The organism is Rhizobium sp. 05N430 (genome assembly GCF_056396985.1).
In genome coordinates this window covers 57672-115131 of sequence record NZ_JBFTMO010000016.1, presented here as the reverse complement: position 1 = coordinate 115131, position 57460 = coordinate 57672, and the positions used below count along the sequence as shown (strand labels likewise).

At 54.9% G+C, this 57460-nt stretch carries 53 protein-coding genes (2 of these 53 only partly in view); 27 read left to right on the top strand and 26 right to left on the bottom strand.

The window, feature by feature from the left end; all coding sequences use genetic code 11:
• Positions 1-875, top strand: the 3' portion of a protein-coding gene (locus AC1DJO_RS25000) for a M15 family metallopeptidase (RefSeq protein WP_477973443.1). Its footprint begins 859 nt before the window's first position; 875 of the gene's 1734 nt are visible here — the last part of the coding sequence; its start codon lies off the left edge, out of view; it ends in the stop codon at positions 873-875.
• A 129-nt stretch (positions 876-1004) separates the two neighbouring features.
• On the opposite strand, the gene AC1DJO_RS24995 is transcribed toward AC1DJO_RS25000, so the two are convergent.
• Together AC1DJO_RS24995 and AC1DJO_RS24990 are read right to left on the bottom strand one after the other, a co-directional pair.
• Entirely contained in the window at positions 1005-1988 is a 984-nt protein-coding gene (locus AC1DJO_RS24995) for a nitrilase-related carbon-nitrogen hydrolase (RefSeq protein ID WP_477973441.1), read from the bottom strand.
• A gap of 146 nt (positions 1989-2134) precedes the next feature.
• Positions 2135-2572 (bottom strand): MarR family winged helix-turn-helix transcriptional regulator, encoded by a 438-nt coding sequence (locus AC1DJO_RS24990; protein WP_477973439.1) that lies wholly within the window; start codon positions 2570-2572, stop codon positions 2135-2137.
• Positions 2573-3098: 526 nt separating this feature from the next.
• Between AC1DJO_RS24990 and AC1DJO_RS24985 the strand changes: the two genes are divergently transcribed.
• Together AC1DJO_RS24985 and AC1DJO_RS24980 are read left to right on the top strand one after the other, a co-directional pair.
• Entirely contained in the window at positions 3099-4847 is a 1749-nt protein-coding gene (locus AC1DJO_RS24985) for a RyR domain-containing protein (protein ID WP_477973482.1), read from the top strand.
• A 20-nt stretch (positions 4848-4867) separates the two neighbouring features.
• The gene (locus tag AC1DJO_RS24980) at positions 4868-6712 is read left to right on the top strand and encodes a hypothetical protein (RefSeq protein WP_477973437.1); all 1845 of its coding nucleotides are present in this window, start codon (positions 4868-4870) and stop codon (positions 6710-6712) included.
• Positions 6713-6749: 37 nt separating this feature from the next.
• On the opposite strand, the gene AC1DJO_RS24975 is transcribed toward AC1DJO_RS24980, so the two are convergent.
• On the bottom strand, positions 6750-7856 hold the full coding sequence (locus AC1DJO_RS24975) for a WG repeat-containing protein (RefSeq protein WP_477973435.1): 1107 nt from the start codon (positions 7854-7856) through the stop codon (positions 6750-6752).
• 73 nt (positions 7857-7929) lie between these two features.
• On the opposite strand from AC1DJO_RS24975, the gene amrB reads away from it, so the two are divergent.
• Positions 7930-9693 (top strand): AmmeMemoRadiSam system protein B, encoded by a 1764-nt coding sequence (gene amrB, locus AC1DJO_RS24970; RefSeq protein ID WP_477973433.1) that lies wholly within the window; start codon positions 7930-7932, stop codon positions 9691-9693.
• Here amrB and AC1DJO_RS24965 read toward each other — a convergent pair.
• The 7 genes from AC1DJO_RS24965 to AC1DJO_RS24935 form a co-directional block, all read right to left on the bottom strand.
• Positions 9642-11498, bottom strand: coding sequence for an MORN repeat-containing protein (locus AC1DJO_RS24965; RefSeq protein ID WP_477973431.1), 1857 nt, complete (start codon positions 11496-11498; stop codon positions 9642-9644). The two genes, amrB and AC1DJO_RS24965, sit on opposite strands and share 52 nt — an antisense overlap.
• 1 nt (position 11499) lies before the next feature.
• Positions 11500-15603, bottom strand: coding sequence for an nSTAND1 domain-containing NTPase (locus AC1DJO_RS24960; RefSeq protein WP_477973429.1), 4104 nt, complete (start codon positions 15601-15603; stop codon positions 11500-11502).
• 434 nt (positions 15604-16037) lie between these two features.
• On the bottom strand, positions 16038-16415 hold the full coding sequence (locus AC1DJO_RS24955; RefSeq protein WP_477973427.1) for a hypothetical protein: 378 nt from the start codon (positions 16413-16415) through the stop codon (positions 16038-16040).
• A 1026-nt stretch (positions 16416-17441) separates the two neighbouring features.
• Positions 17442-18629: a thiolase family protein gene (locus AC1DJO_RS24950; RefSeq protein ID WP_477973425.1), complete on the bottom strand. Its 1188-nt coding sequence runs from the start codon at positions 18627-18629 to the stop codon at positions 17442-17444.
• Positions 18626-19648: a GlxA family transcriptional regulator gene (locus AC1DJO_RS24945; RefSeq protein ID WP_477973423.1), complete on the bottom strand. Its 1023-nt coding sequence runs from the start codon at positions 19646-19648 to the stop codon at positions 18626-18628. Before AC1DJO_RS24945 ends, AC1DJO_RS24950 begins: the two co-directional genes overlap by 4 nt.
• A gap of 84 nt (positions 19649-19732) precedes the next feature.
• Entirely contained in the window at positions 19733-20095 is a 363-nt protein-coding gene (locus tag AC1DJO_RS24940) for a hypothetical protein (protein ID WP_477973421.1), read from the bottom strand.
• A 2-nt stretch (positions 20096-20097) separates the two neighbouring features.
• Positions 20098-20484: a hypothetical protein gene (locus AC1DJO_RS24935; RefSeq protein ID WP_477973419.1), complete on the bottom strand. Its 387-nt coding sequence runs from the start codon at positions 20482-20484 to the stop codon at positions 20098-20100.
• Positions 20485-20668: 184 nt separating this feature from the next.
• Between AC1DJO_RS24935 and AC1DJO_RS24930 the strand changes: the two genes are divergently transcribed.
• On the top strand, positions 20669-21370 hold the full coding sequence (locus AC1DJO_RS24930) for an SDR family NAD(P)-dependent oxidoreductase (protein ID WP_477973416.1): 702 nt from the start codon (positions 20669-20671) through the stop codon (positions 21368-21370).
• 7 nt (positions 21371-21377) lie between these two features.
• Here AC1DJO_RS24930 and AC1DJO_RS24925 read toward each other — a convergent pair whose 3' ends face one another.
• The 5 genes from AC1DJO_RS24925 to AC1DJO_RS24905 form a co-directional block, all read right to left on the bottom strand.
• Entirely contained in the window at positions 21378-21929 is a 552-nt protein-coding gene (locus AC1DJO_RS24925) for an acyloxyacyl hydrolase (RefSeq protein WP_477973414.1), read from the bottom strand.
• 85 nt (positions 21930-22014) lie between these two features.
• Positions 22015-22629 carry a glutathione S-transferase family protein gene (locus tag AC1DJO_RS24920; protein ID WP_477973412.1) on the bottom strand — a complete coding sequence of 205 codons (615 nt, stop codon included), beginning with the start codon at positions 22627-22629 and terminating at the stop codon, positions 22015-22017.
• A 777-nt stretch (positions 22630-23406) separates the two neighbouring features.
• Complete coding sequence (locus AC1DJO_RS24915) at positions 23407-24705, bottom strand: flagellar hook protein FlgE (protein ID WP_477973410.1); 1299 nt, start codon at positions 24703-24705, stop codon at positions 23407-23409.
• Positions 24706-25244: 539 nt separating this feature from the next.
• Complete coding sequence (locus AC1DJO_RS24910) at positions 25245-25925, bottom strand: winged helix-turn-helix domain-containing protein (protein ID WP_477973408.1); 681 nt, start codon at positions 25923-25925, stop codon at positions 25245-25247.
• A gap of 449 nt (positions 25926-26374) precedes the next feature.
• Positions 26375-27025 carry a TetR/AcrR family transcriptional regulator gene (locus tag AC1DJO_RS24905; protein WP_477973480.1) on the bottom strand — a complete coding sequence of 217 codons (651 nt, stop codon included), beginning with the start codon at positions 27023-27025 and terminating at the stop codon, positions 26375-26377.
• 354 nt (positions 27026-27379) lie between these two features.
• Between AC1DJO_RS24905 and AC1DJO_RS24900 the strand changes: the two genes are divergently transcribed.
• Positions 27380-28201 (top strand): alpha/beta fold hydrolase, encoded by an 822-nt coding sequence (locus AC1DJO_RS24900; RefSeq protein ID WP_477973478.1) that lies wholly within the window; start codon positions 27380-27382, stop codon positions 28199-28201.
• 57 nt (positions 28202-28258) lie between these two features.
• Here AC1DJO_RS24900 and AC1DJO_RS24895 read toward each other — a convergent pair whose 3' ends face one another.
• Complete coding sequence (locus AC1DJO_RS24895; RefSeq protein WP_477973407.1) at positions 28259-29371, bottom strand: alkene reductase; 1113 nt, start codon at positions 29369-29371, stop codon at positions 28259-28261.
• 13 nt (positions 29372-29384) lie between these two features.
• On the bottom strand, positions 29385-30098 hold the full coding sequence (locus AC1DJO_RS24890) for a hypothetical protein (RefSeq protein ID WP_477973406.1): 714 nt from the start codon (positions 30096-30098) through the stop codon (positions 29385-29387).
• Between the two features lie 262 nt (positions 30099-30360).
• Here AC1DJO_RS24890 and AC1DJO_RS24885 point away from each other — a divergent pair, with 262 nt between their 5' ends.
• Both AC1DJO_RS24885 and AC1DJO_RS24880 read left to right on the top strand, forming a co-directional pair.
• On the top strand, positions 30361-31272 hold the full coding sequence (locus AC1DJO_RS24885; RefSeq protein WP_477973404.1) for a LysR family transcriptional regulator: 912 nt from the start codon (positions 30361-30363) through the stop codon (positions 31270-31272).
• Between the two features lie 164 nt (positions 31273-31436).
• Positions 31437-32174: a helix-turn-helix transcriptional regulator gene (locus AC1DJO_RS24880; RefSeq protein ID WP_477973402.1), complete on the top strand. Its 738-nt coding sequence runs from the start codon at positions 31437-31439 to the stop codon at positions 32172-32174.
• A 9-nt stretch (positions 32175-32183) separates the two neighbouring features.
• On the opposite strand, the gene AC1DJO_RS24875 is transcribed toward AC1DJO_RS24880, so the two are convergent.
• Positions 32184-32408 carry a hypothetical protein gene (locus tag AC1DJO_RS24875; RefSeq protein WP_477973400.1) on the bottom strand — a complete coding sequence of 75 codons (225 nt, stop codon included), beginning with the start codon at positions 32406-32408 and terminating at the stop codon, positions 32184-32186.
• 394 nt (positions 32409-32802) lie between these two features.
• Positions 32803-33462, bottom strand: coding sequence for a TetR/AcrR family transcriptional regulator (locus AC1DJO_RS24870; protein WP_477973399.1), 660 nt, complete (start codon positions 33460-33462; stop codon positions 32803-32805).
• A gap of 125 nt (positions 33463-33587) precedes the next feature.
• On the opposite strand from AC1DJO_RS24870, the gene AC1DJO_RS24865 reads away from it, so the two are divergent.
• The 5 genes from AC1DJO_RS24865 (at position 33588) to AC1DJO_RS24845 (ending at position 39028) form a co-directional block, all read left to right on the top strand.
• A complete protein-coding gene (locus AC1DJO_RS24865) occupies positions 33588-34772 on the top strand; it encodes an HlyD family secretion protein (RefSeq protein ID WP_477973397.1) in 1185 nt (394 codons plus the stop codon).
• A gap of 74 nt (positions 34773-34846) precedes the next feature.
• Positions 34847-36409: a DHA2 family efflux MFS transporter permease subunit gene (locus AC1DJO_RS24860; RefSeq protein WP_477973476.1), complete on the top strand. Its 1563-nt coding sequence runs from the start codon at positions 34847-34849 to the stop codon at positions 36407-36409.
• A gap of 178 nt (positions 36410-36587) precedes the next feature.
• Positions 36588-37481, top strand: a complete 894-nt coding sequence (locus AC1DJO_RS24855; protein ID WP_477973395.1) for an alpha/beta fold hydrolase — start codon at positions 36588-36590, stop codon at positions 37479-37481.
• Positions 37482-37583: 102 nt separating this feature from the next.
• Positions 37584-38516, top strand: a complete 933-nt coding sequence (locus AC1DJO_RS24850; RefSeq protein WP_477973393.1) for an alpha/beta fold hydrolase — start codon at positions 37584-37586, stop codon at positions 38514-38516.
• A 125-nt stretch (positions 38517-38641) separates the two neighbouring features.
• Positions 38642-39028: a DUF983 domain-containing protein gene (locus tag AC1DJO_RS24845; RefSeq protein ID WP_477973391.1), complete on the top strand. Its 387-nt coding sequence runs from the start codon at positions 38642-38644 to the stop codon at positions 39026-39028.
• Positions 39029-39087: 59 nt separating this feature from the next.
• Here the strand turns inward: AC1DJO_RS24845 and AC1DJO_RS24840 are convergent, their stop codons facing one another.
• Positions 39088-40629: an MFS transporter gene (locus AC1DJO_RS24840; protein ID WP_477973389.1), complete on the bottom strand. Its 1542-nt coding sequence runs from the start codon at positions 40627-40629 to the stop codon at positions 39088-39090.
• A gap of 110 nt (positions 40630-40739) precedes the next feature.
• On the opposite strand from AC1DJO_RS24840, the gene AC1DJO_RS24835 reads away from it, so the two are divergent.
• The 8 genes from AC1DJO_RS24835 to AC1DJO_RS24800 all read left to right on the top strand — a co-directional run bounded on the left by AC1DJO_RS24835 (position 40740) and on the right by AC1DJO_RS24800 (position 46885).
• Positions 40740-41183 carry a MarR family winged helix-turn-helix transcriptional regulator gene (locus AC1DJO_RS24835; protein ID WP_477973387.1) on the top strand — a complete coding sequence of 148 codons (444 nt, stop codon included), beginning with the start codon at positions 40740-40742 and terminating at the stop codon, positions 41181-41183.
• Positions 41183-41731, top strand: coding sequence for a TetR/AcrR family transcriptional regulator (locus tag AC1DJO_RS24830; protein WP_477973385.1), 549 nt, complete (start codon positions 41183-41185; stop codon positions 41729-41731). Before AC1DJO_RS24835 ends, AC1DJO_RS24830 begins: the two co-directional genes overlap by 1 nt.
• A 127-nt stretch (positions 41732-41858) precedes the next feature.
• The gene (locus AC1DJO_RS24825) at positions 41859-42215 is read left to right on the top strand and encodes a YybH family protein (RefSeq protein ID WP_477973383.1); all 357 of its coding nucleotides are present in this window, start codon (positions 41859-41861) and stop codon (positions 42213-42215) included.
• Positions 42216-42231: 16 nt separating this feature from the next.
• On the top strand, positions 42232-43200 hold the full coding sequence (locus AC1DJO_RS24820) for a quinone oxidoreductase family protein (protein WP_477973381.1): 969 nt from the start codon (positions 42232-42234) through the stop codon (positions 43198-43200).
• Positions 43201-43307: 107 nt separating this feature from the next.
• Positions 43308-44891, top strand: a complete 1584-nt coding sequence (locus AC1DJO_RS24815; RefSeq protein WP_477973379.1) for a PAS domain-containing sensor histidine kinase — start codon at positions 43308-43310, stop codon at positions 44889-44891.
• Positions 44884-45549: a response regulator transcription factor gene (locus AC1DJO_RS24810; protein ID WP_477973377.1), complete on the top strand. Its 666-nt coding sequence runs from the start codon at positions 44884-44886 to the stop codon at positions 45547-45549. The genes AC1DJO_RS24815 and AC1DJO_RS24810 overlap by 8 nt, the downstream gene beginning before the upstream one ends.
• Before the next feature lie 7 nt (positions 45550-45556).
• On the top strand, positions 45557-45934 hold the full coding sequence (locus AC1DJO_RS24805) for a response regulator transcription factor (protein WP_477973375.1): 378 nt from the start codon (positions 45557-45559) through the stop codon (positions 45932-45934).
• Positions 45935-46093: 159 nt separating this feature from the next.
• Positions 46094-46885 carry a hypothetical protein gene (locus AC1DJO_RS24800; protein ID WP_477973373.1) on the top strand — a complete coding sequence of 264 codons (792 nt, stop codon included), beginning with the start codon at positions 46094-46096 and terminating at the stop codon, positions 46883-46885.
• Positions 46886-47165: 280 nt separating this feature from the next.
• Here the strand turns inward: AC1DJO_RS24800 and AC1DJO_RS24795 are convergent, their stop codons facing one another.
• The gene (locus tag AC1DJO_RS24795; protein WP_477973474.1) at positions 47166-48110 is read right to left on the bottom strand and encodes a GlxA family transcriptional regulator; all 945 of its coding nucleotides are present in this window, start codon (positions 48108-48110) and stop codon (positions 47166-47168) included.
• Between the two features lie 221 nt (positions 48111-48331).
• On the opposite strand from AC1DJO_RS24795, the gene AC1DJO_RS24790 reads away from it, so the two are divergent.
• Positions 48332-49951, top strand: a complete 1620-nt coding sequence (locus AC1DJO_RS24790; RefSeq protein WP_477973371.1) for an aldehyde dehydrogenase (NADP(+)) — start codon at positions 48332-48334, stop codon at positions 49949-49951.
• An 8-nt stretch (positions 49952-49959) separates the two neighbouring features.
• Positions 49960-50382 (top strand): MarR family winged helix-turn-helix transcriptional regulator, encoded by a 423-nt coding sequence (locus tag AC1DJO_RS24785; RefSeq protein ID WP_477973369.1) that lies wholly within the window; start codon positions 49960-49962, stop codon positions 50380-50382.
• Here the strand turns inward: AC1DJO_RS24785 and AC1DJO_RS24780 are convergent.
• The 3 genes from AC1DJO_RS24780 to AC1DJO_RS24770 form a co-directional block, all read right to left on the bottom strand.
• Positions 50344-50649 (bottom strand): hypothetical protein, encoded by a 306-nt coding sequence (locus tag AC1DJO_RS24780; RefSeq protein WP_477973367.1) that lies wholly within the window; start codon positions 50647-50649, stop codon positions 50344-50346. The two genes, AC1DJO_RS24785 and AC1DJO_RS24780, sit on opposite strands and share 39 nt — an antisense overlap.
• An 81-nt stretch (positions 50650-50730) precedes the next feature.
• Positions 50731-51120, bottom strand: a complete 390-nt coding sequence (locus AC1DJO_RS24775; protein ID WP_477973365.1) for a hypothetical protein — start codon at positions 51118-51120, stop codon at positions 50731-50733.
• A gap of 142 nt (positions 51121-51262) precedes the next feature.
• Positions 51263-52180 (bottom strand): NAD(P)H-binding protein, encoded by a 918-nt coding sequence (locus AC1DJO_RS24770; RefSeq protein WP_477973363.1) that lies wholly within the window; start codon positions 52178-52180, stop codon positions 51263-51265.
• A gap of 443 nt (positions 52181-52623) precedes the next feature.
• On the opposite strand from AC1DJO_RS24770, the gene arr reads away from it, so the two are divergent.
• Positions 52624-53043, top strand: a complete 420-nt coding sequence (arr, locus tag AC1DJO_RS24765) for an NAD(+)--rifampin ADP-ribosyltransferase (RefSeq protein ID WP_477973361.1) — start codon at positions 52624-52626, stop codon at positions 53041-53043.
• A gap of 963 nt (positions 53044-54006) precedes the next feature.
• Here the strand turns inward: arr and AC1DJO_RS24760 are convergent.
• Entirely contained in the window at positions 54007-54435 is a 429-nt protein-coding gene (locus tag AC1DJO_RS24760; protein ID WP_477973359.1) for a hypothetical protein, read from the bottom strand.
• 184 nt (positions 54436-54619) lie between these two features.
• Between AC1DJO_RS24760 and AC1DJO_RS24755 the strand changes: the two genes are divergently transcribed.
• Positions 54620-55768, top strand: a complete 1149-nt coding sequence (locus tag AC1DJO_RS24755) for an adenylate/guanylate cyclase domain-containing protein (protein WP_477973472.1) — start codon at positions 54620-54622, stop codon at positions 55766-55768.
• A 50-nt stretch (positions 55769-55818) separates the two neighbouring features.
• Positions 55819-56319, top strand: a complete 501-nt coding sequence (locus AC1DJO_RS24750) for a winged helix-turn-helix transcriptional regulator (RefSeq protein WP_477973357.1) — start codon at positions 55819-55821, stop codon at positions 56317-56319.
• A gap of 17 nt (positions 56320-56336) precedes the next feature.
• Here the strand turns inward: AC1DJO_RS24750 and AC1DJO_RS24745 are convergent, their stop codons facing one another.
• On the bottom strand, positions 56337-56873 hold the full coding sequence (locus AC1DJO_RS24745) for a hypothetical protein (RefSeq protein WP_477973355.1): 537 nt from the start codon (positions 56871-56873) through the stop codon (positions 56337-56339).
• A 438-nt stretch (positions 56874-57311) separates the two neighbouring features.
• On the opposite strand from AC1DJO_RS24745, the gene AC1DJO_RS24740 reads away from it, so the two are divergent.
• A protein-coding gene (locus AC1DJO_RS24740; RefSeq protein ID WP_477973353.1) for an SDR family NAD(P)-dependent oxidoreductase crosses the window boundary here: on the top strand, positions 57312-57460 show its 5' end (the start). It continues 601 nt past the right edge of the window; only the first 149 of its 750 coding nucleotides appear in the window; it begins with the start codon at positions 57312-57314; the stop codon falls past the right edge of the window.

The window sequence follows — 57460 nt, the reverse complement described above, 5'->3', positions numbered from 1 at the left end:
CGGGCATCTATGACGATGCCTTCCAAGACAGCCTTTTGAGCGCTGCAGAAAGGGCCGGCGCGAGCTCCGAAGAGGCCAAGCAAACGTCGGATCGGATCATTGCTGACCTCCAAAACCTAAAGATCGGAGAAGAACCGTTCGCGGAGTTCGTGCGGAAACATGGCCTGCCACTCTCCACTTCGCCCAACCAGCTCTACGACAATGTCATCAAACTCGCGAAAGACTTTAACGACGTCCAAAAGCAACTGGACATGGCCAGGAAGCAGGACACACCGGATACACAGGAGGTACTAAAGCCAGCCGAGAAGGCGTTCGATGCAGGAGAACTAGCGGAAGCACAACGGCTTCTGAAATCTTCGGCGCTCAAACAAGGCGTAGCGGCGAATGTGGAATTTACGACGAATGCCGAGAGACAGGTTGTCTACGCCGGCGATTGGGACAAGGAAAACATTGTCCCCGTAGAAATCCCTCAGCTTGCGGAGCTAGCTAAGCCAGCGGGAGTTACAGTTTTGTTCCATCGAAAGGGAACAGCGCAACTCCGGAAGGCATTTGACGAGGTCGAAGCAGCGGGCCTACTTCCCACGATCGAGCAATGGTGTGGAAGTTTCGTGCCACGCACATTGATGACGACTAAAATATTGTCTGCACATGCTCTCGGGTTGGCATTTGATATAAACTGTGACCGTGCCTCATTAGCCAAGGGAAAGATATTCTCCCCGCAGTTCATGCAGATGGTGAAGATCTTCGAGGATAACGGATTTGTCTGGGGAGGCCGCTACTCTCGTCCCGATAACGGACACTTTCAGCTATACGAGTTTCGGTCGCCTCTATCGGGGAGCCAAACCTCATTCCTGAAGTCGCCGAGCCCGACCTAATTTTATCTTTCGTCGCGAGCGACTGGTCCCGCCGAGCTAGCGGAGCACGTAGGTATGCTACCTAGACCAATGCAACGCTCCCCGCCAAGAGCAGCGGGGAGACATAATCGGTGTCGGAGCGGAGGTGATCTAGAGCTGCTCTGTTGTTGCCTTCTGGTACTCGGCAATGGCCGGGTTCGCGACGCGCTCATGGACGTGAGAATGCGGGGTCCGATCAATCATCAGGCTCAGCACGTCCGGACGGCTGTAGTGGCCTCTAGAATCCATCTGTCGCTTGCGCTTGGAGATCTGCCAGAAATCAAGATCTGCGATGACCTCTCCCTCACCAGAAAGAAGGGGCTCTCCGCCCATGTATTCTCCTTCGGGGGAGACAATCGCCGTCAGGCATCCGCTGGAAATCGGACCGAGATCTGTGGTCTTGGTATCAGCCAGGATTTGCTGCTGCTGCTCAGGGTAGAGCCACGCGGTCGCGTTTACCACGAAGCAACCTGCCTCGAGCGCGTGTTGCCGGATACTGACCGACATCTGCTCGGCGAAAAGAGGGCCTGCGAAGGAACCCGGGTACATCGCCGCATGGATTTGCTCGCCGTCTGCCATCAGCGCGTAGCGAGCAAGCGGATTATAGTGCTCCCAGCACGCGAGCTGCCCTACGCGACCAACCGCGGTGTCGACAGCACGCAAGCCGGACGCATCACCGACACCCCAGATCATTTTTTCATGGTAAGTCGGTGTAAGCTTGCGGCGGCGCTGTACCAGTGTACCGTCTGCGTCGAAGAGAAGCTGCGTGTTGTAAATCGTCTCTCCGTCACGCTCATTCACGCCGATCGAAACCACGAGCTTAGCTTTGCGTGCTGCCTCGCCGATTGCCGCCGTCGTTTCCGAGGGCACCGTCACCGCTTGGTCCAGCAGCTTGTAATGTTCCGCGCCCATCTCGAACGGAGATTGAAGGAACGAGAAGTAGGGGTAGTAAGGGATCACGGTCTCGGGAAAGACAGCGAACTGCACTCCTTTTTCGCCTAGTTCGGCGATTTTCTTCACGACCTTCTCGACGGTCGCTTCTCGGCTGTAAAGTACCGGGGCGATCTGCACGGCGGCGGCCCTAACAATTGTCATCTGATATCGTCCTTGTTTTTCGACCCAGCGGTCATTCTCGTTAAGCCCAGAAGGGGGCGGTGTTCGCAGCGGCGACCGCTGCTGCTCTCCTGCGCGGAGGAACGCGCTGGAATTCGATGTTGTAGATACAACATACAGGATAAAAATTATGCCTTGTCCATCAGGCTCGTGGAAATGTCCATGGAGACTTTGACGCCCTCATCTCCCAGAAGCTTACGAGCGCGAGCTTGCGCTCTTTTGAATGCCGCTCCTGCACTTCTCGCCAACGTTTCCCCTGCTGGTGTCAAAGTAAGAGGGCGGGCGCGGCCGCCTGCCGGGTTTTCGACTTCCGCGATCCATCCCTTGTCGATCAGCAGAGCGAGATTTCTAGTGAGCGTAGAGCGATCTTGATTATTGTAGCGGCCAATTTCCGCCCGGCTCGGGCGGTCCAGTCGATGAACCAACAGCAGCAGTGTCAGCTGCCAGGAAGTCATCCCCAGCGCACGGTACTCTTCATCGTAGATGCTCGACAACGCACGGGATATGACGCGCGTACGAGTGAGGACGCAGTCCTCCGCCATCTCGATAAGCAAATCTTTGGCCATATCAAATCTCCAGTCTCCGCTCATATGTTGTACATGCAATATGATGTCAATCCCGTTGGTGGTGTGGGTGGATTTTTGGTACCGGGTCGATCTTTTGCTAGCGATACATCCCGATCAGATAGCGGAATCTGGAGGACCGCAGCAAGACCAAACGATCGCGCCCAAGTTCGTGCTCAAAAATTAGGCATCAGACAGGAATCGACGCGACCAAAACACTATAGTTGCAGCGAGGTTGCAGACCCTGGCGGCGGCCGAAATATTTTTGCAACAACGAGGCGACAGCGCTGCGGCCGCTATTCGCGGACCTACCGCGGGATACTTCGAAACGACATGGCGTTTAGCCTATCAGCGACTTGTAAAGATCCCCAGTCGTGCCCTAGAACAGAGAAAATTTCTGCCAGCGAGTAACCGATGAGAAATGTCGCCAGTGAAGACCCCATTTAGGAACTTTGCATCGGTTGCTTCTGGTAAGGGCCTCGGGATCGCCGCAGCGTTCGTGCTGCTAGCGGGAGTGTGTGGGAACTTGGTGACAGATGCTAAGCTGCTGCCGTCGCCCCATGATTTCGGCGACTATGTCCGGCTGGTAGTTTACGCGTTCATCAAAACGCTCAAGCTGTTCTCCCTTGGGCTCCCGGAGAGCGGCCTTCGAGAAAACTGGCTCCTCCTATCGGCTCGCCTCATTGGATCGCTGCTCGCTATGACAGCAGTATTCAAACTGATCGCAACAGTGTTCAGACAGGATGTCACCGCTTTCTTAGCTTCGTTCTATCGTGGCCACGTTGTCGTGCTTGGTTTTGGTACACGTAACGCTAAGTTCTTGATGGGTTCCCAGACAAATCCAAATCAAAGGCCGATCATTGTCGTTGACAGCGACCCCGACAAGGCAAGGCTGGCAAGTAATCTTCGGCGCACTTTTTTCTTTCAGTCGGATCTCGGAATAGACGGGAGCATCAAACCCGCAAACGTTGCGAACGCCGAGCTCATCTTAATCGGTGCCGGTTCCGACGAGCGCAATCTCGCGCTGGTCCGTTCGGTCGGGCTATCACGCTCAAGCGCCAAAAAGGCCGGCAAAGTCGTTGTAACCATTGACGATCCCACGCTTGCTGAACGGTGCGCACGTGATCCGGATATCGCTCGTCCCCAAAACGGCGACGAACTTTTGGTCTTCAACGTAGCAATTCTCACAGCGCGTAGTCTCCTGGAGAGAACGCCATTCTCGGATCTTGCCCTGTCTGCTGGGCAGGAACGTGTTCACCTAATTATGGTGGGGTTGTCAGATGCATCGCGGGAGGTAGTGATGCAATTTCTAAGGATCTCACCATGCACCGGTCTCGGTCGTCCGCAGATTGATATCATTGTTTCCGATCGCGAGATGGCTATCAGTCGGATGCTTGAGAGATGCCCTAACCTAAAATTCGCGTTGGACCCTCGAACTTCAATCACAGATGACAAGGCGCCGCTTGCATGGGCCGCGGACATACGCATTCACGAAGGCGACGCCGCTTCGGTATGTTACGATGAGGTTCTGGTCGCGGGAATCGGTCGGGACAGTCTGCCAACCGCTTTTATTGTTGCTGCAACAGATACAGTCGAGAACGTGAAAATCGGACTGGCGTTGAAATCCGCTATGCGGGCAACCGGGCGATACACTGCTCCCGTGTATGTGAGGATGACGTCACGAAGTAGCCTCGAAGCGCTGCTCACACGCTCCAAAACGGAAGGTCTCCTATCCACGCCGGGCTCACAGTACGGGCTTCGAGACACGTCGATTGCAGCGGAGGTAATTGAACCGTTCGGGTGCTTCGAAGATATCTGTAATCTAGACTCGCTTGATGGACGACGCGAGCGGGTCGCGAAGGCGTTGCATCAGGCTTATCTTACGAGGCGCAAAACCGAGCCGTTGTTGAATATAGACGGCTCATTAGAGCCTTGGCAGAATCTTCAGGAAACGTTTCGACAAGCAAATCGGCGAGGCGCTGACCATTTGCCCGTAAAGCTTCTTTCAATTGGCTTTGAGGGATGGCGAACGGCGCAAGACTCGGCAGCATTAAGCGCAGCTATCACAAACTCTGAGCGTCTTGAGGAATTGGCGCGTCTGGAACACATGTCATGGCGCATTGACCGGGAGTTGGACGGCTGGAGGTATTCGGATCAACGGGACGACTGGCGGATGACTCACCCAGACCTCGTGGATTATGCAATGCTTACTGCGACAAGTAAGGACCTTGACCGCGAGATGATAAGGGTCGCAGCAGGCGTCGAAGCGACGACATAGTTCGAGGGAAGGCAGCGGCGATGAGGGAATGCGCTAGGATCGGAATTGTCGGTCACAGAACCAACCACACACTGCGCTCAGAGGTGCGGGGTGATATTGAGAGTGCATTCTCACTTATCGAAAATGCATTACCATCAGGCACGGATTTCACACTAATCTCGGGCCTAGCCGAAGGCGCCGATCAATTCGCGGTTGCCGTGAAACCTCTTGGGTGGAGTCTTGAAGCCATCCTTCCATTCAGTCGCGAAAACTACGAAGGCGACTTCGCAGCAGCGGCTGACGGAAGTAACCGCGATATGCGGCCAGCTCTCAGAGAGATACTGCAGCTAAGCGACCGCGTCACATCAATCGATTCAGGACGGGACGATAAACTCGCTTATTATCGCTCAGGACTTTTCATGACGAGGACGATCGACGTCCTCGTTGCAGTTTGGGACGGGAAGGCTCCAAATGGCCCAGGCGGTACCGGCGATATCGTTAGAGCGGCGGTTGAAGCGAAAATCCCTGTTATTTGGGTTACAAGCAATGGAGACTTTCCCTTGCGCTTGCCTGTCCAGAGGGTCGAGGCGTGGATCTATCAGACGACAGATAATATTGACGTCATGCGCGACCGTATCAAAGAGGCCTTTGAGACGAAGCAGGATCTTGGAAGACACCTTGGAACCGGTCACGGAAAGCCAGACCTGTCAGAAAGCGCCAAGGCGGAGGTGTTTCACAACGAAGATTGGCCGGTTACCAAAGGAATACAGGTATACTCGGCGTTAGCGCGACTTCTGACCCCGCCGCACCGCAGGTATGATAGATCTCAAGCTGTGACCTTGTCGTGGAAGAGGCTTCTTGACGAGATGCCTCGCGCTGCAAAGCTCCACGATGATATCGAGAAGGAAGTTGGTCCTCTTTATGAGAGAGCCGACGGGCTTGCTATGTACTATGCGAACACGTACCGCAGCGCCTACGTCATTGCTTATTTATCCGCGTTTCTCGCTGTTGTTCTGGCGCTTATGGGGCTTGTGATCCCGCATACCTACGCGATTACTACGCAGGTTCACCTCAAAGCGCTTTTGGTCGGCCTGGAGCTCCTCACAATTTTAGTCATCCTTGGACTTGTAACAATAGGAACGCGAAATCGCTGGCACCAAAAATGGATGGAATATAGAGCGGCTGCCGAGATGCTAAGGCACTTATGTTTCCTCGCGTTCTTGGGTGCTCATCGCCGTCCCGATGGTGACCTGCGCCATGGTAGGAACCGGCCGTGGACAAGTATCCTAGTCGATCGTGTGGCCAAGCGGATCGGACTTCCAGATGCTGTAATTGATAATGAATATCTGGGAAAACTTATATCGGCGGTACGGGACTTCGAAATCGAGCCTCAACTCGACTATCATACAACGAATGCCCGCAGACTTTACACAATAAATCACGTTTTGCATGGCGCTGGAGATTGGTGCTTCTACGTCACTGCAGCGTTGCTGGGATGCTTTCTTACTGTATATGGGCTTGATCAAGCCCTTCAACTCGCGGGTCACGACACAGTAATTCACAGCGACCATGATGCTCCCGCGGGCTTGGTCGGGGTACTTTATGGCAGCAAAGTCGCCGTAGGCTTTCTGGCTGCACTCCTGCCGGCATTAGGTGCCGCTCTTTCCGGCATCCGGTTCACGGGAGAATTCGAAACATTGGCCGGTCGGTCGGAGATCATGACGCTTGCTCTCCTTGACTTGCGGAAGGGCTACACCGATCTACTTAAAGCCCCTGATTTTGACCGCACAGCATCCATTGTCATGGAGACTGCGGCAACCTTGTCAGCCGATATTGACGACTGGAAAGTTCTTTACACCAATAAGCGCCTCAGCCTTCCCGCTTAAATATTGGTCCGTCCCGGCGACGCGCGAACATGTCCTTTTATTCAGAGGGCCCCGATATGTCCACGACGTCTCGAACTGTGGATTCCGCTTCCTGACCCTTTGCCAAGAATCCCCACTTCCCGTTAACTTTTACCGGAGCAAAGCCTTCCTTGAACGCGTACGCATCTTCGAACTGAGGGTTGACAGCTTCCGTGACCAGAGAGCCGACATGGCTTACGAACCCGCGCTTCTTCTCAATGCGGATGAGTGCCATGCCGTCTTGAAAAGGATATGCAGCATCATATTTGGGCTGAGCTATCAGCTTTCCCTTTTGGTCAATGTAGCCCCACTTTCCGCCGACTTGAACGGGCGCAAGGCCTTCCGAAAAGCTACGCGCCTTCTCAAATGCAGGCTTAACGATCCACTCCCCAGATTTGTTGATGTATCCCCATCGCTTTCCGTCAGAGGTCGCAGGCGCACACCCTTCGGAGTAGGTCCCGATCGCAGCAAAATCTTTGTCAGGCGAGGAGCCGTCAAGGTCGATGAGTCTAAAACGGCCGTCCTCAAAGCTTATCACCGCAATGCCTTCGGAGAAATCCGATGGCTTTCTGTTCGATAAAGCTGCCCCAAAGTAATTATCGAGCGCCTGTCCTAAACTCGTTCCAAGTACAAAGCCTTCATCGGGGATGGTGATAAATTGCCTGCCTTCATAGCGACGGCCTGCGTAGTCATATCTTTGGGTCGTTTCCGTGGAGCCTGTCGCGTCCACGTAACCGCATTTGTCTCCGATGCGAAATGCGGCCACTCCGTCGCTGAAAGGTTTTACATCATCGAAACGAGGGCTAATGAGCATTTCCGCATTCGACTTCATAAAGCCCCAAACGCCTCCTTTCTCTACGCCAAACCTCCCGTCTGTCCCTGCCATTACTGCTTGGAACTGTGGTGGGACGACCTGAACACCCGATGTATCAATAAATCCCCATTGGCCTTTGACAAGGACAGGCGCGATACCCTCATGGAAATGGCCAGCGTCGTCATATTGTGGATGAATGATCATTTCTTGCGCTCGGAGAAGTCCTGGCGCAAAACAGAAGTAGATCGCTTGCATCGTGACGGAAAAAGCGCCAAAAAAACCGACCGAGAATAGGTGCCTCTGTTGTCTCATTGCAACCCCCACCGCTTTCAGGCGCACCAATCGTAGTTCTAATTAAGCAACTTTCAAGCCCCTGGTGCTCCGTATGAAGTTCAAAACCGGTTTTTGCTCGCGTTCCACTGTGAGAAAGGCAACTCTGCTTCTCATGTGCGCAACCTTTGAAATGGTCTTTTTAGTTGCAGTTGGGCGGGCAGGGGAGAGTCGCTTTCTATTGCCAAGCAAAGATGCTTCGGTCGTCAATGGCTGGATCGAGAAAGAACGCCCAAATTTCCTGCCTCCAGTTAGTGTGACAGGCATCTCGGTCCCGCACCACATGCTTGCTGGCGATTTGATAGCGCGGGGGTTCTGGGCCGCCTCTAGAGGAAACTATAAACGCATTATATTGATTTCGCCGGATCACTTCCACCGCGTGGAGCGAGAGTTTGCTGTAGACCCTCAAAATATCTCGACGGTATTCGGTGAACTCAAAACAGACACCACGGAAATAAAGAAGCTTAGCGCCAATTCGAAATTATTCGAGCAACTTGATCTAAGCCAAGAACACGGTTTGCATGCGCTAGCACCCTTTATTAAGCGGTTCTTTCCCGATGCGGCGGTTATACCGATCGCAGCGTCGAACAAAACAAAGAAGGCGGATTGGGATAAAGCGGTCGCCATGCTATCGTCGATGGTTGATAACGACACCTTGATTATTCAATCGACAGATTACTCGCACTTTCGTTCAGTTGCCGATGCGGCAGCCCGCGACCAAGAAGCTCTCTCGGTTATCGCGCACGGAGATCCCAATGCGGTAGTGGGCCTTTTGCAGCCTGATCATTTAGACTCGAAGGCCGCGCAATACATCCAAATGCGCCTTCAGCACGAGATTGGGGCAAGCTCGGTCGTCATCGGCAACCGGAACTCTTCGGAGTATAGTTCCATTGACGATGTAACAACCAGCTACATCGTCACAGTGTATCACCGTGACGCTGCTGCACTGTCTCTACTGAGGTATGCGGACCAGAGAACCGCCTTCTTCGGCGGCGATTTTTTGGCCGGTCGCTATTTCTTGCCGATCCTTCTGAACAAAAACTCGAGGAGGGCGGTCCTCGACGCGGTGACCAAGATCACACTCGGCGCTCCGATGATCATAAACTTAGAAGGCGTTCTAACGAATGAGAACATTTTGAAGACGCCAGTGGGCTCCCACTTAATGAACTTGGCCATCGCAGGTCCCGTGTTGAAGGAGCTGAATGTCGTAGCGGCTGGCATTGCCAACAATCACAGCTACGATTTTGGATTGGAGGGGGTAAAACTTACCACGGCGTCTCTTCGCGAGCTCGGTATAGCGGTGCTCAGACATGGCGAGCTTTCGGACGTCGCGGGATTAAGGGTGCTTCCTATTTCATTGGTGCCATCGACTAAACACCCCACCCAACCTCTTACGACTCTTGATCGCGTTGGTGATCTTTGCAAGCTACCCGCTCAACCTCCATTCGCTCTTTTCGTTCACTGGGGTGCCGAGTACACAAATGCCTTCGGAGACGAAGAGTTGGCCATGCTCCAAAATATGGCTCCGTGTGGAGCAACTTTCATAGTAGGTGCGCACAGTCACCGAGCGGCCACCGAAATCATGAACCAAGGAGGACAGACCCAAGCAGTTTTCTCCTTAGGAAATTTCCTTTTCGATCAGAATTCAACCCGTGGAAATGGTAGTTTGCTGGAAGTGCGGTCGTTCTCGCAGGGAACTGCCATCGCTCGGCTAGTACCGATACCAAACCTTTTCGACCTTGGTAGAGCGGCATTGGAGAATGCCGCTCAATCAGGCACTTCAGAATACAAGTCGGGGAAAGGCTTAGGTTTAAAATAAAGCACCTCAAGAGGTCTGGACGCTACGTCACGCCCGTCGGCGAGTTGCGCCACTATGCGCAGTTTGTGCGTCGACGACATTTCTGCATCTAACTGGATGCGCCACCGCGCCGTTACACCTGCCGGTACATCATCTGACAATGGCACGGCGATCTTGTAATTTTCGGCATCCGTCCGCAGCATAAATGGCTTCTTGAAACGCGCCTCAGCGGTTCCGCCTTCGCCGCATTCAGCCTCTGTGTCGCGGCTGCCAAAGCCCAGAGCCAAATTGAACAGGGACTTTTTAGAATGACTCTGCCCGTTTGTATCTTCCCAATCGTACGATATCTCTGCATGATACGGCAGAACGAAGTTTGCGCCTCTTATGCCAACTGCTTCGTTAAGCTTTCCGAAGATGCCCGCTCTCTTCGCTTCATCGAGGCATTTGTCATCAGACACGCCTTTGCCGCAATAAAACTGCGTTTCGCGCAGCCGAGTTACGTCCGCACCAGAAGACCGCACGTCAGCTTCGTTATCAAGATCTAGTGAAGTCTCAAAAGCCCCAGGACTCTTATCGAACGATCCGTTGACCGGGCTTCCATCTGCCTTAACAAATGAACCCTTTAGTTTGATGTTCTTGACTTTGGCCCATCCGTAGTTCTCAAGTTTTACCTTGGTGTCAAACCCTGGCCCCCCGCAGCCGCCCCAGTTTGGGCCGACTGCCTGAAGGGCAGGTTCGCGGTCTGATTTACTCTTTTCTACGTTCAGAAACACGCCTGTCACCCGCAGTGGACGAGGAGATTTGTTTCGAATGTCGAACACAAGTGGCACTGGCTTGTACTTGTCCGGCGGCCCCAGAAAACTGCGATTGCCTTGAACCGAGTCTTGTTCGTCGTCCGTCAGTCCAATGTCACCATGCCCACGCCAAGCTTCGAGGAGCCGTTCGTCATCAGGAAAAACCTTGAGGCCTGCCTCGCTGCTCTCGGACGTGTAACTCATAACACTCGCCCACGCGTTCTGATCCTTCACGGGACGGCGATCAACGGACACGCCAAGTTGGACGTCAGGATAGTCAGAAAAGGATGCGAGTTCCGCCCTCTGCCAATGTTTGGTCGGCAACGTTTTGCGGGATCCGTTGATCTCGGTACCGTTTTTCCAAATTGCTGTATACGTGACTCCCTCTGGGAGCCGCATCACGCCGCTCCCCTCGCGACTTCCAAGAGTGAAGCCTCCTTCGTAGATTTGGCCGGCGCTGTCGATGTATTTGCCAATACCGTCCCTGCGACCTTTCTTGAAGGTGCCGACATATTCATCGCCATTTGCGAGGTGGAGTCGCCCCCGGCCATGCATCACGCCGCCTTGCCATTCGCCCCTATAGAATGCTCCTGACGCCTCGATGAATTCACCAATGCCGTTCGCCATGCCATTGCGCATCTGTCCTCGATATTCAGCGACAATCGCATCCGTTTCGTAGGAGATCGATCCTTGCGTTCGCCATACAATTTGCCCTTCGCCTGAAACTGCGCCATCTTGGTCACTGATACCGTCCTTGGAAACCCAGCTTATGTCCAAGGACCGTTGTGCCAGTGGGTCCCAGATGCGGATCAGCCTTCGGTTCAGCTTCTGAAGGCGCGAGTCCCAGACAAGCTGTGATTTGGTTCGCCATGCGCCGTCTTGCGGCTGCTCGAATACCATCTCTCCGATGTTCAGACTTCCGACTGGAACCCTCTCGATATCTGACGCTAAACAAATTGTCGGCAAAATCCCGCCTATTGACGTCGACACCGCCAATAGCCAGCACGATGCTTTCCCCCGATGAACCTTCATATCAGTCCCCTAAAGTTGGATCCGTTTCCGCATAGCGCCAGATACTTCGGATCCGCGCAGCCCAATGGTTTAAATCGGTTGACTGGAGTCGGAACTCGCCAATCGTGCTGCCGATCGCTAGCGTTTCATCATCTCTCCAGTCCATTGCACTCGCTGTGCCAGATCCTCTGAAAATAGGGCGAATCTGGAAGTCGGTGCGAAATTGGTCATCTTTGTTCCAAACTGTAATTCGTCCGTCGGACGACAACGCAGCGAGACGCTTCCCGTTAGGAGAGAAGCGTACAGTCTTAGGGGTCGGGCTCCCCGTTGCCAGCCGCTCGGCTGATTTGTCGTCGCTCGTGTTCTTTATCAGGACATCACCTGAAGAGTCGCTGTAGGCCAGAAGTCTGCTGTCAGGGGATATCGCTAAACTCGATACACCGAGAGAAGTGACGTTGCTATCGGGAGTTTTTACGGCCATTACCGCAAGTCCCGATTCCGGATCGATGCGTCGAAGCGAGCCATCTGTGTAGCTAGCCAAAAGAGTGCGGGACTTAGGGTCCCAAGCAGAGCCCCAAGGTGTGCTGTCGAGGGCACCATCATTAATGAGCTGTAGCTGTCCGCCACCAGCCGGTAGCAGGCCAACCCTTCCCCCGATGGCCATTAGAGCGATGGAGTGTTCATCAATCCACGTCGCTTCATGCATCTCACCAGCGTTATCAATGGCAGTGTATATGACTTGTTCTCCGGGTCGGTGCAGTAGAACGAGCCCACATCCGTCAACAACCGCCGCCATCTGACCGGCGCGGCTGAACGCTATCCGGGACACTCTCGATGCCGGCCATTTTACTGGCAGAGCGCTTAGCGATCCATCATTGCCGAAGTAGATCTGCCCATCGGAACTCCCGATTGCTATTGATCTTGCCCCTGTGCTTATCTCCAGGCTGGTCAACGAGGAACTTCCCAACTCCAGGAATTGCTGGACGCTTTTATCTTGTCTGCTAAACCAGCCTCTCAACTCACCATCAACCGATGCCGAGGCAAGCCTCAATCCTTCAGAATCCCAGGCAACCGCTACAATTGTTGACGTATGGCCTATCAGTCGAAGTGCTGCTGTACGATCTTCGGTGGTCGCCGCGGACCTTACGCAAATGGTTACAGCATCACAAATATAAGCCAACTGCGCCGATGTGGGTGACCATGCGACGAGCGGAGTTCCCACACCGGATCCTTTCTCATCCAACAGCGTCTTGCCTGCCTGCAGACCTGAGACACCTATAACGCGGATTGAGTTGGAGTTCGATGCGGTGGCGAGTAAGCTCTCATCGTGCGACCAGTCGAGAGCGACGAGCGGCTCGGGTATTCTGTAGGAAAAGATTGTCTTAAGGTCGGCGGTTGAGATAACGGAAATGACTCCGTTTTCATGTCCTACCGCAAGTTTGGTGCCAGAAGCACTTAGCGCGACCGCAGTGCTGTTGTCATCGTCGATCGTTTTTGTAACACAGTTCAGTCTCGGTTCAGGAGTGTGGGTGCATTGCCAGATGGTCACCCCATCGGAGTGTACGGCTGCGAGCACGTTGCCCTCGCGACTTGCCGATACAATCGAACCTCGCCCCTGTAAGGTTACTCCCGTTGGCCCACCTTCTGCATAGGCGGTCAGGTCTCCATCTAGGGCAGTGACCTGCCCGTCACGGAAGATCGTCAGCAAGCCTTGGCTCGTAGAAAACGCCGCTATCGACGACCTATCGGTGCCGTCAGACGGCGGCTTCGCACTATCAACGCTGACGACAGTTGGCCGGCCGACCTTGACGAACCGTTGAACGGTGCCTTCCCTTGAAAGGCTGATCAGTTCTCCGCCATCCCAGACCAAGCTCACGGGGGCTTCACCTGCAAAGTGATAAATGAAATCCAGATTTGGCGAAATGGCTGATCCCGAAGTGAACAGTTGCGAGCGACCGATAGCATCGTTTTTGCTCCCGACCGCGTTTAGCGCTAATAGCGCGGCAGCTTCGGAATGTGCTTCGCGCTGGGCGTCAGCTGACTTGGCAAGAGATAGTGAAGCCGACGCAGCCAATCGCGCCTCATTAGCTTTGCTGTACTGGACCCACGAGAACGCAGCAAAAATTGCTACCACGACCAAGCAGCAAATAGCCGCCGCCAGAAATTGTTTGAGCGTCCGAAACTTCCGCTGTTCGCGGGCGGTCTCGGCTTCTTGACAGCGATTGAGGTACTCAACGTCCGTAGGTTCAAGAAGACGCGCAAAATCCTCGTTATTGCGCGAGCGCTGAGCCTCAAGGAGGCGTAAGCCTGTATGGGACAGCCATTCCTTGTTCTTACCGCTAGACGCCCAATCGCGTGCCTGTCGTTTAACGCCGTAGATCGCGCTGTAATCGCCAAGGTTTTCTTGCAGCCACTTGTCCAGATCACCCCATTGTCTTAGCAGCGCCTCATGGGCAGGCTCAATGGTCTCTTCCCGGGTGACAGGGTCGCGATCCACGGCAAGAAGGCGCTCCTCGACCATGATTTTCATTAGAGGCTGTGCCTCGGTCGGAATCTCCGATAGACGTGCTACACGTCGCCGCGGTGAGTTCGTTTCAGGATCTATCGAGGCCAACCAAGGAATCAACCCGCGACGAAGCAACACGAACTGTGCAGCTCGATCGCTCGGAAGGCGAGGATCATCTGTTGCCTTAACTAAGACCCTTTCAATAGCAGCTTCGATCGAGCCTCGTATACGTCCGAGCTTTATATAGTGTGGCAGGGTGATCTCACCGCTGTCGCCAAACTCTCTGTAAAGCCGTTGGAGAGTGAACGAAAGAAGCGGAAGCGAGTCCTTAGCGCCGCCGGCTTGGATATCCTCCAGGAGCGCATGGACGAGCTGCTCGTCTACTTGCAGCTTGCGTCCGCTTTCTGTCTGCCTACGAGCGGGCCCGCGAATGATATTGCCATACTCGCCTATTGGCATCGCAGACAGGCTGAAGAGTTCCTGCGGTAAGTCTTTCAACTGCGGCGTGAGCTGCAGGTGTTCGTAGCTATCAGTTCGAATGGTAACAACAACAATTAGGCACGGCCTGCCTTCCTCCGCGGGCGCGGTGACGAGTTCACCTATAATTTTCAAGAACTCTGAGGCTTCGCTGTTAGCTGTCAGCGAGACCAACTCCTCAGCTTGATCTACCGTTACGACTAAAGATCGAGGAGTATCGCTGTCCCTACTCAGCGCTTCATCATCGGTAGCTATCGCGGCCAACATTTGCCAGATGCCGCTCGGTCCGTCATCAATGGCTTTACGTACGTCGTGCCTGCTTACGGCTTTACCTTCGCTTCGGAGGGCATGGAGCAATGTATCCACAAGCCCTGTGTCTCCCGTGATTGGAAAGTTGCCCGGTCGAATAGTTGGCAGTACCGCAAAGTGCCGCCTGTCACGTTTGACCCTTGGGACAATCCCCGCACGTAGGAAGGATGATTTGCCGGCCCCGGAAGCGCCCAAAATGGCGACGATTTTGGAAGTCCCACGGCCATTAATCTCTCGCAGTAGGCTTAGCGCGGATGCTATTGATCCGTCTCGTCCAAAATAGACACCGGCTTCGTCCTCCTGTACCGGAGCAAGGCCCGGATAGGGGGAACGGTGAGGCGACCCCTGTGGTGGCCAACCGAAATAGTTTGCTTTTATGCCGATCTCTTCGAGGCCGTGCCGCAGTTTCTCAGTAGCATGGCGGGAAAAATCTCGCGTCTCCATCCTGCCATCGAGGTCCGCTGACAATCGCAGATCGTGAGGCTCCTTGGTAAGGTCGACAATCTGCCACTCCGGCATCAAAGCGAGTGCGTCGCTTATTGGAATGGCTTTAATTATACAGGCGAGAATTGGCTTGTGCTGTGTGTTGGCGAGATAGAATTCCGTTCGGCACCAGTCCGATGCTAACCACTCTGGTGACAGGAGTACGAGGACCGCCTCCGCCGCCTTTATACCGTTCGCGATTTCATTGCGCCATTGGGTTCCAGCTTTGATGCCTTGCGTCTTGTCGAAATCGATAAAGAAATCGTTCCAGCCCTGTGACTCGAGCCAAACGTGTAGTAGTTTTGTCTCCACGTTATTGTGGCTTGAGTGACTGACAAATATTTTCGACATCTAGAAGAGTCCAAAATCGGCGAGATGCTGGTTTGAACAGTGAAGTCTGGCTATAGGCTTATAGCTAACCCCCACGACAGATTTCACCATGTAAAGAGGTAATGCAACCAAAAATCTATTTCATGGGATCAGATATCCTTTCGGACGTTTCTATAAGTGGCAATCCCGATATTAGGGTGCGCTTTTGTGAAGCTCGGACGTCCGGGCAGGGCAGTTCGCACCGCGCGACGTCGAATTAGATGACCCACGCGCGTGGCCAAAGATAAGTTGGCTGGCCGCACCGTCATCTCCGCTAAGCTAAAAACGCGTCTCCGACGCGAGCTTTCTGGCGACCCCAGTTCTTCCGTAAGTGTCGCCCTATCTTTCCTCCGCTTCAATCAAGTGCTGACACTTTGCAGGCCAGTGAGGGAGGAGAACCTTCCTCTCTCCGCAGTCTACTTTTTCGGTTTTGGCTTGGCCGCAATTGCCGGAGCACTCGTGCCTGCCCAGGCGAGATTGTTGACGAAACTGCTACAGGCGTCTGGTACGCCCACGAGGAAGATCGCCGACATCAATCGACCATTAATGTGCTCACGCGCCGTTTTTACATCGGCATCGGTAGCACCAAGGGCACGCGCCTTAGCCAGGTTCTGTTCCGCATCAGCTCTCATGGTTGCCACAGAGCCGTATCCACCATAAGCAGGGCAGTTCATCGCCGCGGCCTCAGCGCCAGCGTAGCGGTTTAGGTAAGCTTCCATTGGTGACGACGGTGCAGCAGTCGCGCAGGCCGTCAGAGATGCTGCCAGTAAGAAGGCAGCAAACGACTTGATCATTTCGGAAATCCCCAGTCCAATATACACTATGGAAAATACATTCGGGTCTGGGTTTTCACAAGCAGTGATTGAGTTTTTGGTTAAGCGTCAAACAGGTTCATCTACGGACAACGGCTCGCAACTTGGCGCTCGTTGCGACTAAAATCGCCTGTGGCTAAGAGCAATCTGCGGTCCACGTCTCGCTAGGGAACTACTCGGCAAGAGGACCGGCGAATATCGCGTCGCTTTCATCTTTGTTGGCACGCACCGGGCAGGTATACGTCATCCAACTAGGCACTGAGCAAACTCAGCTGGCAGCTGAGCCCTCGTTGGCGTTTCCAAAGCGCAAAGGGCCACCGAGCCTGACGCGGCGTCCTTATTCGAGACCATACCCAGGTATAGTGGCGGGATAAGTTCACAAATGGCAACTTCCTCTGTGAACGATTATCGATCAAACGGAGCTTATGAAATGAAAGCTATGACGATTGTTTTGGCAAGCGCTTTAGCGCTGCTCTTAGCAGGATGCGCAAGCACTGTGCCTCATTATGGCCCGTCGTATGGAAGTGCGGGAGCTGCCGCCATGAACGCTTCTACGGCCCACTGATGGTTGATGCGCCGATGGCTAAGAGCTTAGTTAGCACAGTTTGACAGGGCGTATGAACCAGCGACTGAAATCGAGGTGCTTGCTTGCTGCAGAAAACCTGATCTGTTCGATTCGATGAGCGATCGCGTTTTAATTGTCATAGAGATTGCTCGCGGCCTCGCACACGGAAATTATCAATCACATTAAGATAATCCTTGCGAAATTCACGAGGGCGCCCCAGCATTTCGCTATCGTTGATCCAAATCAAGGACACGAAGCAAGGAGAAGAAGGTGTTAGTTGTCATTCCGTTTCCAGGCGCCGCTTGTATCGGGGGCGTCAATCCACAAAATTGCCAATCGGCGCGACGCCAGCATTTAGAAGAACGACGCTAGAGAGTAACGATCGAGTTAGTCTCTAGCGTGCGACGTTATTTTTCGTCTTCCTGGTTGCTTAACTCTGCGAATTAAATCACCTCTAAGGCCACAGCTATGCCCTGGCCGCCGCCAATGCAGAGGCTGACGAGTCCGCGTTTCAGTCCGTCACGCTTCATCGAATGAGCCAATCTCGTTATCAAGACCGCGCCGGTTGCGCCAATCGGGTGACCATGTGCAACAGCCCCGCCTTCGACGTTTACGATATCCTGGGAAAGCCCGAGTTCACGAAGGACGACGATCGGTATGGCAGCGTAGGCCTCATTGATCTCGACACGATCCAAGTCGCCGATCGACCAGCGGGCACGGCCCAATGCTTGCAGGGTCGCGGGAACCGGTCCAAGACCGAACTTACCTGGCTCAACGGCGGCAATCCCGTAGGAAACAATGCGAGCAATAGGCGTTAAGTCGGCCTTGTCCGCTGCTTGACGGCTCGCGACGATCATTGCGGACGCGCCACTGTTCAGCCCGGGCGCGTTGCCCGCAGTAATAGAGCCCTCGGGGCGAAACGCGGGTCGCAGTCGCGACAATCCTTCCATGCTGGTATCAGGCCGCGGAGGTTCGTCGACAGCGAATTCTGTTTCTCCTCCTTTCTTGTTCTTGATCCTGACCGAGACGATTTCGTCCTTAAACAGACCAATCGCATTCGCCTGTGAAAAACGCTGCTGCGAGCGATACGCCCAAGCATCCTGCGCTTCACGGGAGACATCCTTTTCGGCGACCAAATCCTCTGTATGCCATCCGGAGTGCTGTCCGGAAAATGCGTCATCAAGACCGTCTCGCAGCATGCTATCGTAGATCTCTGCAGGCCCCATTCTATAGCCCCACCGGCCTCCTTCCATGAGATAGGGGGCGCGGTCCATATTCTCCATGCCGCCGGCGACCACAAAGTCACTCTCTCCCAGCATGACCTCGCGTGCGGCGCTGACGACGGCTTGGGCGCCGGACCCACAAACGCGGTTGACAGTGAGGGCGGGAACACTCACTGCCAGTCCGCCACCAATCGCTGCTTGCCGCGCAGGGTTCATTTTGTTGCCCGCTTGGACAACGTTGCCCATGACGACGCTACCGATGCGTGATTTGTCCAGACCGGAGCGAGTAACTGTTTCCTCAATCACTCTTGCACCAAGCTCGGTGGCAGGTACCGTCTTCAGCGAGCCGTTGTAGGATCCAATAGGGGTTCTGACCGGGTTGCAAATTACGATATCGATTGTGCTCACGCTACAAACTCCGTGCTTGCTGAGACCTCATGAGCGGACGCGCGTGGTTCCGGCGCGTCCAGCCTGGGAAGTGTGTGGGATGTGCCGCCACGTGCGTTGCGACGTATCGACTGCGGTGGCTGACGGAAAACCCGCAGAAATGCTTGACGCATCCGCTCTCGATCGACGAACCCGCATTCTCGGGCGACGAAATCGACGGGGTGACGGCCATCTTCCAGCATCAGTCGCGCAGCTTCCGCACGCAGTGTTTCGATAGCTTTGGCAGGAGTCTGGCCCGTTTCCGACCTGAAAATGCGACTGAATTGCCGGGGGCTGATATTAACCGCAGCGGCCAGGTCCTCGACGGAAAGCGGCGCCTTGAGATTTTCTTTGGCGTAGGCGAGGGCGGTCTGCACGCGATCAGACTTGGGATCCATTTCGAGTAGTGCCGAAAACTGCAGCTGCCCGCCGGACCTGTAGTTGTACATTACCAGCCGCTTTGCCACGTTCCTTGCCATCTCATGTCCCAAGTCTGCTTCGACCATGGCCAACAGCATGTCGAAACCAGCAGTCATGCCGGCGGATGTCCACGTTTTGCCGTCGACGACATAAATGCAGTCAGCATTCACGTTAACGTCAGGAAACTTCGCCTGCATGCGCGGCGCGGCCGCCCAGTGCGTGGTCGCCCGCTTGCCGTCCAGTAGTCCGGCTTCCGCGAGATGCAGGGCGCCAGTGCATATCGCTCCGACGCGCCGCACATTCGGAACGGCCTTCCTGAGGTAGGAGACGATTGCGGAATCCTGTTGGGCGCCCGCACTCAGTGTTCCGGCGACGATTAGGGTATCGAAGTCCTGGTCGCCAAACTTCTCGGTCGCGACAGTGATCCCGAGCCTTGCAGATATCGGTCCGCCCTTCGCAGACAACAGGCGGACCTTGTAGAATTCGGACCCATAGCAAGCGTTGGCGGTATCGAAAACAGCGAGACAACCCACCCCAATAACTGTGAAGTCGGGATATACAACAAATCCAATCGACGGCATGGCGGATGTCCTTTAATCCTATTATGCCATGAATTTATGCCATATTCGAACGTGCGTAAACGGCCATATTCGGCGGGTTGAAACCTAAAGCAGCAGGCCGAGCGGCTTTAGTGGTCCGAGAGGCGTCAGCTCGAATTCCATGAAGCCTGCTACGCCAAGCGGAAGCGCCTCAAGCAGTTCCTTTGCCTCTTGGCGATCTGCGACGTTCAGGATGAATACGACGCCCTTTGGACCTTCTGTTTTGTAGAACCAATGCTCGATCTTGCCTGCAAGATAGAGACGAAGAGTTTCTCTGACTTCGAAGGGGCGGACGGCGTCGCGTTCGGCCGCGGTGCCTTTTGCCGTGATCGATCCCACGGCGAGCATCTTCGTCGTCGGAATACTTACCTCTTCAAGGTTTTTGAACTCACCGACCGGGGGTGGGTTGTCTTTGCTGTAGAACGACATCGTCACTTCTCCGGGTTCGTCATGATCATGCGGATGGGGCTGATTGGTCCGAGCGGGATCATGTCGAACTTCATAACGCCGGCGACACCCATCGGAAGCTTATCCAAAAGGGCGTGGGCTTCGTCAGCCGTTTGCACGTTCATCAGAAATACAACGCCGCTTTTGTCTTGCTTGACGTACCACTGATCGATTTTGCCCTCGAAATAGAGGTCGGCCGTCTCCTTTGCCTCGCGGGGCACCATCGGCAGCCACACCTTCGGAGATGTGCTCGGTGTAAAGGAGCCGATCGCCAGAACCTTGGTTGTCGGGACTTCGAGCAGTTTCGGGTCCGGAGAGGCGGTCTGGGCCTGCGAGGATGCTGCAAGCAGAACACTGGCGGTGAATGCCAAAAGCGGCCACGGGCGTTGATTTATAGACATCGTAAATTCCTTTTCAGTGCCGGTCGCACAAAAGGGAATTTCTTCCTCCTGATCCTTGGTGAGTACCTATACGAATGTATGGCCGACGGCGCTGTTGAAAGCCTGGTCCAGAACCTTAAGCTGTGCTGTCGTTGAGAATTCGGAGGATATGCTGATGGCGGAAATTCCCTATCGTAGTGCGTTGATTGTTGGAACAGGGCCTGGCATTAGCTCCTCGGTTACCAGGCAACTGAGGTCGGCAGGGATTCCAGTCGTCATTGCATCGCGAAACGTCGAGAAACTTGCCGGGTTGGTCGAGGAAACAGGCGCCAGGCCGCTTCAGGTTGATGCCACTAGCGCGACAGACGTAGCGCGGCTCTTCAGGGAAACGGAAGAGCTGGTGGGCGCTCCGGAGATTGTAATCTACAATCCGAGCGGCCGCGTCAGAGGGCGGATAGTCGATTTGGATCCTGCGGACGTTGAGAAGACCGTTGCTGTTTCTGCGCTCGGGGCCTTCTACACTGTTCAAGAAGCTGCAAAACGGATGCTCCCTGTTAGGCACGGTGCCATCATCCTCACTGGCGCGACAGCCGGGATCAAAGGATTTGCACTCTCCAGTCCGTTTGCGATGGGGAAGTTTGCTCTGCGTGGTCTTGCACAGAGCGCAGCAAGAGAGCTGACGCCGCAGGGCATCCACGTGGCCCATGTTGTTGTCGATGGAAAGGTGCGATCAAAAGTTCGACCAGATCCAGCTGACGCGCCAGACAGCACGCTTGATCCCGAGGCTGTCGCCCAATCCTATCTCGATCTCCTTAGGCAGCATCGAAGCGCCTGGTCTTGGGAGATTGAGATTAGGCCGTGGGTCGAAAATTACTGACGCAATCTCAGAACTTGTAGCCGACCTGGATGCCAGCGCGGGTCATGCCGTCGTTCGGCCCATCGCAAAGGTTGGCATGCGAAGAATGAGCCAGTTGCGCCACCGCGTTCCAGTGTTTGTCAAACCGGTATCCAACGCCAACATATTCGTGGAATAGCAGGTGGCAACCGAGCTCTGGCCCGTCATCGTTCGCACGAAGCTGGCCGTCGTGCCAAACACCTCCAAAACCGGCCTCAGCGAACATCCTGTCACTGAAGTCGACGGTCCAGGCGAGGCCTGCGAATATTTGGGTCGCGGCTCCCGAGGTTCCAATCGATGTCCCGACGTTAACACGCGGCCGCGCGAGCTGCGCCTTCCAGTCGACTGCGGCGTCATGTCCGAACGGGTCAAAAAATAGCGTTACCTCTGGGAAAACGCCATCCTCGCGGGAGTCTCCGCCCTGAACCGAAGCTGAGGCGCCGAAACGCAGTTCGTCGAAGATCGTGTCGCCGGCGAATGCTGGTGTCGATGTCGTAAGTGTAAAGAAAGCAATCGCCGCGAGCGCTGTATTGAATCGCATTCTTGACGTTCCCTTGGCGTGCAACGCTCGTTGGATGGCGTACCGACTCTGCCGTGATTATGGTTAACGAAAACTTAATTTGCGATCAATGGCGGTCGAATGCAGCAAGCCCCCGCTGGAAGCCTGGCCGTGACATCACATTGTCAAACCACTGCCTCAGGTCAGGCAACGTGTCCCATTCAACGTGCCTCTTGTAGGCAAGGATGAAAACCGCAGCGGCGATATCCGCCAGCGAGATTGTGTCGCCTCCCATGAAAGGACCGTCTTTCAGGAAACGCCCCGCATCCACCCAAGCGCCTAGAGCGCTCTCGAGTAGCGACATACGAGCGTCGTCGTCTCCCCGCGTCCGAAATGCAGCCATACCTGGCCCGATGACGTCGGTTACAAAGTAGAAAAAGCGCTCCAGTACGATCGCACGTTTTCTATCCTCCTTCGGCAGCAGCACGCCGGGAGCTCTTTGATCAATATAGAGGAGGATTGCATTCGACTGCGAGAGGACGAACGGTTCGGTTCCTGACCTGTCCACGATAACCGGAACCTTTCCAGCTGGGTTCAGCGCAAGATGCTCGGGCATATAGTGCTCTCCCATCGAAAGGTTCACGTGATGAATCACGTAGGGCAAACCTGCCTCCTCCAGCGCTACCGCCACCCGTAGGCAGTTACCGGTATTGTAGCCGTGTAGTTCAATTGCCTTAGTCATCGTATCTCCCATGCGCCACGTGGCAACACATGGCACGGCCTCGTGGGCTCTCACGCACGGGTAGGCTGATGAAGGTCTCTCTGGGAACCTATACGAATGTATGGTCCTGTCCGCTGCTTCGACTATCGCCGTCGAATCCGACGCGCTGAACTGACTGGAGCGTCAGGTCCGAAAGTGAACAGCCACGTCGATGGAGCGAACGTAAGGCGGGCTGAATGCCCGTCCGGTTCGTTCGCCTGCTTTCAATTGAAGGGTGGTCACACAGTTCGCAGATATCTGAATATCGCTGGGGATGATCATGGCGGATTGCGGCCGGTCAGTAACATCGAGGGTCCAGCACGACCTTGATTCAACATCCAAGATCATCAGCCGGAGATGTGCCTGATCCCGCCATTCTCCAAGCTTATCGTGCGACCAATCCCAGCTGAGCGACACGACCTGACTGGGTGACCGGATCTCAAAGTGCGGGCCGAGTACGACGCCGCTCATCCAGTCCCCGCAGGTCATCGCAACTGGGCCAGGACCATTGGCCGACCATCGTTGCCGTTGGTTTCCCTGTGGGCGTCTGCTCTCCGGGGCCGCGGCGCTTGCCCTTTGCAGAACCTGCTGCGCGTCCATTGGAAGCGAATGCTTGATCAACATAATCGAACTCGAAATTGGCCAATATCCGACGGTAACGAGAGACGCTTAATTTCACGTTTTCTCGTGGTTAGGCCGGACGGTGCAGAATATGGCAGCGTGCCGAGCCGGGGCAGAATTGCCCGGCACGCTAAGCCTTTAGCGCTTGAGATTCACAAGGACGTCAAGAATGTCCGACCCCGTCTGAAAGACCTTGGAGTTCGCGGTGTAGCTACGCTGAGCTTCAACCATTGTCGTCAATTGGTCTGCCAGATCCACGTTCGAGGTTTCTAGCGATCCCGAGTTGATGCTCCCGAGCCCGTTCGTCTGGGGGAAGCCGGTAACAGTCACGCCGGAATCACCGTTTGCTGCGAAGACGTTGCCGTTGAGCGGCGTTAGCATGTCCGGGCTTGCAACTGTTGCCAAGGGAATGCGGTAGATTGGCTTCGGGTCGCCGCTCTTGTAGATGGCGTATACCGTTCCGTCCTTGTCGATCTTAACGTCGGTCACCGCACTTGGAGCCTGGCCGTTCAGTTGGCCGGTTCCGGAAAAGTCGGACGCAACCTGGCCCATCTTGCTGAAGTCCATATCGATCTGATTGCCGGTTTTCGGATCGTTGATCGTGACTTCACCGGTGCTCGTTTGCTTGCCGTTCTTGTCGAAGGTGAGCGTCTGAACGGCAACTGGGCCCGAAGAGTAAGGGAACGGGCTGTTGCCGGAAGCCGCGTCATCGTTACGATACACTGCAACTTCCCAGCTGGAGTCTACTGGTGGGGAGGCATTCGGGTCACCGTCCGATGTCTTGGTGAAATACAGGTCATACATCACCGTGTTACCGAGATTGTCGTAGCCGACCACTGACATCTTCTTCATGTCGGCAGTAGTTTTGGTAGGGTCATTGGCGCTTGGCAGGGTGTCGGTCCCGGTTGGCGCGACCTTCGACTTGGAGCTTAGGTTTCCTTCGAAGGTGCCGGAATCCGAGGGCCGTGCAACCATGCCACCTAGATTTTTGACGTTGATCGGGACGAGACCATCGAAGCCGTTCACAACAACAGCGGGAGAGCCCGATGTGTACGGGTAACCCATGAGCGTAAATCCGGCAGAGTTCTTCAGATTGCCTTCTTCATCCGGAAGGAAATCCCCTGCTCGGGTGAGGACTGTCGTTCCGTCGCCGCCTTGCACGATGAAGAAGCCATCGCCTTTGATGGACAAATCGCTTCCCGAAGTCGTCGATGTGTAGTTACCCTCTTGTGTGATCGAGTACCGCGTTGTGCTCTGTACGCCGCCGGAGTTGTAGTTGCCGGATGAACCTGGAACGACCAGGGTTGAAAACGAGATTGACGCGCTCTTGTAGCCGACAGTGTTCACGTTAGCTATATTGTCGGCAACAGTGCTCAGACGGTTAGCCTGAGCGTTCATCCCCGAGATCGCGGTTTTCATGCTTCCAAAAATACTCATGTCGAATTCTCCATTTCGTATTGGATAAGGTGGGCGACGGGCCCGTTTAAGCGTGCGAAGGGGCTCTCAGCGTTGACGCCAACGCTGACTAAAACCCCGTTATGGCGACCCGATTGGATCTGTTTATATTGATGAGTGGGGCGAGACCCGCTCTCTAGAGATCGGCAATCAAAGAGGTTTGCTTATTCCTCTCCTCATCGGCGATCGCAAATTTTTGGCCTCTGCTCATGCATTCCGGAAGTGCTCAATGAAGGGCAGTTTAATCGCCTTCCAACGCGTTTGCTTGATACGTGCGATCATGGTTGAGGCGCCGGGCTTGCTTCAAACTTGCGAAAATTGAGTATGGCGCCCGAGTGTTTCAACTCACACCATATACCACTTAAAGGTTGAGATTTACGTTTAGGAAAATCTCGTTAAGGTAGATATAATGCAATTGGTTGGACGCATTGACAGACAGGCTTTATCGAGATTCCCGTGTCCATTGGTTCGCCACCGGGACACTGGGTGCTTTGGTGGGCGAGGTAAAAAGCTCGAAGATGCTATTCGGCCTGAACTTCGCCATCAAACAGGTAACCGTACCCACGCACTGTTTTGATGAATCGAACGCCGGCCGCATCAAACTCAATCTTTCGTCGAAGTCGCAATATGATGCCGTCCAGGCTTCTGTCGGTAATTTCGCCCTCATGTAACCGGCTCGCCGACAGAAGCCGCTCGCGGGTCAAGATGACTTGTGGGTTCGCCAGAAGCACCGTGAGAAGATTGAATTCCACCGTCGTAAGCCTGATTTCTCTCTGCGCGAGGTGCGTAAGTACGCGCAAGCGGACGTCCAGCCGGTAGGGGCCGAAAACATAATATCGTCGGTCGCGATTAAGAGCAGAAGTAGCCCTGTTCCGAACAGCGGCTCTCAGTCGTGCCACCAACTCGCGGTGGCTCACAGGTCGGCAAATATAGTCGGTCGCGCCAGCATCCAGGCCACCAATCCTGTCGTCCTCATGCGTCTTTGCTGAGCTGACCACCAAAATGGGGGCATGGGTTGCCATCGCAAGTTTGCGAACGTTTTCGACGACCTCATCATCAAGTTCGACGAGCACGGCGTCTATAACTTCCTTTGATAGCGCACCGAGCAGGGCCCTATGTTCCGAAACCAGCGTGGCTCGGATGTCGTGCTGGCTTAGAAGCCTTTTGAGCTCAACTTGGCCCGCCCGATCACGCTCGAGCACGAGAACATGCCTCATGACGCGCTACGGCTTCGCCGTTTTCTCATAGACGTTTCTTGCGCCGCTGGAGTCAGCGAACGGCTAGCAGAGGCTTTCATTGGCGCGATGATGTGCAGGCAGGCTAGCTGCCTTCAGAATATGAGATTGAAGGAAATGTTATAGCTTAGGAAGGTGTTGTGTTTCAGCGAAATCCGCCGACGCGCTACCGGTATGGGAACGCCGGCTCGCGAGATACCTATACGAAAGTATGGAGATTTTTGTTGTTGATACGATGGAGCATGCAGGCAAACGCAACGGCTATATCGCTAGCCCACCAGCCGGAGCCGGTGGGTTGAGAAATGGCGGGCTCAGAGCCTTGTTGGGACCAAAAACATGATTTTCTGAACTAGTATTTTCACCGGCTTTTCGCCAACAAAGCGCTGGGCACCTTGGCTTAACCAGCCTCGCGACCCTTAGCGCGTAGCGCAGCCATCGACGAAAATGTGGGCGCAGAGACGAGCCCTTACGAGAATCTCTTCGTCACTGATTTCCGATATCTGGCCGAGCATAACCGCGCGTTGCGGCTCCATCGCCATCATGCCGCGAAGCATACCTGTCGCCGCGGCAACGTTACTCAGGGCGAGCTTTTTCGATGAAACCTGCTTCGCAAGCCAGTCTTCCATTGCCTTGCTGGTTCGCTTTATCGCCTGCTCGTAAAATACTGAAGCAATTTCCGGGAATCGATCTGACTCACTGAGGACAAGCCTGGTGATAATGATGGTCTCCGACGATAGGGTTAGCCTCCCATAGGCGACCAGCAGTCGCTCGATGCCTTCGTGCAAAGGCAAATCAGCAAGGCTGTCGGAATCGAGGCCAAGGAAGAAGCGCCCAATCTTTGCGGAGATCACATCGGAGAAAAGGTCAGCTTTCGCCGGAAACAGACGATAGAGCGTCTTTGTCGACACACCGGCAGTTTGCGCAATCGTACTGATGCTGGCCGAGGCATAACCAGCTTTTTTGAACTGATCGTTTGCCGCATCGATAATGACCGTGCGCGTTTCCTCGTCGGACCGTACCTGAGGTCGGCCGCGCGAGCGCTTTTCGACCGGGGCTTCTTGCTGAATGTCGGTATCCAAATTTTCCATAGGATCTCGATACAACAGTTTATGGAAAACATCAAGTTTCCAAATAACTGGTGTTTGGGCTCGACTCAAACTCGGCCCGCTTAGGCTTAGCCAGGCTCCTCGCCATACATTCGTATAATTTCGGTCGGGCCTGAAAATGGGCAGTCATGGTGCGTGACTTCGTGACCCATGGAGACCGACATGGACGAGAATGACATTCCAAGCTGTCCCCAACCCTTAAGCGCCTCACGCCGCGACCTCCTAATTGGAGCCGGCGTCTCGGCCTTGGCACTAGGGCTGCCTGTAGAAACCTTTGCAGCATCCAAGAAAACCTCACACCAAGGAACGCATATCATGTCGACAGTGACGACCAAGGACGGGACCAGGATCTTTTACAAAGACTGGGGCAAGGGGCAGCCGGTAGTTTTCTCTCACGGATGGCCGCTCACTGCGGACGCCTGGGATAGTCAGATGCTGTTCCTTGGCCAAAACGGCTTTCGCGTCATCGCCCACGACCGCCGCGGACATGGGCGCTCCGATCAGACCTGGAGCGGCAATGACATGAACACCTACGCTGACGACCTCGCCCAGCTGCTTGAGAAGCTCGATGTCAAGGACGCTATCCTAGTAGGGCATTCGACAGGCGGCGGTGAGGTGGCCCGGTATATCGGCCGCCACGGCACATCGCGTGTCGCAAAGGCAGTTCTCATCTCTTCGGTGCCGCCGCATATGCTGAAGACGGAGACGAACCCCCAAGCCGCGCCGAAGGAGATATTTGACCAGATCCGCGCAGGTTATTCGGCCAACCGTGCCGAGTTTCTGGAAGGGTTCGCGATCCCGTTCTTCGGGTTCAATCGTGACGGCGCAAAGAAGTCGCAGGGAACGATAGACTCGTTTTGGATGCAGTCGATGCTTGGCRGGGTAAAACCCCACTACGACTGCATTGCGGCCTTCTCCGAAACTGACTTCACCGAAGATCTCAAGAAAATGACCGTGCCTACGCTGCTCTTGCATGGCGACGACGATCAGATCGTGCCCCTGCAAATCTCGTCGGCAAAATCGGAGAAGCTCATTCCCAAGGCGACTCTGAAGGTATTTCCGGGCGCTCCACACGGAATGTGCGTCACCCATGCCGACAAGGTAAATGCCGAGCTCCTCGAGTTTGCGAAGGCTTAACGCTAAGTTTCGACCAGGCCGACACCGAAGCCGGCCTGGTCACCATCAGAGATGTATTCACGTTTCTGCATTTTCGAGATAATCGTAGTCAGTGTACCCATGGCTTCCGCCACCATAGGCAGTTGACCGGTCAAATTTATTCAGCGGTGCGCCCACACGGATCCGCTCAGGTAAATCTGGATTGGCGATAAACATTCTGCCGAATGCGACCGCGTCGGCAAGGTTGGCAGCCAAAGTCGACGAAGCACTTTCAGCATTATAGCCACCCGCAGTAATAATCGGACCGCTGAACGTCGACCGAAACAACCGGACATTATTAGCACTGTCGATGCTCGCGTCATCACCAAGACCGATAGAGGATGCACGAGGTTCAATCAAATGAAGGTAGGCGAGACGACGGGTCGAAAGCCACGCTATTGCTTGCTTGAAATGGCCAACTGGATCGCTATCGCTAATACCGCCCAGGTTTCCGTGTGGTGACAGCCGGACACCGGTCCGTTCAGAGCCTACAACATCAGATACTGCATCGACGACACTAAGCAAAAGCTTTGCCCGGTTTTCGATAGACCCTCCGAACTCGTCGTGTCTATTGTTGGATCCGTCCTGTAGGAACTGGTCGATCAGGAAGCCATTTGCGCCATGGATCTCGATTGCATCAAACCCGGCAGTCAAGCCATTGCGTGCAGCCTGCCAGAAAAGATCAACGATCTGCGGTATCTCATTAGCCTCCAGTGCCCTTGGGACTTCGAAAGGTACTTGCTGAAACTCCGGATTGAACGCGTTGCCGCTCGGTGCGATAGCAGAGGGTGCCACCGGGAGGCTTCCATCGGCATTGTAGCTCGAGTGCGACCATCGCCCGTGGTGAACAATCTGCAGTGAGATTCGCCCACCCTTGCGGTGAACTTCATCCGTGACCCTCCTCCAGCCTTCAAGCTGGTCTTTTGAATAGATCCCCGGCATCTGCGGATAGCCGTGAGCGTTTGCGCCGATAGCAGTAGCCTCAGTAATGATCAGTCCGGCGCTTGAACGCTGGGCGTAGTATTCTGCCATCAGCGTCGTCGGAACGCCGTCCGCTATGGCCCTCATGCGGGTCAGAGGTGCCATTATAATGCGATTGGGCAGCGAGAGAGCGCCGAGAGCCAATGGGGTGAAGAGGTTCATCTTGTTCATAGCCGTCGACCTTTTATAGAAACGAGATGTTGCTGAAGTCGAGTGAGACAAGAAGGGGGTCGGATACCTTCTGCATTTGATCGTCATAGGCGAATATGCGGCGCTTAGTCGGCATTTTAATGCCTTGGAACTCCTGGTAGTCGCTGCTGTAATTCGCACCGGTCGCCCCACCAAGAATGTCGACCGTGTAGTCGTGACGGCGCATCAAACCGTCAGGCCCGAAACGCGTAATCTGATACTCCGTGTGGCTTGTAATACGCTTCGGGAACTTGACACGCAGGCTGCGCCACGTCTCTCCGTCTTCATGCCAAGGTTCGATTTCCTCGACCTCGAAGCCCGGCTGCGCGTATAGAAACGGAAGGTTAAGATAGGTCCAGAGCGCCTCGCCGACGAAAAAGGCTGCATGCAACTTGTCCCAAGGTGTTTCTCTGACCTGTCCCTCGAATGCCCTTTCCGGATTGTCACGGCTCTCCAGCACAGTTCCTTTTGCGTCAACGATTTCGAGGCGTTTCGGCGTATAGTGATAGGTGCCGCCAGCAAAGGGCTCTACGAAGAGATGCTGCTCGCGAAGAGTCGCTTCGAACTTCTTATTTATGAAGAGGCCCGGGACCTGTTTAACATGCCAGATAGCACCGTCAATTGTTAGGTCAGACTGCACTTTCGAGAAGCTGTTCCAGCGATCGAGTCCGCCGTGTGCTTCAACGGCAAAAGCGAGAAGGTCGTTCATGTCAATTCTCCTGGTAGAGGTCCGAGTTCGATTGGCCATTTCGTTCTGGCCTGATTACGAAGATGCTCGATGACGGCTTTGCTCGGTAGCCGTTGTTTTCCGCTAGGATCTATGCGTGATCTACATCAATTGACTGGAAGTAACTGTTCGCGATTTGCGAGCCAAGAAGTTCGAATTTTGAGTTGCTTAGGCGAAAAATCGTAGCCATGCATTTTGCACCGGAATACAGATTTGAGTATCTGACGAAATCAGGAACACACAAATGGCTTCGACCATGAATGGCAGACTGCGGGATATATTTGCGCTTCGTCTGTATTCCAGAGTCGCCCGCCTTGGGAGCTTTTCGGCTGCAGCTAAGGAATGCGGCTTGTCTCAGCCGCAAGCTTCAAGGATCATCGCTGATCTTGAGGCTGACCTTGACGTAAAGCTGTTTAGGAGGACCACCAGAGCTGTTGTGCCGACAGAGGCTGGGTACAGCTTCCTTTCAAAGGTAGAGCCCATCGTTGCCGCCCTTGATGAAGCAGAACTAAGTGTCCGCGACGACGGCGAACTGAGGGGAGCCGTCAGGTTGAGTATGCCAACGAGCGTTGGTGTGCGGGAAATAATTCCAAGGCTTGCTGCCTTCACGAAGAAGCACCCGTTGCTGCAGGTTCATTTTCTGTTGGAGGATCGCCGTCAGGACCTCGTCCGCGATGCCGTGGACGTTGCAATTCGTCTAGGGCGCCAAACTGACTCGACGGCGACGACGAAATTGATTGCTACAATTCCGCGCAAGATTCTTGCTTCTCCAGTCTATCTCGCAGAACGAGGCGTTCCTACTTTGCCAAGCGAGCTCGAAAGCCACCGGATTGTAAGTGGTCCAGCTGCGGCTGTGCCCTCAGCCTGGGTGTTTGAAAAAAACGGGGAAACACAATCGCTGGACCTCAAGCCACACTTCATAACCAATGAGAATGAAGGTGCGGTTGCCGCGGCTGCAGCTGGGTTGGGCGTAACATCAACGTCGGGTTGGGCTTGTCGTCGGGAGCTAAGCGACGGTAGTTTGATCTCGCTCTTTGACGAGTGGGAAACGCAGCCTATTCCGGTGTTCGCATACTATCAAATGGGTAAAGCCACCGCGTCGGCAGCGAGGGCGTTGGTTGATTATCTTGTGCAGGACATCTCCAGCTCCCCGTAGTCCATTCCCATGCGTATTCGTTAGATTAGTTGCCGACAAGTTATTTTGGGAAATGAATCATTTTCCAAAATGGTCTTGACGCGCCTGTCGCTACACACTATTTAGGAAACTACATAATTTCCTTAAAAGTAGTCGCACCCAAGCTGGTGCAGGAGCGGCCTTCCATGACCAAGCATGAACGCATTGGTAATCAAAGTGAACTGCCGCTTACAGGCTATCATCCGCGCTTCGGGTTTGAGCTCAGGAAAGTCGCGACAAGCTTGTCGGAGCTAGCTGGGCACTACGGCCTCAGCTATTTTCTGTTGGTAGAATTACCGCGAGGGGACCGGACCACGTTTTCTGAGAACCTTATTGCCTCTAATTGGCCGAACGAGTTCACGGACTACTACAGAGAGAACGATCGCTTCTTTTGCAGCAATATCATGACCGCCTTCAGAAGGACCATCTTACCCATCTCAATGGGTCCTGAGGCATTCGGCTGCGCGGCTGCTAACGTCGATGATACAGAGCTGGAAGGTCTTTTCGTGAACCAAGGTGCAAACAACACCTTCGGGTTCACGCTTCATGACGTCGATGCAAATGTGTATGCCTTCGCATTCTCCGGAGCGAGAGACCCACTGGAGTTGAAGGAGCAATCAGACATCGTGCGGAGGGCAACGGAGGTCCTAAATGATGTTGCACGGGATGATCTCATGAAAGATGGCCCGCTCGAGAGACTTTCACATCGCGAGCTGGAATGCCTTCGGTGGACGGCGGCCGGCAAGAGCAGCGACGAAATCGGCATAATCCTTGATCTGTCATCACACACGATCGTTGGTTACCTCAAGACCGCAATGCGAAAGCTTGATACGGTCAATCGCATGCAGGCCGTGGCTCGTGCGTATCGCTACCGGTTGCTATGACTAACAGCTTCACCTGGCAATCTGGTCGAAGCGTCTAGAAATCCAGTCATCGAGCGGCATATCTAGCGTCGCTGAATCATCAATCGGCGACCAGTTTGCAATCTGTGCAATTGGGATCCGTAGTGTCGATTCTCCCTTGGTCGCGCACAGTGTGGTTCCGTCGCAGCTGACTGCTTCAACGACGAAAGCACGGCAATCACCTTCGGGGTCGACCGTATCAATCACGACCTGCATTTAATAATTCCCCTGATAAATCGCATTCTTCTGGTTTAGGCCAAGCTACATCCTGTAGCTTGCGTGCAGCCGCACACTCAAAGATTGACGGAGGCCAGAAAAAGACCGCCCCAGGGCGGAACGGGGCGGTCAATGCGGATCGGGGTCCGCGGGGCGGAGCCAGGGGGAAAGCTCAGCCCAGTGGCCAAACGAGCGGCCAGCGTAGATGGGGTAAAACATCTCGCGAAATGCACGGTAAGCGTGAAGTCCGACCTGATGTACCTATACGAAGGTATGGCCGGGATGAGCAACTACGTCGATCTCTAAACATAGGATATCGAAATGCTCTGCGGACGCTCCGCAAGCCCAAAAACCCTAGATACGAATGCATGTCGGTGCTCGCGCTGTCTTGGCGCTAGGCGGCCCGCTCTCTGCTGCATCCATCAAGGAATTGGTCCACACACTCTGCGGCTCGTCGCTCAATTGCGGACCTGTCGAACGGGTTTTGTTGCAGCATCAGCGATGCCCTTTGCGGCTCCATAATCATCATGCCGCGGAGAATGCCGCTGGCTACCTCAGCATCCTGGATCGCCAATTCTCCTTGATTTTGTTTTTCACGCAGCCAGTCGCTGATCACGACATTGGTCGGGACGATAGCTTTCTCATAAAACGCGATGCCTACCTCGGGGAACCGAGACGATTCCTCAACGACGAGCCGAGCCATCCGGATTGCCTCGCTCGAGAGCGTGAGCATCCCGTAGGCGCTGAGAAGTCGCACAAGACTTTCACGAGGTGACATCCCCCTCAGTAGGTCAAAGTCGATGTCGATGAGAAATCGCGAGATGTGTCGGCTAATGACGTCTGCCAACAGCTCCGATTTGCCTGGGAACAGGCGGTACATTGTCTTCGTAGAGACGCCTGCAAGGCTCGCTATCGCGCCCATGCTCGCGCCCGAGTAGCCATCGGCTTTGAAGCAGGTATCTGCGGCCTCGACAATGCGCTCCCGGGTCTCACCATCGGGTCTTATCTGAGGCCGCCCCCGGCGACGCTCGGTATCACATTTATTTTGGAACATGAAAATTTTCCAAATTCTTGTTGACAACGAAGAGATAGGGCATATTTTGGAAAACAGCAAGTTTCCTTTTTAACCAAAACGGCTGCGGCCCCCAAGACAGCAACCGAAACTCAGGAGTGATTTCGATGGATGAGAATGTTATCGCGCTGGCCGGCAAGTCTGACCGCAAAGCCGCTACAGCGGAAATCCCTGCTACCGCAGATGCCGGTCATCAGCCCGTTCCGGCTGCGCCTGTCGCTGCGCCTGTCGCCGATGTTCAGAAGAAGAAGGGCGGTGGGTTTAAGAAGGCGCTGCTGGGTGTCTCCGCTCTCGCCGTCATCGCAGCCTCCGTATACTATGGTCACAATTACTGGACCACGGGCCGCTTTCAGGTGGAAACTGACGATGCCTACATCAAGGCAGACAACAGTGCTATCGCACCCAAGGTCTCCGGTTACCTGGCAAAGGTTCTCGTCGGTGACAACCAGACTGTGAAGGCGGGGCAGGTGCTCGCAATCATCGACGATCGCGACTATGCAACCGCTCTGGATCAAGCGAAAGCAGACGTCGACGCCGCCCGTGCGACAGTCGATGCCAAGAAAGCCGCACTCGTCACCCAGCAATCAGTGATTGCCGCCGCGCAGGCGTCGATCGAAGTCGACCGCGCCAACGAGACCTTTGCTGAGCAGAACGACAAGCGTTACTCGCGTTTGGCCACGAACGGATACGCTCCCGTGCAGACGGCACAGCAGGCGGCTGCTCAAATAACGGCAAACCGCGCCACAACCGCCCGCGACGTGGCCGCTTTGGAAGGTGCTACCAAGCAAGTTGATGTCCTGAAGGCCGAAGTTGCACAAGCAAGTGCGGCGCTTGCCCGCGACGTTGCTGTTCAACGACAGGCCGAACTGAACCTGTCCTATGCGACCATCGTGGCACCGATCGACGGTGTCGTTGGCAACCGTACACTCCGCGTCGGTCAATACGTTCAGGCTGGAACACAGCTCATGACCGTCGTTCCGACCAAGGCCGCCTATGTTATTGCAAATTATAAGGAGACGCAGCTCACAGACGTGAAGCCGGGCCAGGAAGTCGACATTGAAGTCGATATGTTTCCTGACCATGTCTACCACGGAAAGGTTGAGAGCCTGGCACCCGCTAGCGGCCAGGAATTTGCGCTTCTTCCGCCAGACAACGCGACCGGCAATTTTACGAAGGTCGTGCAGCGTATTCCCGTCCGCATCGTTCTTGATGCCGAGAGTGCCGCTACAGGCGATCTTCGCCCCGGTATGTCCGTCACTCCCACCATCGATACCAAGGTCGGCAACGAGTAGCCCAAAGGGCGTTCGCCCGGATCCAGGAGGATCAAGTCATGTCTAACGTCACCACGTTGCCGACATCTGCGGCGATGCCAGCCCCTGCTGCTTTCCAAAAGGCAGGCGCCAAGGAATGGATCGCAGTTCTTGCAGGAATGATCGGCGCATTCATGGCAATTCTAAATATCCAGATCACCAACGCCTCGCTTCTCGACATTGAGGGAGGCATCGGGACAGGTGTCGATAACGGCGCCTGGATCTCGACCTCATACCTGATTGGCGAGATCATCGTCATTCCGCTGACGGCGTACTTCAGCAATGTCTTCTCCTTCCGCCGATACATCCTGGTGAATACGATCCTCTTTCCGATCTTCTCGATGGCTTGCGCCTTCACCCATGATCTGAACTCGATGATCGCAATGCGTGGATTGCAAGGCTTCGCAGGCGGCATTCTAATTCCCATGGCGTTCACCATGGTCCTGACGAAGCTGCCGAAGCCCCAGCAGCCGATTGGCCTGGCCATCTTCGCGCTTTCGGTCACGTTTGCTCCGGCAATCGGCCCTACGATCGGTGGCTTCCTGACAGAGAACTACGGTTGGCAGACCATCTTCTTCATCAACACGATTCCCAGCGCGATCATGGCTGTTGCCCTTGCCGCGACGCTTGAAAAGCAGCCGATGCGCCTTGGGCTTCTGCGCGAAGGTGACTGGGCGGGCATCATTACCATGTCGATCGGGTTGGCCGCGCTTCAGACGGTGCTCGAAGAAGGCAATAAGGATGATTGGTTTTCATCGCCGTTCATCGTAAAGCTCAGCATCATCGCATTCGTATTCTTGACGGCATTCATCTGGATCGAACTGACGGTCGAAAAGCCGCTCGTCAAGCTTCGTCTGCTGAAGCAGCGCAACTTTGGGATCGGCGTGGCAGTCAACGTACTTATCGGCGTGGCACTGTTCGGCACGGTTTACATCCTGCCCCAGTATCTTGGTCAGGTTCAACGCTACAACGCGCAAGAGATCGGCAATGTCCTTGCATGGACTGGCCTTCCTCAGCTTCTGCTTATTCCGTTAGTACCGATGATGATGAAGCGCTTTGATGCTAGATATATCGGGTTTATAGGTATCAGCATCTTCGCAGTCAGCTGCTTCATGAACATTATGCTTTCGGCAGACAATGCGGGTGACCAGTTCTGGATACCAAACATTGTTCGTGCTATTGGGCAGGCGCTCGTCTTGACGCCGATCACAGCCATTACCACTGGTGGTATTGCCCCCCAGGACGCTGCTGCTGCCTCCGGCCTCACGAACATGCTTCGTAATCTTGGCGGTGCGGTTGGTACTGCTACCTTGGGCACGGTCCTGACCAAGCGTGAGCAGTTCCACTCCAACATCATCGGTCAATCCATCTCGATGGGTCGCGATGAGGTTCGCCAGCGCGTTGATACCTTGACGTCCTACTTCCAGTCGCATGGTGTCTCGGACCATGCAAAGGCCACCGGCCAGGCAGTTGTGGCCATCGGGCGTATCGTCAAGCGCCAAGCACTGATAATGGGCTTTAGCGATACTTTCGCCGTGATCGGAGTTGTTCTGGCTTTGGCTGCTATCGCGGTCTTGCTTACGAAGCGCACGACCGGCGGCGGCGCCGGCGCTCACTAAGGCATAGCAAAAGGCGGGCCGAATTTATGCCCGCCAACTATCTCTCCGTATAGTTTACCTCCTCAAAAAACGGCGCAGTATGTCCAGCACCCAGGTCGGGGCCACGGATCGCCGCGATTGTGGTGAGCATTCATCTTCCAAATCAAAGCGGACGCTGTTCGCTCGAAAGGATCCGAAAATGAGTACGCCATTTCCCAGCCACGAAGGAAACGCCCGGGATTTCAAGGAGCATCGCATTCACCACGATCAGGGTAACCTGTACGTCCGCGAGTACGCGGGAGACGGGCCGGCCTTCGTATTAATGCATGGCTTCCCCGACAATCTTGGCATTTACGACTTCCTCGTTCCGCATCTCGTTGACGCTGGCAAAAAGGTCGTGACGTTCGATTTCCTTGGTTTCGGTGCATCCGACAAACCTGAAGGCGCAAGGTATTCGTTTCCGCAGCAGCAAGGCGATCTGGAACATGTCATTGATGCGCTGGGTCTGAGCAAGATCATCCCCGTTCTGCACGATTCCGCCGGCGTCCCGGGCATCAACTTCGCGATTGATCATCCGGAAAAAGTCGCAGAACTTATTATTTTGAATTCGGTTTACAACGATGTTCCCGGGGACCGCGTACCGGAGCTCATCGAGCTGTTTGCGACCAAGAATCTTCAGAAGGTTTCGATGATGATCGCGCAGAAGCCGGAGTTCATCGGCTCTGTGCTGAACCTTCAAAGATCTCTCTTTCAGGCCGCACTTTCCGACAAGCACGTTAAAACCTACGTGGAATTTCTTGGCCCGCTGATCGACTCGAATTTTCGTATGTCGCCGAGCAGCGGTCCGGCGTTCGTGCAGATGACGTCTGGCTTCTACGACGCCACCGCAGCAAACAACGCGCGCCTCCTGGACGTTCAGAAGCTTGAAGTCTCGGCCAAAATCATCTGGGGAGAGCGAGACCCTTACCTCTCGGTCAATACTGCCAGAGACTTTCATGGAAATTTGAAGAACTCGACACTTCATCTCCTCGACGCTGGTCACTGGGTCCAGATCGATGAAGGAAAACGAGTGGCGGAGATAATTCTCTCGTAACGCGCGGGCTAAGTCGCCTTCGAATGCATGCAAGTTTCGACCTGGTAAGGGTGGCGCGTCAGTAGCGCCGCCCTGGTTTACTATAAATGTTAGGAAAGTGAAATGAGACAAACTAGCCTCCTCAAGAGCCATATTGTGCTTAGCCCGCCAGAGGCCGCTGGAGGCGCCGGTGCCTCCGACAGGACGACGATCGGTCACATCGACATAGCTCCTGGCCTGACGCTTCGCCATCTCGTTGGCAAGAGCCCAGCTGCAAAGGGCACGGTGCTCTTCTTGCATGGATTTCCGGAGACAATGCTGGTTTGGAAGGCCATCGCAAATGAGCTTGTCGCCGATTACAATGTCCACGCATTTGACTGGCCTGGCTACGGCTTGTCATCTCGGCCTGCGGCGGAGGATTTCGAATATTCTCCGAAGGGCTACGCGGATATTCTGAGGGCCTATGTCGAAGCCGCTGGCATTGATCGCTCGGTGTTGACGATTTACGCGACCGATATCGGCTCGTTGCCTGCACTATTGGCCGCACTTGAGGAGCCAGAGATCGCGAAGCAGATCTTCGTCGGCGATTTTGCCCCGTTGAACCGGCCTCAATATATGAGCGAGAACCTTCAAAACCTGAAGTCCGAACCCTCGGCCTCTCACGCACGCGCCTACTTCAAGAACGCTGGAACCCAGATCCCCGCGAACGCTCATCGTGCTGGCCTTGATGCAACGGAACAGTACGATCTTCTGCCCGATGTCCTTGCGGACATGACAGCAGCTTGGGAGGAAGGCGGGATGACGTCTGGCGATGCGTTCTACCACTACTACTCGAAATTCACGCGTGACGAAGATTATTTCGAAGCCAACATCAACGGTCTTAAGACGCCGTTCAAGATACTTTGGGGTGAAAAGGACGTCTACATCAACAAGGGCATGGGTGAAGAGTTGGCGCGTCTAACGGGTGCTCCGCTTGCCATTCTGCCGGGGCTTGGCCACTATGTGCATCTTCAGAAGCCGGACGTAGTCGTCGAGGAGATCCGGGCTTCTGCCTGAAGAATATCTGGTGCTCGCTCATCGATTGTGCGAGCGCCAAATGGTCAATGTGGTCGGTTGGCGAGGTGGCTCAGCGTTTCGTTGCCATCGAAGATTCAGGTCATCCGCCAACCGGAGTTCAGCCGATGATTGACGATGATTTCCCGCCGATTCCGCCATTTCGCACGGGACCCAGAGGCCTTTGCCCGCGTTGCGGCAAGGGCCACCTTTTTTCGGGATTCTTGCAGCTGCGCCCAAACTGCGAGGTTTGCGGTCTGGACTACTCCTTCGCCGATCCAGCTGACGGGCCGGCTTTTTTCGTCATTTGCTTCGCATGTATTCCAACCGTGCTGTTGTCAGTCTGGCTGGAGGTTGCCCATGACGCGTCACTCTTAACCCAAGTGCTGGTAACAGGACCGTTCCTAATTGCCACCTGTATCCCACCTCTTAGGCCGTTGAAGGGCTGGCTAGTTGCGAGCCAATATTTCTACAAGGCTGAGGAGGGGAAAGTTTCCAGCAACGTAGACCCCTGAGAAGCCCGGCATCACCAGGCAATGCCCGCCAAGGTGCATGGCGGGCATCGTCGTGACGCTCATTCGACGGGCAACGCAACTTCCTCCGCACTCGACCGATGCGAGACCGCAGCGGTATCGCTGGCGCTGATGAAGGTCCATGCTGCAAGAGCTGCAGCGCAGGCCAGTACGGCCGCAGTCAAGAACACTGCAGAGTAGCCAGAGGCGATGGCCATTATCGCGGCTGTAGGGTCACCAAACGCTGCAGCAGCTCGGGCGTCGCCTGCCACCAGTTGCTGAGCCAAGGTTGTTGCTTGTTCGGCTGTCCCAGCCACTTCGTTAACCAGGACGCTGACGACCCGATTGAACATGATGGCGCCAAGTGCGGCGAACCCTATCACGATGCCTGCGAAGCGGATCGTTCCGCCGACACCTGCCGCCATCCCTGCGCGTTCCGGAGGGATGACAGTCATGGACACCTTAGCCGTTTCGCCGTTCAGGAAGCCTGCGCTAATGCCGACAATGAGCATCCCTGGCAGCATCGCCAAATAACTCAACTGGAAAACTGCTGCGCTTAGAATGAGGAGGCCAAGGCTGCTCAGGCTGAGGCCGGTCGTGATCAGAACGCGACCCGAAAGACGATGTGTCAGGTAGCGCGATACAATTCTCGGCATCAGGAAGATTGGCACCGCCATAGGGAGCATAAACAAGCCGGCCTGCTTTGGCGTAAGTCCCAAAGCACTCTGGAAGAACAATGGGAGGTACGTCAGCATGGTGAGGACACATGCCGCATACGCTACTCCTGCGACATTGGCGCCGATATATGTCGGGTAGCGGAAAAACTTCAGATCCAGCATCGGCCGCTGCTGCCTACTTTCGACAACAAGGAACGCAACGAAGAAAACTGCTGCCGCGAGGAACTCGGCCAAAACGCGCGGGTTGCTCCAACCTGCATGATTTCCTGAGATCAGCGCGTGAGTAACTAGGCCCAGAGCAATCGCGAACGAAGCAAAGCCAGGGATATCGAGCTTTTTCGCGCTTGGATCCTTTGACTCGTTGACTGAGGTAAGCGCGAGTAGACCCACGCCAATTCCAATCGGGATGTTGAGATAGAAAGCCCATTCCCAACCGACGGTCTCGGTAATAAGGCCGCCGCACAACGGGCCCAACGTGATGGCGACGCCGATAACACTACCCCAGAAGGCAAACGCCTTTGCCCTTTGGGGCCCACGAAACTCGTAGGAAAGCAGGGCCAGGCCCGAACTCAAGAGCAACGCTGCACCAATGCCTTGGACAGCTCGTGCAGTGTTGAGCACCAGCGCAGTCGGCGCAGCGCCGCAAAAGAATGATGCTACTGTGAATATTGTCAGGCCGACGAGCAGAATACGTCGCCGTCCATAAAGGTCCGAGAGAGTGCCCGCCGGAAGGACGAGTGACGCGAAGGTCAGCGTGTAGGCGCTGATGACCCATTCAATTGCCGTAAAGTCTGCATTCAAGGAATGCGAGATCGAGGGCAGGGAGACCGCCACGATATTGGCATCGAGGTTGATCATGAACGAGGGGATCGACACGCACAGCAGGACGAGCAGAGCTGATCGGCCGCTAGATTTGGGGATTTCCATGAGATCGCTTTCTGCAAAACTGGAATGGTTGCATATGCACGTATTGCCATTAGTTGCATATACACATATATGTCAATCCATCAATTTCGGTGGAGATGGACTTTCCGACGATGAGCAAACAAGAAATACCAGCTCGTAGCCTTGGGCCATGTAACGCGACCGCGCTGCGCAAGGCGGCCCGCCATGTCACTCAGCTTTACGACAACGTTTTGGCGCCCAGCGGATTGCGGTCCACGCAACGCTCCATCCTCGCGCAGATTGCCCGCTCGCACGGAGCAGGGGTCGTTGAGCTTGCCGATGCGCTTGTTCTCGACCGAAGTTCCTTTAGCCACAATCTGCAGCCCTTGGTGCGCGATGGCCTCGTTAGTATGAACGTTGACCCGCGAGACAAACGCGCTCGTATTGTTTCTCTCACGGCGGAAGGTAAAGCGCGGCTGGATCATTCCAATGAACTGTGGAGCTTGGCGCAGAACAAATTTGAAGCAGCCTTCGGAAAGAAACAAGCTGGAGATCTCAGGGACACGCTCATGCGAGTTGTCTCGGTCGAATTCTGATGGCGCGATCGTCAAATGAGGTTGCGGCATCACGTCGAGCGGAGATTGTCGCTGTTGGTGCGCGGTTGTTCTGTGAGCGTGGGATTGCCGCGGTTAGCATAAATGAGATTATGCAGGCCGCTGGCCTGACCCACGGGGGCTTCTACAACCATTTCGCAAGCAAGGAGCAACTTGCAGCGGAGGCTTGCTGCTTTGCGTTCGAGCAATTCAGCAGCTATCGGATCAAACCTTTCGAAGAGCTTCTTGACGCTATTGGAGAAAGCTCCTGTCCTGTAATATGCTTCGCGCATGAGGCGGCTGAACACAGAGACTCTAGCGAGTTTCGCGAGGCCTATGCTGCCGGGGTGGCGAGGCTGTTTTCAATTTTTGCGACCGCGGCCACTTCGAGATTTCCCAAGGCAACTGATGCAGCTATCCGAATATCATTCGGTGCCTTGGCAGGCGCTGCGATATTGGGCACGGCAGCCGGTCGGGAAGGGTATCTTCGCGCCACGCGCCTGTCGGTCCTCAAGGCCCTATGGGAGTTCGGCGACCATACATATGTATAGCTGGACGCACCCGCGACGCTAGCGACTATGCCTCTGAATCTTGTACGAAGCGGATCGGAGCACGCATGACCCATCTTAACGGAAATTCTGAAATGCCCATGGTGATCGCATGACACCAGCGGAGACGATGGCAAAGATTGTTGCTCTCCGCCAGGAGGGCAAAATGGAAGAAGCCTCGCAATACTTTGTAGAGGATGGTGTACTCGTGATCCAGCCAGACGCCCACGCAATCGGGCGAGCGGCAGTGAAAGAGGGACTGATCGCGATGTCGAAGGTGTTCCCGGTATTTCATATCTCCGAGCGTACCGTGGTCCAGACTGGTTCGATCGCTCTGCACCACTCACGCTGGACTGCTCAGTCGGTTGGAGAGAAGGGCGAACCCGTCGAGGCTGGTGGGGTAACTTCCGACGTCTTGGAACGCCAGGCCGATGGAGAATGGAAGGTTGTCGTAGACAATCCTTGGGGTGGCAATATTTTAGACTGAGGGAACTATTCCACTAATGAAAGCTGCAGTTTACTACCAGAATGGGGGTCCCGAAGTCTTTAAGTTCGAAGATGTCGCGGATCCGGTCTGCTCGGCCGACGAGGTGTTAATCAAAGTTGTGGCGGCCTCTGTGGAGGGCGGAGACCTGATCAATCGCGAGATCAGGCCGTTGGCTCGTGTTCCCCACATCGTAGGCTATCAATGCGCGGGCACGATCATAGCAATCGGTGCTAACGTTGCGGACCGCTCTGTTGGCGATAGGGTAACAGCGATACTTCCTTGGGGTTCGCATGCTGAGCTGGCCCTAGCAAAGGCAAGCGAAACTTGGATCATCCCCGATCAGCTCGGCTTCGTCGTCGCGTCTGCCATACCCGTTGCGTGGGGGACGGCAGCCGAATGCCTGTTCGAACTTGGAATGCTGTCTGCGGGGGAGTCGGTGCTCATCCACGCAGCGGCCGGCGCCTTGGGAATGGCAGCTATACAACTTGCAAAGCGAGCGGGTGCGACGGTCTATGGTACTTCCTCTAGCCCTGAAAAGCTCGACCGATTGAAGCACCTCGGCTTGGACTTCGGCCTGAATTCACGAGACAGCGATCTGGTCGGGACAGTCAAGAGGCTCACTGACTCGCAGGGCGTAGCGCTGGTGATCGACAGCGTCGGCGGCTCGAACTTAGCAACAAGCATTGCCTGTGCAGGATACCGTGGTCGAGTCATTAGCGTCGGGGTGTCTGGGCGCGATAGCGTTCACCCAGATCCGGTTTCCCTGTGGCGAGGCAGCAAAACGCTCCAGGGCCTATACTATCCGGAAGTGCTAGCACAGGAGCACGCACGCGTTCACGCGGTCGTGGAGGGCATTATTCGAGATGTCGCCCATGGTGAACTCGAGGTTGCCATAGACAAAGAGTATCCCCTCAGTGAGGCAGCGCAAGCTCACCAGCGCGTTCTTTCGCGAGAGGGGTGGGGACGAGTAATTCTTCGGCCCTGAATACTCTAAGCGGGCGGCAAAATTGGATGCGGACGCGACAACGGTAGAGTAGACTGCGCCCGTCTGATCGAATGGCCATCTAGACAAAGGTTGCCCGCGAGGAACTGATGAACTGGGACGAGGCTCAATCAGATAGATATACGTCAGCGTCCGCTTGGGACGTCGGCAAAGTTTTTCATGCCTTGCCGGCAATCGCTCTCGCGCTGTTGATATTCTATCTGGACACTTTCACTGAGGCTGAAAGCGCCATTGCTGTCCTTTACGGTCTGGCATTGCTCCTGGCCTCCGAATTTCTGTCCGCACGTGGGATCGTGGGTGCGGCACTTTGCTGTTCAGCGCTCACACTCGGCTCCTTTTTCATCAGCCATGGCGCCCATCCCATTGAAGGGGATGTCAGGGCGCTGGTCTCACTCGCGGCAATCGGGACAACTTCCGCTGTTTTGATGCGCGGCCGAGTCGCTACCGATCACCTCAAGAATTCGAACTCTGCCCTTAGGCGTAGCGAAGCGCGGTTTCGCGCGATCTTTGAGCAAAGCCGTGTTGCGCTTTGGGAGCAGGACTTCAGTAAACTCAAAGCGAAACTGATGGAGTTGCGCGAAGGCGGCGTAAGCAATCTCAGGAGACACTCGGCCTCATCGCCAATGTTCCTGCTCGAGTGTGCCGAACTCATCGAGAGTGTCTCCGTGAACGAAGCAACGCTTGAGCTTCTGGGACGCGACGCCTCCGAAATATCGGGACCGATCCGAAGGTTTATCCCAAAGGATGAGGAATGCCTTTTTGGCATCGTAGATTGCCTTTTCCAGGGGCGCACCAGCTTTGAAGGGAAAGGGAGGATCGTACGGCCTGATGGTTCAACGCTTTCGGTGCTTCTAGTGCTCAGCTTTCCTGAAGACGGCGTAGGCCTGGAGCGCGTCGTCGTCGGCATGTTCGACGTCACAGAGCGAGACCGGGCTCAACAGGCGCTGCTTACAGCTCAAGCAGAGATGGCCAAGGTGTCGCGAGTTGCGATGGTTGGGGCTCTGTCCGCGTCGCTAGCCCACGAATTGAATCAGCCCACGGGAGCAGTTGTCCTGAACGCACAGTCCTGTCTGAGATGGCTGAGGCGGGACGCGCCGGACATTGCCTCGGCGACTGAGGCGGCGGAACGGATCGTACGAGACGCACATCGAGTTGCCTCGATATTGGCAAGTACCCGCCAAATGATCATGCGCAACCCCGCAAAGGCCGAGTTCACCGATGTCGGCAAGCTGATCGGTGAGACCTGCCTGCTTCTGGAACACGAGCTGACCAGTGGATCCATAGTGCTGCAGACCCGTCTTCCATCGCATATGCCAGAGGTCAAGCTGGCGAGAGCCGAGCTGCAGCAGGTCTTGGTGAACCTCCTCAATAACGGCATTCAGTCAATTCGGTCAGGGGGAGAACTCGAGCGGAAATTGACTGTCGAGTGCATGATCGAGGATGGATCGAACATTGTCATATCCGTTCGAGACTTCGGAAAAGGAATAGAGGACGGCAACCTGCCGAAGCTGTTTGAGCCGTTTTTCACAACAAAAGAAGCGGGCATGGGAATCGGCTTGTCCATTTGCCGAGCAATGGTTGAGGCTCAGGGCGGAAGGTTGACCGCAAAGAACCACGGGGACGGTGGCGCTTTGTTCAAGGTCACTCTGCCGGTGGAGGTGAACAATGAGTGACCAGCAGGAAGTAGACGTCTTCATCATCGATGATGACGAACATATGCGTGCTGCGATCACTGACGTGTTGAGATCGATTGATGTTAAAGCGCTCGCCTTTGGCGATGCGACATCATTTTTGCACGACATCGCTCCAGAGACTCCCGGGTGCATTTTACTTGATGTTCGTATGCCTGGGACCGATGGCCTGGAGATACAGCACCAGCTGGTGTCGGCAGGATATAAGATGCCGATCATTTTCATTACCGGCTTCGGCGATATTCCCATGACGGTGCAGGCAATGAGGGCTGGAGCGTTGGATTTTCTGACCAAGCCGTTCAACGATGAAGATTTGTTCAAATCCGTTAGAAACGCGCTTGAGCGTGATCAGGAGCGCCGCACCAGAGAAGCCGACCTTGACGCTGTCATCGCGTTGTCCAAGACGCTCACGAAGCGGGAGCGCGAGGTTATGGGGCATGTGGTTAAAGGCCTGATGAACAAGCAGATCGCGTACGAGATGAGCCTCACTGAGATCACTGTGAAGCTTCATCGCGCAAGTTTGATGAAGAAGTTGAAGACGCGGACATTGCCAGATCTGGTGCGGCGTGCCGAATTGATCTTCAATCACTGGAAGGCCTCTCCCCCTTCCTCAGAGGCTGTTTCGGAACGTGAGCATTAGGAAAGCGATGGTTGAGATGTCGCAGGATCGGGTGATCGCAATCGTGGATGACGACACCGCGATTCGGGAAGCCCTCCAAGATCTACTCAGATCGTTTGGCTACAGGACTGAGGCATACACGTCAGCAGAAGAGTTCCTGGCGGGCTGCAGCCTCAGTCGGGTGCAATGTCTGATCTTGGACGTGATGATGCCCGGGCTCTCCGGGCTGGAGCTTCAACAGACAATATGCAGTAGCGGGTCTGTTCCCCCGGTCATTTTTATGACCTCGCATAATGATGAGCGCACTCGAAGCGCCGCAATGCGTGCCGGCGCTCATGATTTCCTTGGGAAACCGGTTGACGCAGACGTTCTGATCAAGAGCCTGCGGTCCGCACTTCGGGATTGAAAGCACGCCAGACTGGCAACGGGATGTCCGAAATTGCCCGTAAAAATGTCATATGCAAACGCGTGAACTTCGCTAACTTCCGCATTCTATACCTAAGATCAACAGGATAGCTGCTTCACTTGAATCGATTTCGATTTCTCCATTCGGGAGGTTACCGACATGGTCTCATCGCAAGGTTCTTCCGCCGAAGCATTAGTCGCTTATGGTCAACCTATTGGAATGCTGTCTGGCGGAACTGGATGCGCGTTGTTAGCTGAAGTGATGGATGCCCATGGGGGGCAGGAACAGTTCAGGCGTTTTCGCACAGCGAGAGGTAACTTTAGGATCGAGGGCGACATTTGGTCGTCGAGAGGCGGCCCGCCCGCGCTTGTTAGCGGGATTTTCGAAATCGGGCTTCGTGATCAGACCGTGCGTTTACATTGCGCTGTGCCGCGTAGGATCGAAAGTAGTTTCACACCGAAAGTGATAGCGATTCACTCGCCGGAGGGCGGGTTTGTCGAAACACAGTATAATCCCAGGTCATCATTTCCCCTGCGCGAAACAGAGCGACCATGGGACGATTTCCAATTAGCATATATTTGCAGTTATTCGCTCTGGAACGTCATTACGCAGCCGTTCCTGTTCGCTTACGATGGTTTCAGAACAATCGAACTCTCGCCATTGGAGGTCGATGGAAGGCGATTGCGTCGAGTGGAAATTACATTTCCGCCGCATATAGCAGCCCACGCTCCGAGGATTATCTGCCACGTGGCGCCAGATGGTCGTATGCATTCACAGGATTTCAGGTTCGATTTGCTGGACGCCGCGATGACAAGTGTTTTCGCTGACTACGCTGATGTCCAAGGGGTTCGACTACCAACTCGTCGAAGCATGTTCAGGAAAACGGAACTCGCACGAGCGAACCCCTCGATCTTCGCGGAAGTGAAGATCGAGAAGCTTACGTTTTACTGAGCTCGCTTGAGCAGCTTGACAGTGGCCGACATGCCTGGACGCAGCTGACACGCTTCTCCTGACTTCGGTCTATGCCAAGGCGCACTGCATGCGTTATACCATGCGCATCGGCGGTGCGGAAGCTGCAGAGAGAGGCGCTCTGGACGCGCGGCGTGTCCGCGGCACGCTGGAGGGTAGGGCGGGCCGGGGACACGCTCCGTCTCGTGGGAGGAGGCGAGATCGGTAGGTAGAAGATCTCACTTATGACGCATTGGTGACAGCTATACGTCGGTATGGTTTGTTAAATGGCGCGTTCTGATCGGATTGCCCTGCGAACGGCCTGGGGTGGGTGACCGAAAAGGTCTATGAAGGCTTTGCGCATGCGGTCGCGGTCGTTAAAGCCGGTTTCGCGGGCGATCATATCTATAGGATGCCGCCCTTCCTCGAGCATCTGCCGGGCTGCTTCGGCCCGCATCCTCTCGATCGCCTTGGCGGGAGACTGCCCGGTTTCCCCTTTGAACGCGCGGCTGAACTGTCGAGTGCTCAGGTTTGCAACGCGTGCCAGGTCTTCAACTGACAACGCGGTCGCGAGGTTGGCGCGGGCAAAGTTTACGGCATTTTGGATGCGGTCGGATTTAGCATCGAGTTCCAACAGGGCCGAAAACTGCAGTTGGCCGCCCGATCTCCGATTATACATCACAAGGATCCGCGCGATTTCTTTTGCAAGGTCGCTACCAAGGTCGTCTTCGACCATCGCAAGAGCCATGTCAGTCCCAGCGGACATCCCTGCTGAGGTCCAAAAGGGGCCGTCAGTTGTAAATATTCGATCTTCTTCAGTCCTTACTTGCGGGTATCGGCTGCGAAACTGGGCCGCGTAGTTCCAATGTGTTGTCGCGCGTCGTCCATCGAGCAGCCCGGCTTCAGCTAGGGCGAATGCCCCGGTGCACATTGATGCAACACGTCGGAAGTCGGAAGATCTGTGTTGAAGCTCCTCCAGGAAGCTTTGGTCGAACGTCTGGAGCCTGTCAGCACCCGCAATAATGAGCGTGTCGCCGTCAAATTCCGAGAACGGCGACGAAGCGACGTCAGCCCCCAACGAACTGCGGACCATGCCTCCATTTTGTGAGACCATGGTGATGTCATAGTAAGGACTACCTCGTCGAAGATTAACCATCTCGAAGGCAGCCGTTGCCGCAAGGCTCATCGCCGCAAAATCTTGATAGAGCATCAGTGCAATTTTTGGCACGGAGAGAATCCACTGTCTCGCTAATGCCGCCCTGGCGACACCGCGGCTCATGTCACCGCGCTTTAAAGTGCGCGACCTATACATTCGTATGGTATCGGCAACCCCTCAAATTTGGGCAGATTTTCTTCGACGGGTCTGGGGTAAGTTATATCGCCTATCGCACGCGCGACCCCGCGCAGCCTCCGCTTTGCGGAACCGTAGTTTGACCACAGGAGCAGCTCTTGACGTTTAAGATTACTGGCGATCCGCTGATCGGCGGAGGCGAATACCCTTCTTCGACATCTGTGGCTCCCGCGCAGCCCGCGGCAGGCGAACATGTCGTCGCAATCAATCCCTCAACGGGCGAAAGTCTGACACCCTCGTTCAAGATGGCATCCGCCGCTGACGTGGACCGGGCATGCGCCGCTGCTGCCGAAGCTTTCGACGAATTTCGCGCGAAGAGCCTAGACGAGCGTGCGTCGTTCCTGGAGAAAATCGCGGACAACATTACCGAAGTTGGACCGCAGCTTCTTGATCGCGCCGTAGAAGAGACCGGATTGCCGCGCTTTCGTCTCCAAGGTGAGTTCACGCGGACAGTCAATCAACTTCGACTTTTTGCACGCGTAGTCAGAGCTGGTGAGTGGCTCGACTTGCGGGTAGATGAAGCGATGCCGGACCGTCAGCCGCTGTCACGCCCTGACATCCGTCTGCGGCAGATTGGCTTGGGACCTGTAGCAGTTTTTGGCTCAAGTAACTTCCCTCTCGCCTTTTCCGTGGCGGGTGGTGATACTGCCTCAGCGTTTGCAGCCGGCTGCCCTGTCGTCGTTAAGGGCCATCTCGCGCATCCTGGGACAGGTGAACTAGCGGCCCGCGCCGTTCTTAAGGCGGTGAAGGACTGCGGGATGCCCAACGGCATATTCTCGCTCCTGCCGGGCGCTAACGAGACCGGTGCTGCGCTGGTCGGTCACCGCGCTATAAAGGCGGTTGGATTTACAGGATCTAGGGCAGGCGGGATCGCACTGGGCGAGATCGCCGCGAGGCGGCCCGAGCCGATTCCGGTTTATGCTGAAATGTCCAGCATCAACCCAGTATTCTTGTTCCCCAATGCCCTGGATGCACGCACGGAAGAGCTGGCAAGCGGCTTTGTTAATTCATTGACAGTCGGAGCAGGGCAACTCTGCACTAATCCCGGCATCTTGATCGCAGTCGCCGGCGCCGCACTAGAGCGGTTTACCTCAACGGTCTCCAAGCTCATTGGGGAGCACGAACCCGGGCCAATGTTGACAAGTGGCATACACGCAGCCTTCGACAGGGGCGTGGAAACTCTAGCGTCTCACGACGGAGTTCGGCAGGTTGCCGGTAGCCGCGTCAGCGCAGGTCAGAATCGAAGCCCGGCTGTATTTTTCGAGACCAGCGTTGAACAATTCATTGCCGATCCGCGACTAGCTGAAGAGATTTTCGGAGCAAGCAGCCTGCTCATCCGTTGCGCTAGCATCGAGGAGCTTGTTGGCCTTGCCGAGCACTTCGAAGGCCAGCTCACTGCTACCCTTCACATTGACGCTGAGGACTACGTTTTCGCCAGATCCTTGGTCCCCGTGCTGGAGCGCAAGGTCGGCCGAATTCTTGCCAATGGTTGGCCGACAGGCGTGGAGGTATCTGACGCGATGGTTCACGGGGGACCGTTCCCGGCGACTTCCGACAGCAGGACGACGTCAGTCGGCACAATGGCCATCCGTCGTTTCTTGCGACCGGTTTCTTATCAGAACCTTCCCGCGGAACTTCTACCGGTCGAGCTCAGACCAGAGGGTGTAGATGAGCTTCCAAGGCTTGTTAACGGCGTACGAACAGCTGCGAAGGCCTGAGGCTGCATATGGGCTCGAAACACAATGTATCGCCGGGGGACGGCGTCTCCCTGGCACTGTTTCGCGCGTACAATCGAATGCTGGCGAATTATCGTCCGCTGCTTGAGCCCTATGGATTGACGTACATGCAATATTTGGTGCTCGGCGCACTTTTGGATCGGTCGCCCCTTACAGCGGGTGATTTGGCTATGGAGCTTGGTCCAGAGGCCAGCTCTATCAACAACGCTGTTTTGAGCCTTCAGACAGCGAGGCTTGTGCTGAGAGTCCGTGATCCCGAGATGCGACGCGGATCCAAGATCGTTTTAACCGAAGGTGGTGAGAGTTTGAGAGAAACCTTATCAGCGTTGTCCGCCAATTTCGACAAACTCGCAAACGCCGGTCCAGAAGCGGACTCAATCCCGGTCATATTGGATCGGATGTTCAGCGAGTAGCCGGTCAACGGTCATTGACCCGCCAACAAACTCGGAGGCAACGTAAGCGGTTTTCACATCAATGAGTTTATCGACGAAATCAGGATGTGTTTGGCTGAACGCAATCCCGAATGTTACCGAAACGAACTTGTTGGCATGCTCCATCATCAGATCAGTCACCGGCGTCACAGTGCCCCAGGCGACGGCCCAATAGAATTCGTCGTAATCCGCCATAAATTTTGTGAGAGTCCGCTTCACTTCGGCTGCAGTGAGGAACGTAGTAGCCATTTTGTGATCCAAATGCACATAGTAGAAGGGCGCGTTCTTACATCAGCGCCCTATAACAAACTCTCACCTCTGTGTCTGGTGTCATACTTTGTTCTGCTGAGACTGCTCTTGAAGCTGGCGCTCGATCTCCTTTTTGATCTGAGCCTCCATATCAGCACGAACGTCTGGCGGAAGACTAGACAAGTTGGATTCCGACATGCCGTGTGCCTCAAGGTATCTAGCCCGGATCATCTCGGCCGGCGTCATGTTCGCGTACTTGGAAAATTTGTCCAAAATCTCCTGATGCTTGCTTTTTACGCTCAGTGACGGTTGAGAATTCGTGTTTGAGCTTTCGTCGCTATCGTCCATGGATGGGGCAGGCGTTTGCCCAACCTGATCTAGCGCCGAGGAAAACGCGCTGGAGCTGCTGCCACTTGGGCTACGTTTGACGGAAAGAAAACCCTCGACGTTGCTACTTGAATCGACCTTCATGAAATACCCCGTTTCAGTAAAAGCGAATCTCTATCGCTACGTGTATGCGTAGGACTTACTCATCAAGCTGTACAACGTCAAAAACACTGGCAATTTAGGACGCTGCTGAGCTGCGCCACAGCACGACTCAGCAGCGGCATCGTCAAGCGGCCGGAGGGGTGAATGATTCTGCGTGCTTCTGGATGAATTCTTTTACGCCCATCGGCGCGACGCCTGTGAGCTTCTCTACATCACCACTGAAACGATCGTAGCGGTTGGCCTTGTGAAGCTCAGCCATAGTCGCAACGTGAGAAACCACATGCTGTGGAAGACCAAAGCTAGCGAACTTCTCCTTCCATACGGCCACCGGTACGTCCATGTATGTGATTTCGCGGTCCAAAGCGTCAGAAAACTCCTTGGCTACGGCCTGCATATCCTGAGAAACTGGACCGGTCAGGTGGTAGGTCTGGCCGATATGGATGTCCGGATTGCTAAGGATTTCTGCCACAACACGTGCCACGTCATACGCAGCGATCGCTGAATTCTTTCCTGCGCCAAATGGGGCAAGTATTTTGCCCTGAGCGGCCACCAATGAGGCGTTCTGCAGATATAGAGCTTCCAAGAAAGCAGTCGGTCGAACCGTGACTACAGGCAGGCCAGACCATTCGAGGGCTTGCTCAGCCAGCCAATGCTGCTTCTGTTGCGGGCTCGATGTCGTGTTGTGGATGTCCATTTCCTTGACGGTCATCTGGGACATGTTCACAAACGCTTTGACGCCATGGTGTTTGGCAACAGCTGCTACGTTGATGGTGGCCTCGAGGTAGCTAGGCGAGAGCGACATGCTGAAGTAGATTCGTTCGCATCCCTCGATTGCTCGGTGGACATCGTCGAGGCTGAGAAGGTCACCAACGACAACCTCGGCGCCGAGTTCGCGCAACGTCGCTGCTCGATCATCGTCGGTGCGCACCATCGCCCGAACGTTGAAGCCGCGCTTAATCAAGATTTCGGTAGCGGTTCGGCCCACGGATCCGATGGAGCCCGCGGCTCCGGTAATGAGAATAGGGGTCTTGTAGTTGCTCATTTTGGTGTCCTGCATGGTGAAGGGTTTGCTGAAGCGGGAGAGCCAGCCATCGAGATCTGATTAGAAATGCAAGCATGCTCCCGCCAAACGGGTTTGTCGTGCAACAAATGTTCTGCGCTCGATCGTTATTCGCTCTGCGCGGGCTATCGTGACTACGCGCCAAAGGGCTACAAACACGCGCGTCGGCCCGCAATGTCGTAAAGCACCGTCATTTCGGACATTGATCCCAAATAGACAAGAAACACAGGCTCATAGAAATGTTGCATATGCAACATATATGATCTCATATGATCTGTTCAAGGCTGTTAGCTGTTAGGAATCAAACAGTCCGGTGTGGAGCCGGGGGCATAGGTGAACTGCGTCGAAAGCCGAGATACTTTAAGGAAGCTTGGCGCCGCTTAGCTCGCCGCATAGAAGGGCAAGGACGAATTGGAGGAACCACGATGACAGAAGCTCTGGATGAGGGACCCTTTTACCATGGCACGGTCGCAGTCCTGCGGCTGGGTGACCTACTCACTCCGGGGTTTAGGTCAAATTATCGTCCCGAAGTCGTTATGAACCACATCTATTTCACAAGCAAAATGGACAGTGCGGGGCTTGCCGCTGAAATTGCAGCTGAACTCGCGAAAGGTGGAACCCCTCGTGTCTACGTCGTAGAGCCAACCGGGTCATTCGAGAACGACCCCAATGTCACCGACAAGAAGTTTCCCGGTAACCCAACCAGGTCTTATCGCAGCAGCGCACCACTCAAGGTCGTTGGCGAAATCACCGACTGGACCAGACTGACGCCCGAGGCACTTCAAACGTGGAGAGACCGCTTGAAGGCACTGCTCTCAGACGAACGAGCCGAAATCATCAACTAACGAGAGAAGTGCGAATGACCCCAACAGTTCGCCTTTTTGCTCCTGTTGAATCCGTCTTATCTGCCATATGATCGCCATCTGCCTTGCGCGGGGAGCGACGTGGAAAATTCTGTAACAGTTGTGAAGTTGGGCGACGGCTGGGCAGTTTACGTGCTTGACGGTGGCGTCGTGACCAGCCAAATCTTCAAATTCGAGGCCTACGCGACTGCTTGGGCTGATGGTCAACGTTCACGGCTCAAACTGCCCCCGTTCGATCGGCGCCCCCCTTATGTAAATTCCACCTCCCCGCTATTAAATGAGTGAGCTGCTCGGCCTCTCAGCCGATCAGCTCACAGCGCATAGGTTTGCCATGATGTCCAACCGTGTATGGGGCTTGTCATGTGGACCGGCCAGATCGGGGAACGGAATGTAAACGTGCCATTCGTCCACGCACTCAAAGGTGCATTTTTTCCCTGACAAGCAAAGTGCATCATCGCAAAAGTCTAGCGCTATCTAGTGCCAGAAATGAGAGCTTGCACAGGCTTCCATTGCAACCAAGCAGGACGGAAGGCCCATGAAGGACAGCACTTCACTACGTTGCATCTGTTGCGAGAATACCTTTCTTCCCTCCGCATCTGCCCCATGTGCCTGAAAGACATTTTCTGCCAGATCTCAGCCTATCACCGCTGCTGATCATTCCATTTCGGTTTCCTTCGAAAGAAACCATCTTAGAATTGGCGATGCCCTCTTGGCTTTCAAGAATTCGATCTTTTTTTGCTGTTACCCCCCACCGCCCTATCATCATCGGGTGGGGTGGCTACACCGAGCTTGGTCAGTGTGTGAGGAAAACACGGCTCACTGTTAGTATGACGCTCGCCAGAAGGGATCACGATACGCCATGGCGGGAGCGTATCGATACGAGAGCGCCGCTGCGGGGTCCGTTGACCACGGGGCTGCTGCGTGCCGAGTTCGGCTGGCGGACCGCTACCTCTTCATATCCGGGCAGAGGTACGGCGTTTTCACCGGCACATAGCGGTGATCGATTTTGTCCTTTCCAGCGCTTATCGAAAGGACAAGCTCCTTTTCTGAGACGGACTTAACGTCTGCTGAGACGGGAATCCCATTTTCGTCCCACGACAGCTTCTTCTGCGCCAGGCGCTTCCACCGTGTCACCGAGTACGTCTCCCAGCAAGAATCCTGCAGCAATGTCCCGTCTGACAGAAACGTCGTCATCACGCCCGGAAGGCCGTTTGACGGGTTTTGCTCAGACCAGATACGATTTGTGAGGAGGTCGACTTTGACTACGACGTCAGAGGCCGGCTGTTGGCCTGATGCGCTTGTGAATGCCCCGATTGTGGCGAGGCCACAGAGAGCGAGCCCTATAGCGAAAATCCTGGTCTTTCTCGAAATCATATCATCCTCGTTGTGGTTGCAAAATGGAGACGGCCGCCGGACCAGGGAGCTAGGCCTTGGTTGACAGCATTGGCACCCTAAACCTTCGTATAGTTGATCATGTGGAGCTAAGGTTCTCCGATGCCTTCTGATTTGCAGGGAGAGCGATGTGCGGAAGCGTGCGGCGAGCGTGTACCGCTGGCTGATGGAAGAAACAGCCGGCAAGCGGTTTATAGATGCTATCCTGGTGGAAATGTGTGAGCGGCTGGTCGCCATCGGCATGCCTCTGGCGCGAGCGACGCTCTTTTTTGACAGCCATAATCCAGAGTGGCTGGGCGCACGCGTTTTGTGGACGAGGGGCGAGTCGGACGCTGAGGTTCGAACCTTTGACTACGGCATCAATGAGCGGCCAACCTATCTGAACAGCCCGATGTATCTTGTCGACTTGGGGCAGGCCGAGGTTCGACAACGCCTGACCTTCGAGGGACCTTACGAAAACGACTTTCCTATCTACACGGAACTGAGCTGGGAAGGGATGACTGACTACGTTGCTTGGCCGCTTCAGCATTCGCTTGGAAACCGACATGCCGTGACCTTCGCCAGCGACGCTAAGAATGGATTTTCAGAGGAAGATCTAGGGGACCTTCGTGCGCTGCTGCCGCCGCTGGGTCTCGTCAGCGAGATCCGACTGAAGAACCGTCTCACTCGGACACTGCTCGACACTTACGTTGGTCCGCATGCCAGTGAGCAAATACTCGCAGGCGCGACTACTCGGGGAAGCGGCTTCACGGTTGGTGCGGCAATAATGATCTGTGACCTCCGCGACTTTACGGCGATATCCGATTCCCTTCCACGGGACGAGGTTCTCATGCTGCTAAACGGCTTCTTTGACGCTATGGGGCAACCAGTCGCTCAGAATGGGGGAGAGATCCTCAAGTTCATGGGTGACGGCTTTCTGGCTATTTTCGACCTGAAGGACCCCGAGGCGCCGACTAACCTTTTGCGCTCGGTTGCTGAGGGACAGCGGAACCTCGACGCCTTTAACGATATGAATTCACGCAGCAACATGGCCCGGTTGCAGTGTGGCACAGGTGTTCACGTTGGTGATGTCATGTATGGTAATATCGGCTCAAGAAATCGGCTAGATTTCACTGCTATCGGTCCTGTGGTCAATATCGCTTCACGTCTTGAGACACTCACAAAAACTCTTCAGCGACCAGTTCTGCTATCCCGGGAGTTCGTCGACATGGCGTCATGCCGCCCCACCGTCGAACCACTTGGCTCCTTTCAGCTAAAGGGGCTGGGTAGACCAGTCGAGGTGTTTGCGTTCTCTGGGGATTGCGCAACAATCTGAAACGAGAGATTCGATTGTGGCCCTTCATTCGCTAAATTTGATGAGGATTCATGCGACGGACAAGCTTTAGCAAGTTCAGGTGCCCGGTAGCGCAAGCGCTCGACAAAGTCGGTGACTGGTGGAGCATTATTCTCATTCGGGATGCATTTGAAGGGCTTTCCAGATTTGATGAGTTTCAACAGAGTCTTGGGATTTCCTCAAATTCGCTAACCAGCAGGTTGAGATACCTCGTTGAGGTAGGGGTCCTTGAAAGGCATTTGTACCAAGAGCGGCCCTCACGATATCAATACGTCCTGACGCCATTGGGAAGGGAGTTTTTTCCAGTTCTGATAACCCTATTTGAGTGGGGTAACCTACAGAACAAAGCTGATGACGTTACAATGCTTCTTGGAGCAGTTAAGGGAGGGGCCGAGCGCCGTCCTGTGGTAATGGACAAGGCAACAGGCGAAATAATCACGGAGAAGAACACGCGATTGTTAGCCGGACCGGCGGCGGACGCTGCAATTCTGGAACGCGTCGCCCTCGTAAAATCGGTCAGGGCAGGGAAGTAGCAGCTGGCTTTCCTAGTCTAGCTGAACCAGGCGTCACAGATTTCAATCTGTACAAGCAGATCCGCCGGCTCCCCCGTTCGGTCATCGTCGTAGAATATCTCGTGCAAGGTCGGAACGCGAATTCCTTGGAAATTCCGGTATCTGGACGCCCGGTTAACCGTGCGTATTTCCAGCACCTCGATTACGTTGTCGCACCGTCTTAGAAGTCCGTCAGGTCCGAAACATGCGATCTGCTCACGGGTGTGGGTAACTACGCTGTCCGGGAATGTGACCCTAAGCCTCCTGCACTGCTCACCTTCATATTCGCAGGGTTCCAACTCTTCGCTCTCGAACCCCGGATACGTATAGAGGAACGGTGCCATAAGGCTTGTCCAAACCGCTGAACTTGAGAAATACGCGACGTGGAACTCATTCCAAGGGGATTCCGCCGACTGGTTTCTGAAGGCTGAACGGGGATTGTAGCAACTTTCCACGATATCGGCATCAGCCTCCTCAAATGTTACCCGGCCCGACGAGAAAGTCATGCGATGACGCGGGTGCGATGCGCGGCTCATCCAAACTTTCTCCTCGTGCGTCTCAAGTACAGAGGTCATTCGGTCAAGGAGCCCAGCTTGGCGCTTCTGCTGCCATATGGCTCCCCCTATCGATAGCTCGGCCGATAGCCGTCGGTACTCACTCCACCGACCAATGCCACCGTGTGCCTCGACTGCCTCCGCAAGAAGTTCTGTCATAGGAGCGCCTCTCAAGTTCCCGACAAGACTTGATGGTGAGGGTGCAATGGGATGCAATGAATCGCGAGTTAAAGGATATTTTAAATTGTTATCGCGCCATCGAGAGGCCCTGCAACGCTCAAAAACGCTCAAAGGCAGACATTAGCAATTTTTAACAAACGTTATCTGGCGAGCAATCTTCGGTCGCTGCAATCTGCTCACGAGAGGGGTCGTTACCAACCACGACGACAACCAGAGCTGGGCGATCGATCAGGGTGTCATATGAAGCGTGCGCTAGAGGGCAAAGTGGCACTAGTGACCGGAGCCACCAGTGGGATCGGCGAGGCAGTTGCCCGCAGATTGGCTGAAGACGGTGCAAATCTCGCACTTTCATGCCGATCTTCAACCGCTCGCTGTGAGCAAATTGCGGC

Bases quoted from the DNA above. Each gene is read 5' to 3' on its own strand.
- AC1DJO_RS24995 (WP_477973441.1), bottom strand. From the start codon at position 1,988: ATGACAATTGTTAGGGCCGCCGCCGTGCAGATCGCCCCGGTACTTTAC.
- AC1DJO_RS24990 (WP_477973439.1), bottom strand. From the start codon at position 2,572: ATGGCCAAAGATTTGCTTATCGAGATGGCGGAGGACTGCGTCCTCACT.
- AC1DJO_RS24980 (WP_477973437.1), top strand. From the start codon at position 4,868: ATGAGGGAATGCGCTAGGATCGGAATTGTCGGTCACAGAACCAACCAC.
- AC1DJO_RS24975 (WP_477973435.1), bottom strand. From the start codon at position 7,856: ATGAGACAACAGAGGCACCTATTCTCGGTCGGTTTTTTTGGCGCTTTT.
- amrB (WP_477973433.1), top strand. From the start codon at position 7,930: ATGAAGTTCAAAACCGGTTTTTGCTCGCGTTCCACTGTGAGAAAGGCA.
- AC1DJO_RS24965 (WP_477973431.1), bottom strand. From the start codon at position 11,498: ATGAAGGTTCATCGGGGGAAAGCATCGTGCTGGCTATTGGCGGTGTCG.
- AC1DJO_RS24960 (WP_477973429.1), bottom strand. From the start codon at position 15,603: ATGTCGAAAATATTTGTCAGTCACTCAAGCCACAATAACGTGGAGACA.
- AC1DJO_RS24955 (WP_477973427.1), bottom strand. From the start codon at position 16,415: ATGATCAAGTCGTTTGCTGCCTTCTTACTGGCAGCATCTCTGACGGCC.
- AC1DJO_RS24945 (WP_477973423.1), bottom strand. From the start codon at position 19,648: ATGCCGTCGATTGGATTTGTTGTATATCCCGACTTCACAGTTATTGGG.
- AC1DJO_RS24940 (WP_477973421.1), bottom strand. From the start codon at position 20,095: ATGTCGTTCTACAGCAAAGACAACCCACCCCCGGTCGGTGAGTTCAAA.
- AC1DJO_RS24930 (WP_477973416.1), top strand. From the start codon at position 20,669: ATGGCGGAAATTCCCTATCGTAGTGCGTTGATTGTTGGAACAGGGCCT.
- AC1DJO_RS24925 (WP_477973414.1), bottom strand. From the start codon at position 21,929: ATGCGATTCAATACAGCGCTCGCGGCGATTGCTTTCTTTACACTTACG.
- AC1DJO_RS24920 (WP_477973412.1), bottom strand. From the start codon at position 22,629: ATGACTAAGGCAATTGAACTACACGGCTACAATACCGGTAACTGCCTA.
- AC1DJO_RS24915 (WP_477973410.1), bottom strand. From the start codon at position 24,705: ATGAGTATTTTTGGAAGCATGAAAACCGCGATCTCGGGGATGAACGCT.
- AC1DJO_RS24895 (WP_477973407.1), bottom strand. From the start codon at position 29,371: ATGAACAAGATGAACCTCTTCACCCCATTGGCTCTCGGCGCTCTCTCG.
- AC1DJO_RS24890 (WP_477973406.1), bottom strand. From the start codon at position 30,098: ATGAACGACCTTCTCGCTTTTGCCGTTGAAGCACACGGCGGACTCGAT.
- AC1DJO_RS24885 (WP_477973404.1), top strand. From the start codon at position 30,361: ATGGCTTCGACCATGAATGGCAGACTGCGGGATATATTTGCGCTTCGT.
- AC1DJO_RS24880 (WP_477973402.1), top strand. From the start codon at position 31,437: ATGACCAAGCATGAACGCATTGGTAATCAAAGTGAACTGCCGCTTACA.
- AC1DJO_RS24875 (WP_477973400.1), bottom strand. From the start codon at position 32,408: ATGCAGGTCGTGATTGATACGGTCGACCCCGAAGGTGATTGCCGTGCT.
- AC1DJO_RS24870 (WP_477973399.1), bottom strand. From the start codon at position 33,462: ATGTTCCAAAATAAATGTGATACCGAGCGTCGCCGGGGGCGGCCTCAG.
- AC1DJO_RS24865 (WP_477973397.1), top strand. From the start codon at position 33,588: ATGGATGAGAATGTTATCGCGCTGGCCGGCAAGTCTGACCGCAAAGCC.
- AC1DJO_RS24860 (WP_477973476.1), top strand. From the start codon at position 34,847: ATGCCAGCCCCTGCTGCTTTCCAAAAGGCAGGCGCCAAGGAATGGATC.
- AC1DJO_RS24855 (WP_477973395.1), top strand. From the start codon at position 36,588: ATGAGTACGCCATTTCCCAGCCACGAAGGAAACGCCCGGGATTTCAAG.
- AC1DJO_RS24850 (WP_477973393.1), top strand. From the start codon at position 37,584: ATGAGACAAACTAGCCTCCTCAAGAGCCATATTGTGCTTAGCCCGCCA.
- AC1DJO_RS24845 (WP_477973391.1), top strand. From the start codon at position 38,642: ATGATTGACGATGATTTCCCGCCGATTCCGCCATTTCGCACGGGACCC.
- AC1DJO_RS24840 (WP_477973389.1), bottom strand. From the start codon at position 40,629: ATGGAAATCCCCAAATCTAGCGGCCGATCAGCTCTGCTCGTCCTGCTG.
- AC1DJO_RS24835 (WP_477973387.1), top strand. From the start codon at position 40,740: ATGAGCAAACAAGAAATACCAGCTCGTAGCCTTGGGCCATGTAACGCG.
- AC1DJO_RS24830 (WP_477973385.1), top strand. From the start codon at position 41,183: ATGGCGCGATCGTCAAATGAGGTTGCGGCATCACGTCGAGCGGAGATT.
- AC1DJO_RS24825 (WP_477973383.1), top strand. From the start codon at position 41,859: ATGGCAAAGATTGTTGCTCTCCGCCAGGAGGGCAAAATGGAAGAAGCC.
- AC1DJO_RS24820 (WP_477973381.1), top strand. From the start codon at position 42,232: ATGAAAGCTGCAGTTTACTACCAGAATGGGGGTCCCGAAGTCTTTAAG.
- AC1DJO_RS24815 (WP_477973379.1), top strand. From the start codon at position 43,308: ATGAACTGGGACGAGGCTCAATCAGATAGATATACGTCAGCGTCCGCT.
- AC1DJO_RS24810 (WP_477973377.1), top strand. From the start codon at position 44,884: ATGAGTGACCAGCAGGAAGTAGACGTCTTCATCATCGATGATGACGAA.
- AC1DJO_RS24805 (WP_477973375.1), top strand. From the start codon at position 45,557: ATGGTTGAGATGTCGCAGGATCGGGTGATCGCAATCGTGGATGACGAC.
- AC1DJO_RS24800 (WP_477973373.1), top strand. From the start codon at position 46,094: ATGGTCTCATCGCAAGGTTCTTCCGCCGAAGCATTAGTCGCTTATGGT.
- AC1DJO_RS24785 (WP_477973369.1), top strand. From the start codon at position 49,960: ATGGGCTCGAAACACAATGTATCGCCGGGGGACGGCGTCTCCCTGGCA.
- AC1DJO_RS24780 (WP_477973367.1), bottom strand. From the start codon at position 50,649: ATGGCTACTACGTTCCTCACTGCAGCCGAAGTGAAGCGGACTCTCACA.
- AC1DJO_RS24775 (WP_477973365.1), bottom strand. From the start codon at position 51,120: ATGAAGGTCGATTCAAGTAGCAACGTCGAGGGTTTTCTTTCCGTCAAA.
- AC1DJO_RS24770 (WP_477973363.1), bottom strand. From the start codon at position 52,180: ATGAGCAACTACAAGACCCCTATTCTCATTACCGGAGCCGCGGGCTCC.
- arr (WP_477973361.1), top strand. From the start codon at position 52,624: ATGACAGAAGCTCTGGATGAGGGACCCTTTTACCATGGCACGGTCGCA.
- AC1DJO_RS24760 (WP_477973359.1), bottom strand. From the start codon at position 54,435: ATGATTTCGAGAAAGACCAGGATTTTCGCTATAGGGCTCGCTCTCTGT.
- AC1DJO_RS24755 (WP_477973472.1), top strand. From the start codon at position 54,620: ATGGAAGAAACAGCCGGCAAGCGGTTTATAGATGCTATCCTGGTGGAA.
- AC1DJO_RS24750 (WP_477973357.1), top strand. From the start codon at position 55,819: ATGCGACGGACAAGCTTTAGCAAGTTCAGGTGCCCGGTAGCGCAAGCG.
- AC1DJO_RS24745 (WP_477973355.1), bottom strand. From the start codon at position 56,873: ATGAGCCGCGCATCGCACCCGCGTCATCGCATGACTTTCTCGTCGGGC.